At 64.9% G+C, this 40,710-nt stretch carries 34 protein-coding genes and 1 pseudogene; 18 read left to right on the top strand and 17 right to left on the bottom strand.

Annotated features, from left to right (window positions below; genetic code table 11):
- Positions 1–1,496 (top strand): annotated as a pseudogene (locus tag FFS60_RS23595) (ribonuclease E/G); the annotation flags it as partial.
- A gap of 67 nt (positions 1,497–1,563) precedes the next feature.
- Here FFS60_RS23595 and FFS60_RS23590 read toward each other — a convergent pair.
- The 4 genes from FFS60_RS23590 to FFS60_RS23575 all read right to left on the bottom strand — a co-directional run bounded on the left by FFS60_RS23590 (position 1,564) and on the right by FFS60_RS23575 (position 5,402).
- Positions 1,564–3,345, bottom strand: a complete 1,782-nt coding sequence (locus FFS60_RS23590; protein WP_137823339.1) for an ABC transporter transmembrane domain-containing protein — start codon at positions 3,343–3,345, stop codon at positions 1,564–1,566.
- An 8-nt stretch (positions 3,346–3,353) separates the two neighbouring features.
- The gene (locus FFS60_RS23585) at positions 3,354–3,776 is read right to left on the bottom strand and encodes a DoxX-like family protein (RefSeq protein WP_028630878.1); all 423 of its coding nucleotides are present in this window, start codon (positions 3,774–3,776) and stop codon (positions 3,354–3,356) included.
- The gene (locus FFS60_RS23580) at positions 3,763–4,203 is read right to left on the bottom strand and encodes a thiol-disulfide oxidoreductase DCC family protein (RefSeq protein WP_137823338.1); all 441 of its coding nucleotides are present in this window, start codon (positions 4,201–4,203) and stop codon (positions 3,763–3,765) included. The genes FFS60_RS23585 and FFS60_RS23580 overlap by 14 nt, the downstream gene beginning before the upstream one ends.
- A 71-nt stretch (positions 4,204–4,274) precedes the next feature.
- Positions 4,275–5,402, bottom strand: coding sequence for an ATP-NAD kinase family protein (locus FFS60_RS23575; RefSeq protein WP_137823337.1), 1,128 nt, complete (start codon positions 5,400–5,402; stop codon positions 4,275–4,277).
- Between the two features lie 194 nt (positions 5,403–5,596).
- On the opposite strand from FFS60_RS23575, the gene FFS60_RS28775 reads away from it, so the two are divergent.
- Positions 5,597–5,773 carry a PA1571 family protein gene (locus FFS60_RS28775; protein WP_169338780.1) on the top strand — a complete coding sequence of 59 codons (177 nt, stop codon included), beginning with the start codon at positions 5,597–5,599 and terminating at the stop codon, positions 5,771–5,773.
- Positions 5,774–5,807: 34 nt separating this feature from the next.
- Here the strand turns inward: FFS60_RS28775 and pdxB are convergent, their stop codons facing one another.
- Positions 5,808–6,950, bottom strand: a complete 1,143-nt coding sequence (gene pdxB, locus FFS60_RS23570) for a 4-phosphoerythronate dehydrogenase PdxB (RefSeq protein ID WP_137823336.1) — start codon at positions 6,948–6,950, stop codon at positions 5,808–5,810.
- A 268-nt stretch (positions 6,951–7,218) separates the two neighbouring features.
- On the opposite strand from pdxB, the gene FFS60_RS23565 reads away from it, so the two are divergent.
- Positions 7,219–8,601, top strand: a complete 1,383-nt coding sequence (locus tag FFS60_RS23565) for an MATE family efflux transporter (protein WP_137823335.1) — start codon at positions 7,219–7,221, stop codon at positions 8,599–8,601.
- A 133-nt stretch (positions 8,602–8,734) separates the two neighbouring features.
- Here the strand turns inward: FFS60_RS23565 and tusA are convergent, their stop codons facing one another.
- Positions 8,735–8,974 (bottom strand): sulfurtransferase TusA, encoded by a 240-nt coding sequence (gene tusA, locus FFS60_RS23560; protein WP_028630883.1) that lies wholly within the window; start codon positions 8,972–8,974, stop codon positions 8,735–8,737.
- A gap of 146 nt (positions 8,975–9,120) precedes the next feature.
- On the opposite strand from tusA, the gene FFS60_RS23555 reads away from it, so the two are divergent.
- Together FFS60_RS23555 and FFS60_RS28770 are read left to right on the top strand one after the other, a co-directional pair.
- Complete coding sequence (locus FFS60_RS23555) at positions 9,121–10,686, top strand: S9 family peptidase (RefSeq protein WP_256658139.1); 1,566 nt, start codon at positions 9,121–9,123, stop codon at positions 10,684–10,686.
- A gap of 39 nt (positions 10,687–10,725) precedes the next feature.
- The gene (locus FFS60_RS28770) at positions 10,726–10,896 is read left to right on the top strand and encodes a hypothetical protein (RefSeq protein WP_171016566.1); all 171 of its coding nucleotides are present in this window, start codon (positions 10,726–10,728) and stop codon (positions 10,894–10,896) included.
- Here the strand turns inward: FFS60_RS28770 and rlmM are convergent.
- Positions 10,891–11,940 (bottom strand): 23S rRNA (cytidine(2498)-2'-O)-methyltransferase RlmM, encoded by a 1,050-nt coding sequence (rlmM, locus tag FFS60_RS23550; RefSeq protein WP_137823334.1) that lies wholly within the window; start codon positions 11,938–11,940, stop codon positions 10,891–10,893. The two genes, FFS60_RS28770 and rlmM, sit on opposite strands and share 6 nt — an antisense overlap.
- Before the next feature lie 214 nt (positions 11,941–12,154).
- Here rlmM and acnA point away from each other — a divergent pair, with 214 nt between their 5' ends.
- Positions 12,155–14,845, top strand: a complete 2,691-nt coding sequence (acnA, locus tag FFS60_RS23545) for an aconitate hydratase AcnA (RefSeq protein ID WP_028630886.1) — start codon at positions 12,155–12,157, stop codon at positions 14,843–14,845.
- A gap of 51 nt (positions 14,846–14,896) precedes the next feature.
- On the opposite strand, the gene FFS60_RS23540 is transcribed toward acnA, so the two are convergent.
- The 9 genes from FFS60_RS23540 to FFS60_RS23500 all read right to left on the bottom strand — a co-directional run bounded on the left by FFS60_RS23540 (position 14,897) and on the right by FFS60_RS23500 (position 27,392).
- Entirely contained in the window at positions 14,897–16,342 is a 1,446-nt protein-coding gene (locus FFS60_RS23540) for a mannose-1-phosphate guanylyltransferase/mannose-6-phosphate isomerase (protein WP_137823333.1), read from the bottom strand.
- A 104-nt stretch (positions 16,343–16,446) separates the two neighbouring features.
- Positions 16,447–17,535 carry a mannuronate-specific alginate lyase gene (locus tag FFS60_RS23535; RefSeq protein ID WP_256658138.1) on the bottom strand — a complete coding sequence of 363 codons (1,089 nt, stop codon included), beginning with the start codon at positions 17,533–17,535 and terminating at the stop codon, positions 16,447–16,449.
- Complete coding sequence (locus tag FFS60_RS23530; protein ID WP_137823331.1) at positions 17,532–18,917, bottom strand: alginate biosynthesis protein AlgX; 1,386 nt, start codon at positions 18,915–18,917, stop codon at positions 17,532–17,534. Before FFS60_RS23530 ends, FFS60_RS23535 begins: the two co-directional genes overlap by 4 nt.
- A 4-nt stretch (positions 18,918–18,921) precedes the next feature.
- Positions 18,922–20,442 carry a mannuronan 5-epimerase AlgG gene (gene algG, locus FFS60_RS23525; RefSeq protein ID WP_137823330.1) on the bottom strand — a complete coding sequence of 507 codons (1,521 nt, stop codon included), beginning with the start codon at positions 20,440–20,442 and terminating at the stop codon, positions 18,922–18,924.
- Positions 20,443–20,456: 14 nt separating this feature from the next.
- Complete coding sequence (locus FFS60_RS23520) at positions 20,457–21,896, bottom strand: alginate export family protein (protein ID WP_256658140.1); 1,440 nt, start codon at positions 21,894–21,896, stop codon at positions 20,457–20,459.
- A 2-nt stretch (positions 21,897–21,898) separates the two neighbouring features.
- Positions 21,899–23,278: an SEL1-like repeat protein gene (locus tag FFS60_RS23515; protein ID WP_137823328.1), complete on the bottom strand. Its 1,380-nt coding sequence runs from the start codon at positions 23,276–23,278 to the stop codon at positions 21,899–21,901.
- On the bottom strand, positions 23,275–24,453 hold the full coding sequence (locus tag FFS60_RS23510) for an alginate biosynthesis protein Alg44 (RefSeq protein WP_028630893.1): 1,179 nt from the start codon (positions 24,451–24,453) through the stop codon (positions 23,275–23,277). Before FFS60_RS23510 ends, FFS60_RS23515 begins: the two co-directional genes overlap by 4 nt.
- A gap of 65 nt (positions 24,454–24,518) precedes the next feature.
- Positions 24,519–26,000 (bottom strand): glycosyltransferase family 2 protein, encoded by a 1,482-nt coding sequence (locus FFS60_RS23505; RefSeq protein ID WP_137823327.1) that lies wholly within the window; start codon positions 25,998–26,000, stop codon positions 24,519–24,521.
- Positions 26,001–26,081: 81 nt separating this feature from the next.
- Complete coding sequence (locus tag FFS60_RS23500) at positions 26,082–27,392, bottom strand: nucleotide sugar dehydrogenase (protein ID WP_137823326.1); 1,311 nt, start codon at positions 27,390–27,392, stop codon at positions 26,082–26,084.
- 630 nt (positions 27,393–28,022) lie between these two features.
- Here FFS60_RS23500 and FFS60_RS23495 point away from each other — a divergent pair.
- Complete coding sequence (locus FFS60_RS23495) at positions 28,023–29,588, top strand: PAS domain-containing methyl-accepting chemotaxis protein (RefSeq protein WP_137823325.1); 1,566 nt, start codon at positions 28,023–28,025, stop codon at positions 29,586–29,588.
- A 103-nt stretch (positions 29,589–29,691) separates the two neighbouring features.
- Here the strand turns inward: FFS60_RS23495 and FFS60_RS23490 are convergent, their stop codons facing one another.
- Positions 29,692–30,321 (bottom strand): alpha/beta family hydrolase, encoded by a 630-nt coding sequence (locus tag FFS60_RS23490; RefSeq protein WP_137823324.1) that lies wholly within the window; start codon positions 30,319–30,321, stop codon positions 29,692–29,694.
- Positions 30,322–30,429: 108 nt separating this feature from the next.
- On the opposite strand from FFS60_RS23490, the gene ccoN (FFS60_RS23485) reads away from it, so the two are divergent.
- The 11 genes from ccoN (FFS60_RS23485) to FFS60_RS23435 all read left to right on the top strand — a co-directional run.
- A complete protein-coding gene (gene ccoN / locus FFS60_RS23485) occupies positions 30,430–31,866 on the top strand; it encodes a cytochrome-c oxidase, cbb3-type subunit I (RefSeq protein WP_028630898.1) in 1,437 nt (478 codons plus the stop codon).
- On the top strand, positions 31,866–32,477 hold the full coding sequence (gene ccoO / locus FFS60_RS23480; RefSeq protein ID WP_028630899.1) for a cytochrome-c oxidase, cbb3-type subunit II: 612 nt from the start codon (positions 31,866–31,868) through the stop codon (positions 32,475–32,477). Before ccoN (FFS60_RS23485) ends, ccoO (FFS60_RS23480) begins: the two co-directional genes overlap by 1 nt.
- 4 nt (positions 32,478–32,481) lie before the next feature.
- A complete protein-coding gene (locus tag FFS60_RS23475) occupies positions 32,482–32,649 on the top strand; it encodes a CcoQ/FixQ family Cbb3-type cytochrome c oxidase assembly chaperone (protein ID WP_028630900.1) in 168 nt (55 codons plus the stop codon).
- Positions 32,646–33,581: a cytochrome-c oxidase, cbb3-type subunit III gene (ccoP, locus tag FFS60_RS23470; protein WP_137823323.1), complete on the top strand. Its 936-nt coding sequence runs from the start codon at positions 32,646–32,648 to the stop codon at positions 33,579–33,581. The genes FFS60_RS23475 and ccoP (FFS60_RS23470) overlap by 4 nt, the downstream gene beginning before the upstream one ends.
- 435 nt (positions 33,582–34,016) lie before the next feature.
- A complete protein-coding gene (gene ccoN, locus FFS60_RS23465; RefSeq protein WP_028630902.1) occupies positions 34,017–35,456 on the top strand; it encodes a cytochrome-c oxidase, cbb3-type subunit I in 1,440 nt (479 codons plus the stop codon).
- Positions 35,456–36,067, top strand: a complete 612-nt coding sequence (ccoO, locus tag FFS60_RS23460; protein ID WP_028630903.1) for a cytochrome-c oxidase, cbb3-type subunit II — start codon at positions 35,456–35,458, stop codon at positions 36,065–36,067. Before ccoN (FFS60_RS23465) ends, ccoO (FFS60_RS23460) begins: the two co-directional genes overlap by 1 nt.
- A gap of 6 nt (positions 36,068–36,073) precedes the next feature.
- Positions 36,074–36,262, top strand: coding sequence for a CcoQ/FixQ family Cbb3-type cytochrome c oxidase assembly chaperone (locus FFS60_RS23455; protein ID WP_028630904.1), 189 nt, complete (start codon positions 36,074–36,076; stop codon positions 36,260–36,262).
- Positions 36,259–37,233, top strand: coding sequence for a cytochrome-c oxidase, cbb3-type subunit III (gene ccoP, locus FFS60_RS23450; protein WP_137823322.1), 975 nt, complete (start codon positions 36,259–36,261; stop codon positions 37,231–37,233). The genes FFS60_RS23455 and ccoP (FFS60_RS23450) overlap by 4 nt, the downstream gene beginning before the upstream one ends.
- 135 nt (positions 37,234–37,368) lie before the next feature.
- Positions 37,369–38,784: a cytochrome c oxidase accessory protein CcoG gene (ccoG, locus tag FFS60_RS23445; RefSeq protein WP_137823321.1), complete on the top strand. Its 1,416-nt coding sequence runs from the start codon at positions 37,369–37,371 to the stop codon at positions 38,782–38,784.
- Between the two features lie 14 nt (positions 38,785–38,798).
- Positions 38,799–39,296, top strand: coding sequence for a FixH family protein (locus FFS60_RS23440; protein ID WP_137823320.1), 498 nt, complete (start codon positions 38,799–38,801; stop codon positions 39,294–39,296).
- Positions 39,297–39,302: 6 nt separating this feature from the next.
- Positions 39,303–40,710, top strand: a 1,408-nt coding sequence (locus FFS60_RS23435) for a heavy metal translocating P-type ATPase (RefSeq protein ID WP_137823319.1), incomplete at its 3' end; no start/stop codon positions are given.

Raw genomic sequence — 40,710 nt, 5'->3', positions numbered from 1 at the left:
CCCCGGAACCCAGCCTGTTCAAGGGTCTGGTGAAGTCCCTGGTAGGCCTGTTCGCCGGCAAGGAAGAGCCCAAGGTCGAAGCCGAGAAGCCTTCCACCGAGCGCCAGCCGCGCAGTGAAGAACGCCGTAGCGGTCGCCAGCAGAACCGCCGCCGCGATGGTCGTGAGCCCCGCGAAGGTCGTGAAGCCCGCCGTGAGGACGATCGCAAGCCTCGCGAAGAGCGTCAGCCGCGCGAAGCCCGTGAGGCGCGCGAAGGCCAGGAAAGCCGCCGTGAGCGTCCGGCCCGCGAAGAGCGCCAGCCGCGTGAGGAGCGCCAACCTCGCGAAGAGCGTCAGCCGCGTGAACCGCGTGAAGAGCGCCAGCCCCGCGAAGAGCGTCAGCCGCGCGAGCCTCGCGAGGAACGTCAGCCGCGTGAACCGCGTGAAGAGCGCCAACCTCGCGAAGAGCGTCAGCCTCGTGAGCCCCGTGAAGGCCAGGAAGGTCGCCGCGAGCGTGGCGAACGCGCCGAGCGTCCGGCCCGCGAAGAGCGCCAGCCGCGTGAAGAGCGTCAACCTCGTGAAGAGCGCCAGCCCCGTGCCGAACTGGCCCAGGCCGATGCCGAGGCGGTCGACGAAGAACTGCTGAACAACGAAGAGCTGCTGCAGGACGACGAACAGGAAGGCGCCGATGGCGAACGTCCCCGTCGCCGTTCCCGTGGCCAGCGTCGCCGCAGCAATCGCCGCGAGCGCCAGCGCGAAGCAAACGGTGATGAGCTGGAAGAAGGTCAGGAAGATCAGGAAGGCGCCGAGCAGGCCGCTCCGGCCGACGCTACCCAGATCGCTGCAGTAGCCGCCACCGCCGTGGTCACCGCAGACCTGGTCGCCGAAGCAGCTGCTGAAGCACCGGCCCCGGCCGAAACTCCGGTTGTTGAAGCTCCGGTTGCCGAAGTCGTGGTCGCCCAAGTCGAGGAAGCCGCTCCGGTCGTCGAACAGGCTCCGGTGGTCGAGGAAGCCCCGGCTGTGGTCGAAGCCCCTCAGGTCGCTGAAGCGGCCCCGGCCGAAGTCGTAGCCGAAGCCGAAGCCGAAGCCGAAGCCGAAGCGCCTGCCGTCGCTTCCGTCGAGGAAGCACCGGCTGCAGAGCCCCAGGTCGAAGAGCCGGTTCGTGCGCCCTCCAGCGGTGGCCGTGCCCCCAACGATCCGCGTGAAGTGCGTCGCCGTCAGCGCGAAGCCGAGCGTCTGGCCAAGGAAGCCGAAGAGGCTGCTGCCAAGGCCGTTGACGCGGTAGCCGCTGCCGAACCGGTCGCCACTGCCGTACACGCCATCGCCGGCGTGGAAGAAGAAGTGGTCGCCGCCGAGCAGAAGGTTGAAGAAACTGTCGAACAGGCTGTAGAGGCTCCGGCCGAACAGACTGAGCAAGTGGCTGAAGCAACCGAAGCCGAAGTACCGGCCCAAGCCGAGACCAAGGCCGAGGAAGAAGAGAAGGACGAAGCCAAGGACGAGACCAAACCGGTCGTCTGAAGCCAAGCCTGAAAGAGAAAGGGGATGCCATCGGCATCCCCTTTTTCATTCCGCTTGTTTAATTCCCCTACTCCACCTCATCCTCCGCCTGGACGCCGAACTGCAACTCGGCCAGTCGCGCATAGAGCGGGCTGCTGGCCACCAATTGCGCGTGGCGACCGACCGCAATCACCTTTCCCCGCTCCATCACAGCGATGCGATCGGCATTCTGCACGGTGGCCAGACGGTGGGCGATCACCAGCGTGGTGCGTCCGCTCATCAGGGCCGGCAGGGCCTGCTGGATCAGGTGCTCGCTTTCTGCATCGAGGGCGCTGGTGGCCTCGTCCAGCAGCAGGATGGGTGCATCCACCAGCAGGGCTCGGGCAATGGCCAGACGCTGGCGCTGGCCACCGGAAAGGCCGATGCCGCCCTCCCCCAGGTGCGTCCGGTAGCCCTGCGGCAGGCGCGTGATGAACTCGTGGGCATGGGCCGCACGCGCGGCAGCCTCCACTTCGGCATCGCTGGCCTCGGGGCGTCCATAGCGGATGTTGTCTTCGACGCTGCCGTAGAACAGTGCGGGATTCTGGGACACCAGGGCGAAACAGCGGCGCAGGTCGGCGGGGTCGAGTTGCTGCAACGCCACGCCCTCGACGCGGATGCTGCCCGCCTGGGGGTCGAAGAAGCGCAGCAGCAGTTCGAACACCGTCGACTTGCCCGCGCCCGAGGGCCCGACCAGCGCCAGGGTCTCGCCAGGGCGAACGTCCAGGCTGACACCATCCAGGGCGTTCACTTCAGGCCGACTGGGATAGGCGAAGCAAACAGCCTCCAGTTCGATACGACCACTGACACGTTCCGGCAGCGTCACCTGTCCCTCAGCCGGGGCGTGGATGGCGTTGCGCGCCTGGAGCAACTCGGCGATACGCTCGGCCGCACCGGCGGCGCTCTGCAGCTCACCGATCACTTCACTGATGGCACCGAAGGCCGCCCCCACGATCAAGCTGTAGAACACGAAGGCCGCCAGGTCGCCGGGAGAGATACGCCCGGCGATGACATCCGTTCCGCCGACCCAGAGCATGACCCCAACGGCTCCCAGCACCAGCAGGATCACCAGGGTGATCAGCCAGGCGCGCTGGGTGATGCGGTGCAGTGCCGTGTCAAAGGCACCTTCCACCGTGCCGGCGAAACGTTGACGATCCTGGGCCTGATGGTTGTACGCCTGCACCGTCTTGATCTGCCCCAGGGTTTCGCCAACGTAGCTGCCGACATCGGCGATACGGTCCTGGCTCTGCCGCGACAGGCGCCGCACACGGCGCCCGAAAATGAGGATGGGCGCCAGCACCAGCGGCAACGCCAGCAGCACGATGCCGGTCAGCTTGGGATTGGTGACAAACAGCAGGCCGATGCCGCCCACCAGCATGATGCCGTTGCGCAGCGCCATGGAGAGGGACGAGCCGATCACCGATTGCAGCAGCGTCGTGTCGGCTGTCAGCCGAGACTGGATCTCCGAGGCGCGGTTGCTCTCGTAGAAACCTGGATGCAGCTGGATCAGGTGATCGAACACGCGCTTGCGGATGTCCGCGACGAATCGCTCGCCTATCCAGGACACCAGGTAGAAGCGCGTAAAGGTACCGACGGCCAGCGCCAGCACCAGACCGAAGAACAGCATGATCGAATGCTGCAACGACGCCTGGGATTGGGTCGCCAGGCCCTGGTCCACCAACAGGCGGATGCCCTGCCCCATGGACAAGGTGATTCCGGCAGTGAACAACAACGCCAGCAGCGCGCCCAACACTCGCCAGCGATAGGGCGAAACGAAGCGACCAGCCATGCGCAGCGCATTGCGCTGCCGTGCAGAAAGAAGGGATGCCATCGAGGGACTCAGTCGGATTGCCTAAGGGGTTGCCCTGCGCGCTGCGCGGCGGCGGCAGGCGCTTCCGCCCACCACCCCGCCAGACAGAGGCAGAGCGCCACCAGGTTGGTGGACAGGGGATTGAATGCCTGGATCAGCAAGCCCGGAGCGAACAGCGCCACATCCAGCAATAGGCCGATCAACAATGCCGCCGCCAGCGCCAAGGGCCAGCGTTGTTTGCGTACCCGCAACAGGATCAGCGCCAGGGCGATTTCCGCCAGCCCGGCAATGGTCGCTACCAGCTCCACGCGGGTCAGGCCATGGGCGGCAATCATCAATTTCTCGTCGGCGCTCAACCAGAGCAGCTTGGGCACCAGACCGTGGTAGAGGAACAACAGCGCCAACCCCCAACGGGCCAACGAGGCGAAGCGACGTGATTCAGCGGTCGGCATTCAGGAAGCGCCCCTCATGGTCGGGCGGCGGCAGCAGGCAGACGTCGTGCCGGCCGAAAAGGCGGTAGCGATTCAGGGCAATACGGTCGTAGCACCAGTCGCGCACGCCCAGAGGCAGAAAGCGGAAAACGCCCAGCAGCGGCCAGGGGGCCGGCAACTGACGAACGATCCGTGCAATGGCCTCGGAGCGGACGAACAGCTCGCGGCCTTCCACATAGAGCATGGTGGCGAAGCTATCGGTGGGCAGGCCGAACCAGCGCAGGATCGCCTGCCCTTCCACCGACTGTACCGAGGCAAGCTTGAACACCCGCGCCCGGTCATGGCGGATCAGGAACTTCGCCCAGCCGTTACAGAGCTTGCACACCCCGTCAAACAGCACGACGCGCTCGCCGGGGCGGACATGGGGCGGGTACTGCTCGGCATCCATCACGATGCTCCTGAATCCACGGGGAAGTGCCGTCGATGGTAGCCGATCTCCCCGGATACCGGCGCCCCGCCTCAGGCCGGGTCGCCCCACCCCACGGGATAGAGCAGCTCCTCTTTGTAGCCCGCCCAGACCCGCACGGCATCCGGGAAGGCTTCATCCAGGGCCGGATCACCACTGTCCACCAGCAACGGCCGCCCTTCCAGAGTGCCAAGCTTGCGTTTGGTGGCGACCACCCTCAGGTGATCCAGGCCGATGGCCCGCAGCACCCTGGGGCTGATCTGCTGGTTGCCCCGGCCGATGATGTGCCCCTGGCCGCCAATGGCAGTGACCAGCAACCGCGCCGGATGACCGTCCACCAGCGCGAACAGCTGGCTTTCGGTCACGTCTCGGGCAATCACCACGCCATTCTCGACCACGTCGACGCCCAGCAGCGCGGTGTCCAGCCCCAGATTGGCTGCCAGGCCATGGAGGGTGGAGCCCGGTCCGAGTACATAGCGCACGCCCTCCTCCCAGCTGTCGTTCAGCCAGTCGGCCAGGTCCACCAGCACCAGCTCTTCCGACTCCATTCCACCTTGCTTGACGTGCTGCATGAAGTGGCCTTCTTCGGGCACGGTCAGCTCGCCATACCAGCGCGCCGCGACCTTGCCGTCGCGCAGGGCCGCTTCGTCCAGGTCGCGCACCTCGCCACTGGCCAGACGCACCAGGCCACCCTCCACCAGGCGCCGCGCCAGTTCCCCGGCGGCGCGCGGGCTGATGGCATAGACGCCGGAGTGGATCTTCACGCCGGCGGGAATGCCCAGCACCGGCTGGCCTTCGCGCACTGCGGCGCTGACGTCCCGCGCCGTGCCGTCTCCACCGGCGAAGAGAATCAAGGCAACGCCGGCGTCCTGCAGGGCGTCGACAGCCTGCCGAGTGTCCTCTGCGCAGGTCATGGGGCCATCGAGATGGCCCAGTACGCGGTGGTCGAAGCCCATTTCCGCCAACAGGTCGGCACCCATCGGGCCAGGGAAGGTGAGGAACTGGATGCGCCCGACGAGCGGCAGCAGACATTCCAGGGCCAGGCGAGTGCGCGCAGCCGCACGGGGCTCCGCACCTCTGGCAATGGCCTCTGCGGCAACGCCGTCGCTACCCTTTAGCGCAGCCGGGCCGCCCAGACCGGCCAAGGGATTGATGATCAGGCCCATATGGAACAAGGACATGCTTACCTCGAACTGAACTGTCGCCCCGCACTGGGGGATCCACCTACCACGACCAGGACATTCGCAGTTGGCATATTCGCTGCTAATGTTTCCTGGTCTTTCTTTATTTTCTGGCGCAACGTTGGCGCCAACTGTCACCGCGCTTTCATCTACCCTACCTAGACTGCGCGCACCACCTGAAGAGGAGACAGGCCATGAGCTTGCACGACAGCACTTCCGATCGCCGCGTGATCCCGCTGCGCAATCCTCGTCCCGTGGGCGGCGCCGTCATCGACGCCCAGGGCCGTGAGATTCCGATCACCGAATCCATGATCCAGCGCGCCTGCCAGGAACTGCACAAGCAGTTGGAGTCCGAGCTGAAACAGGCTTGAGCGCCCCTGGCCCGGGGCAATTCCGGGCCTCTTCCTACACCAGTTCCGCGCCCAGCGCCCGGACGATTTCTGCCAACCTGGGGGCTTCCCCCGTCAAACGCACCCGCAACCCGTCGATCTCCCGGCGCACCGGATAGTGCTTGCGCAGGGCATCGAAAGCAGCGCGCCGCTGCGCCTCGTCGCCCACCAGGCTGCGACGGAAATCCGCATCGTCGCGGCGCGGGTCGTACACCGCACGGCACAGGGTCGCCAGCGCCCAGTTCGGGTCGCAACTGGCATCCAGGGCCAGCTCCCCCAGCCAGGGGGTCGGTAGCAGCTCATCCAATTGCACATTTTCCGCCTGCCCACTGACCCGGCACCAGGCCTGGTAGATCTGCGCCGTGCCGCGCAACTTGCCGTCCAGGCTGTATCCGGCGATGTGCGGCGTGGCGATACGGCATAGGCGCGCCAGCTCCACGTCCGCCCGGGGCTCGCCTTCCCAGACATCCAGCACCGCGCGCACGTCCGTGCGCCGGCCAAGCAGCTCGCGCAGGGCCTGGTTGTCCACTACGGCACCGCGGCTGGCGTTGATCAGCCAGGCACCGGGGCAAAGCCGCGCAAGGCGACCGGCGTCCAGCAGGTGATGAGTCGGGTGCTCACCGCCGCTGTCCAGCGGCGTATGCAGGCTGATGGCGTCGCATTCGTGGAGGATGGTCGCGAGATCGACGAAGTCGCCCCCTTCGGCGGCCTGCCGCGGCGGATCGCACACCAGCACCCGCCACCCGAGACCACGCAGCACGTCCACCAAGCGCCCGCCCACCTGGCCGGCGCCCAATACGCCAAAGGTGCGCGAGCCGAGGTCCACGCCTTCATCCTCGGCCAGCACCAGCAGGCTTCCGAGCACATAGTCCACCACGCCGCGGGCGTTGCAACCGGGGGCGCTGGACCAGGCGATACCGGCCTCGGTGAAGTAATCGAGGTCCAGGTGATCGGTCCCGATCGTGCAGGTGCCGACAAAGCGCACCGGGCTGCCAGCCAGCAGCGCGCGATCGACGCGGGTCACCGAACGCACCAGGAGCAGATCAGCGTCTGCCAGCGCGGCAGCATCGATGGCGCGCCCCGGCAGACGGCGTATTCTCCCCAAGCCGCCAAAGAAGGCATCGACCAGGGGTATGTTTTCGTCGGCAACTATTTGCATGGCAGGCTCCGGCAGAGAGGCCGTCATTTTACGCAATCCCCTCGGCAGATGCCCGTATCACGGGCCGTCACCCCTCTTTTCTGACCAATGTGTCAGGGCGTAGACTAGGCGTCCCTCAGCCTCCACGTCCCGTTCCGCCGGCAGCCTCTGCTGCAAAGGCTGGGACCGTGCACCGTCGCGAGCCCGTCGCGACCAGGCAACGCCCAGATTCCCGACAGCCACCCTTTGCATGGACACCACCGGTACGCCCGGAGGATGACTTATCGATATGGAACTATCAGTGACCCAACCTCAAACCCGTTTCAGCCGCGCCAGCATGGAACTGCGCGCGCTGCTCAAGCTGGCGGCGCCGATCATGATCGCCCAGCTTTCCAACACCGCCATGGGTTTCGTCGACGCGGTGATGGCCGGCCGCGTCAGCCCCCGCGACCTGGCTGCCGTGGCGCTCGGCAACTCCATCTGGATTCCGGTGTTCCTGCTGATGACCGGCATCCTCCTTGCCACCACCGCCAAGGTCGCCGAGCGCTTTGGCGCCGGCAAACCGGACGAGATCGGCCCGCTGGTACGACAGGCCCTCTGGCTGGCGCTGGTGGTAGGAATCTGCGGTGCCCTGCTGCTGATCAATGCGCGCCCCGTGCTGCAGCTGATGGGCGTGGACCCTGACCTGGTCGACCCGGCCATGGGCTACCTGCACGGCATCGCCTTCGGTTTTCCGGCGGTGGCCCTCTACTATGTGCTGCGCTGCTTCAGCGACGGCCTGGGTCGTACCCGCCCGAGCATGGTGCTGGGCATCTGCGGCCTGCTGCTGAACATTCCGCTGAACTACATCCTGATCTACGGCCACCTGGGCATGCCCGCCCTGGGCGGCGTGGGCTGCGGCTGGGCCAGCGGGGCGGTGATGTGGTTCATGCTGCTGGGCATGCTGAGCTGGGTAATCCGCGCCCCGGCCTACAAGCCAAGCCGGCTGTTCGGCCAGTTCGACAAACCGCAGTGGTCGATGATCAAGCGCCTGCTTTCCATCGGCGGCCCCATCGGCATCGCCGTATTCGCCGAATCGAGCATCTTCGCCGTGATCGCACTGCTGATCGGCGGCCTGGGCGCCACTGTGGTGGCCGGGCACCAGATCGCGCTCAACTTCAGCGCCCTGATCTTCATGATCCCGTACGCCCTGGCGATGGCGGTCACCGTGCGCGTCGGCCAGGCGCTGGGCCGTGGCGAGCCGCGAGCCGCGCGCTTCGCCGCAGGTATTGGTATCGGCGCCGCACTGGCCTATGCGTGCTTGTCCGCCAGCCTGATGCTGCTGTTCCGCGAACCGATCGCGAAGATGTACTCGCCCGATCCGCAAGTAATCGCAGTGGCAGCCATGCTGATCGTCTACTCGGCGCTGTTCCAGTTCTCCGACGCCATCCAGGTAGCGGCCGCTGGCGCCCTGCGTGGCTACCAGGACACCCGCGCGACCATGGTCATCACCCTCTTTGCCTACTGGGGCATCGGCCTGCCAGTGGGTTATGCCCTCGGCCTGTCCGACTGGCTGGGCGAACCCAGCGGGCCCAAGGGGCTTTGGCAGGGGTTGGTGGTAGGCCTGACCTGTGCTGCGGTGCTGCTCAGCCTGAGACTGGCGCGCAGCGCACGGGCAAGGATTCGCCGCTGACAAGAAGGGCCGCATCGAGCGGCCCTTTTTCATTCACATCGGCGTAAGACCGGCCGGGGCCTCGCTGAACGCCAGGCCCCGGCTCTGCATGCGCGCCGGGGTCATGTTCGAGCCCGGGGCGAAGCAGAGGGCATCAATCGGCTTTCTTGCGAATCCAGTAGAAGTAGGTGCCAGCCTCTTCCGACTGGTCCAGCAGTTCATGGCCAAGGAAGACACAGAACTTCGGGATGTCGCGGCGCGTGGAAGGGTCGGTGGCGATCACCTTGAGCAGGCCGCCGGCCGGCAGGTCGCGCACTTTGTTGTGCAGCATCATTACCGGTTCGGGGCAGTTCAGGCCGGTGGCGTCGAGGATGGCATCAGGCTGTTGGGACATAAGGCACTCCAAAAACTGGCGGCTATTGTGGCGCAAAGCCGAGTCTCCGCCCAGCCTTGCCACGCGTGCAGCGACGTCCGGCCACAGCACCACACAACCTTGGATGGGCGCGCCTGGCCAGCTCGCTTGGGCAAGCTGGACGGAACATGATCGCCAGCGAAAATCCGATGCGCCTCACCAGTCTGCTTCTCATTCTTCTCCTGCTGGGCGGCTGCGCTGCCCGCGAGCAGCTTCCCGACTACAGCACCCTCGCCGACCGCGCGCTGCCTGCGACCCACTTCGAGACAGTGATCACCGCCCGGGACGGCACCCGGCTTTCCGCCACCGTCTTCCAGCCGGCGCTGAAGCCCGGCGAGCAAGCCCCCCTGGTCGTTCACACCCACGGCTGGGGCGGCTGGCGAGTGACCGGACCGGATGGCTTCTACGGCCAGCAGATGATGTCCGGGCGGGCCGCGCTCAAGACCTGGCAGGCCGGTTTCTGGGTGATCAGCTACGACCAGCGCGGTTGGGGCGGCAGCGACGGCAACATTGAGATGATGGACCCGCGCTACGAAGTGCAAGACGCCCTGGCTGTGATCGACTGGGCCGCCGCCCACCTGCCGCGCCTGACGATGGACGGTCCCGGCGATCCGCGTGTCGGCATGCTCGGCGAAAGCTATGGCGGCGCCGTGCAGTTGCTGGCGTCGGCCGAAGACCCACGCATCGACGCCATAGTGCCCATCGCTACCTGGTACGACCTGTCCGAGGCCCTCGCCCCGGGCGGACGCATGAAAGTCGGCTGGACTGGCGTACTGCTGGGCCTCGGCATTGCCACCGGCTACGACCTGGGCAAGTTCACCCAGGCGTCCTATCTGAAAAGCGCCGGCGGCGAAATGACGCCCGACGTGCAGGCCGAACTCAAGTCCCACAGCCTTGCCAACTACTGCCAACGCGGCCAGCGCCCGCACGCAGACGCACTGCTGATCCAGGGCCTGCGCGACACCCTGTTCCCCCTCGACCAGGGGCTGGCCATTCGCGACTGCCTGGATCAGGGCAACGCCGATGTGCGCCTCCTGGGCATGCAGGGTGGGCATATCCTGCCGCCGCCCCTGCAGCACTGGAGCGGCCTGCCACCCTTCAACAACGAGCCCGTGCTGCATTGCGGTGACCGCGCCATCAATCTCTACCAGGCGGTGGTCGCCTGGTACGAGGACAAGCTGCGCGGCCGGTCCGGCGTCGCCGACAGCGTGCCGGACCTTTGCCTCAGCCTCGACCTGGATCACGGCCTGATGCTGCAACAGCCCCCGCAGATGGACGCGCCACAGCCTCTGCCGGAGACGCGCATTCGCCCGCTGACCAGCGGATGGCTCAGCCCTTCCCGCTTCATCCCGCTGCGCCAGGTCGACAACGCCAGTGGACTGGTGGGTACCGCCCAGCTGCAGTTGCAGCGCGACGCCAACGCACCGCTGCTGTTCGCCTCCCTGGCAGTGCGCCGCGCCGGAGGCCGCATCGAAGTGCTCAGCGAACAGGTCACCCCACTCAACGCCCGCCAGGTTGAGCTGGCAGCCGTCAGCGCCCTGCTCCAGCCCGGCGATGAGCTGGGCCTGAAAGTCAGCGGCTTCAGTGGCCAGTACCTGTTCAACAGTTCTTGGAGCCCACAGTCGACCACGCTCAAGGGGGAGGTCCGCCTGCCGTCGTTGATCCCCCTGGAGACACCACTGGCCAGCCAGTGAGCGGCGGCGCAGCATGAGGTTTTCCCATGGGAGCGGGCCATGTCCGAAGCCCCCGAGCGCAGCTGGTGCGTCAAGCGACTGGATGACAACGGCAACGAGTTCGTCCTGCGCGACGGCCTGACCCGGGCGGAAGCCGAGCGCCTGGTAGCGGAGTACCAGGCGCGTGGACACAAGCAGAGTTACTGGGTGGAGCGAGTGCCGGCGCTATAGCCTGCGCAGATGGCAGGTCACTTCCTCGCGGTCGTGATAGAGCTGCTTGCAGCCGATAAAGACCTTCAGCCCGCGCCCTTTCAGGCCGTCGTCAATGCGCGCCAGCAGCTTCCGCACTTCGGCGTAGCGCTGCTTCATCGGCAGCTTGAGGTTGACCACCGCTTCCTGGCACCAGCCTTCACCCAGCCAGGTCTCGATCATCGCGGCAGTGCGCGCGGGCTTCTCGACGATGTCGCACACCATCCAGTTCACCGGCCGGCGCGGCTTGAAGGTGAAACCGTCGGCACGCTGGTGCTCGACGAAGCCGGAATACATCAGGCTCTCCGCCATGGGGCCGTTGTCGACGGCGGTGACCTTGATCTCCCGCTGCACCAGCTGCCAGGTCCAGCCACCGGGGGCCGCGCCCAGATCCACTGCAGTCATGCCCGGCGCCAGGCGCTTGTCCCAGTCGGCGCGGGGGATGAAGTGGTGCCAGGCCTCTTCCAGCTTGAGGGTCGAGCGGCTCGGCGCTTCGCGGGGGAACTTCAGGCGCGGGATGCCCATGGGCCAGAGCGCCGAATTGTTGGACTCGGCCATGCCGACGAACGCCTGTCGGCCACTGCGGAAGGTCAGCAACAGGCGCGGCAGTTGCGCGTCGTCCTTGAGCTTGCCGGCCTTGATCAGGGCGCTGCGCAGCGGCTTCTCGAACTTGCGGCAGAAGGTGGACAGCTCCTTGCCTTCGTTGGTGTCCAGCACCTCCAGCCAGAGGCTGCCGCACACCGGGTAGCCGGCCAGTGCCTCCAACAGCACGCCGATGCGGTCGGATTCCGGCATCTCGACGTATTCGCCGCGGGCCCACTGGCGCGGAAAGATCAACTGACTGAAACGCACCTTGCGCATCAACCGCTCGGCGCCGCCGGGCTCACTGCAGACGAACTCGGCGCAGGCGCTATGGGGTTTGGCCTTGGAATAACCCGCCACATCGAGGTGGGCGGCGTGCTCGGCGATTTCGGCACAGACCTCACCCTCGAAACCGGGGCGGCAGTGCAACAGCAAGGTGTTCATCGGGTGGGCTCCTCCTGGGCGCGCACTATAGTTGCGCAACGCCCGTTTTCACACAGGAAAGGAAGGAAATTCCTACAGCCGGATAGCTTCATCCGGGGAGCCCGGCCCGCCCTGCCGGTCGGCTGACATGGCAGGACCCGCCAAGCGGGGCTAGGGTTTTAGCTTCCGTACGCGCAGCCGGCCCATGCCGTGTGGGCCTCAAGGAGATATCTCGATGCCTTCCCTGGATAGCCTGAACTGCCGCCGCAGCCTCGAAGTCGCAGGCAAGACCTTTCACTACTTCAGCTTGCCCGAGGCAGCCAAGCGCCTGGGCGCGATCGACAAGCTGCCCATGTCGATGAAGGTGCTGCTGGAGAACCTGTTGCGCTGGGAGGATGACGAAACGGTCAATGCTGCCGACCTCAAGGCCCTGGCCGAGTGGCTCGGCCCGCGCAGATCGGAGCGGGAGATCCAGTACCGCCCCGCCCGGGTGCTGATGCAGGACTTCACTGGCGTGCCGGCCGTGGTGGACCTTGCCGCCATGCGCGCCGCCGTCGCCGCGGCCGGTGGCGACCCGCAGCGCATCAATCCGCTGTCGCCGGTGGACCTGGTGATCGACCATTCGGTGATGGTGGACCGCTTCGCCTCCCAGGCCGCCTTCGGAGAGAACGTCGAGATCGAAATGCAGCGCAACGGCGAGCGCTACGCCTTCCTGCGTTGGGGCCAGCGGGCCTTCGACAACTTCAGCGTGGTGCCACCGGGTACCGGCATCTGCCACCAGGTCAACCTGGAGTACCTGGCCCGTACCGTCTGGACCCGCGAAGAAGACGGCCTCACCTACGCCTTCCCCGACACCCTGGTAGGCACCGATTCCCACACCACGATGATCAACGGCCTTGGCGTGCTCGGCTGGGGCGTTGGCGGCATCGAAGCTGAAGCCGCCATGCTCGGCCAGCCGGTGTCGATGCTGATTCCCGAGGTAATCGGCTTCAAGCTCACCGGCAAGTTGCGCGAAGGCATTACCGCCACCGACCTGGTGCTCACCGTCACCCAGATGCTCCGCAAGAAGGGTGTGGTGGGGAAATTCGTCGAGTTCTACGGCGACGGCCTGGCCGACCTGCCCCTGGCCGACCGCGCCACCATCGCCAACATGGCCCCGGAATACGGCGCCACCTGCGGCTTCTTCCCGGTGGACGAGATCACCCTCGGCTACCTGCGCCTCTCCGGCCGTCCGGAAGAAACCGTGCAACTGGTGGAGGCGTACAGCAAGGCCCAGGGCCTGTGGCGCGAAGCCGGACACGAACCGGTGTTCACCGACACCCTGGCCCTGGACCTTTCCAGCGTCGAAGCCAGCCTGGCCGGCCCCCGCCGCCCCCAGGACCGCGTGCCGCTGCCCCAGGTGCCCAGGGCTTTCGACGACCTGCTGAACCTGCAACTCAAGTCCTCCGGCACCAGCGGTGCCGGCAAGGTCAGCGTGACGCTGGACGATGGCGAACACTTCAATCTCGAAGATGGCGCCGTGGTCATCGCCGCCATCACCTCCTGCACCAACACCTCCAACCCCAGCGTGATGATGGCCGCCGGCCTGCTGGCGAAGAAGGCCGTGGAAAAGGGCTTGACCCGCAAACCCTGGGTGAAGTCCTCTCTCGCCCCGGGTTCCAAGGTGGTGACCGAGTACTTCCGCGCGGCCGGCCTCACGCCCTACCTGGACCAGCTCGGCTTCAACCTGGTGGGCTACGGCTGCACCACCTGCATCGGCAACTCCGGGCCCCTGCTCGACCCCATCGAGAAGGCCATCCAGCAAGCGGACCTGACGGTGGCTTCAGTGCTGTCGGGCAACCGCAACTTTGAAGGCCGGGTGCATCCCCTGGTGAAAGCCAACTGGCTGGCGTCTCCGCCGCTGGTGGTGGCCTATGCATTGGCGGGCAGCGTGCGCGTGGATGTTGCCAACCAGCCGCTGGGCCAGGGCAAGGACGGCCAGCCGGTCTATCTGAAGGATGTCTGGCCAAGCCAGCAGGAAATCGCCGCAGCCATCCAGAAGGTGGATACCGCCATGTTCCGCAAGGAATACGCCGAAGTCTTCGCTGGCGACGCGCAATGGCGCGCGATCAAGGTGCCCGAATCCGATACCTACGCCTGGCAGGCGGACTCCACCTACATCCAGCACCCGCCCTTCTTCGCCGACATCACCGGTGCGCCGCCGAAAGTGGAAGACGTTCACCAGGCGCGCATCCTGGCCCTGCTCGGTGATTCGGTGACCACCGACCACATCTCCCCGGCTGGCAACATCAAGGCGGACAGCCCGGCTGGGCGCTATCTGCGCGAGCACGGCGTCGCCCCCGCCGACTTCAACTCCTACGGCTCACGGCGCGGCAACCATGAAGTGATGATGCGCGGCACCTTCGCCAATATCCGTATTCGCAACGAGATGCTCGGTGGCGAGGAAGGCGGCAACACCCTGCACCTGCCCAGCGGCGAAAAACTGGCCATCTATGACGCCGCCATGCGCTACCAGGACGAAGGCACGCCGCTGGTGATAGTCGCCGGCAAGGAATACGGCACCGGTTCCTCCCGCGACTGGGCGGCCAAGGGCACCAACCTGCTGGGGGTCAAGGCGGTGATCGCCGAGAGCTTCGAGCGTATCCACCGCTCCAACCTGGTGGGCATGGGCGTGTTGCCCCTGCAGTTCAAGGATGGCGACGACCGCAAGACCCTCAACCTCACCGGCAAGGAAACCCTGACCATCAGAGGCCTGGACGGCACCAGCCTGCGCCCGCACATGGACCTGCACCTGGATATCACCCGCGATGACGGCTCGAAGGAGCAGGCTGAACTGCTGTGCCGCATCGATACCCAGAACGAGGTGGAGTACTTCAAGGCCGGCGGCATCCTCCACTACGTTCTGCGGCAACTCCTGGCGGGCTAACCTCCCGGCGCGGCCTGCGGAAAAGCGCAGGCCGCGCCACGTGACACGCACTCAGCCCTTCACCAGGCCCAGGTCCTGGGCGCTGCGGCCGTAGACATCCTCCAATCGCTCGATATCGTCCTCGCCCAGGTAGCTGCCGGACTGGACCTCGATGATTTCCAGCGGAATCTTGCCGGGGTTGGCCAGGCGGTGGATCGAGGCGATGGGGATGTAGGTGGACTGGTTTTCAGTGAGCAGGAAGGTCTTGTCGTCACAGGTCACCCGTGCGGTACCGGACACCACTATCCAGTGCTCGGCGCGGTGGTGGTGCATCTGCAGCGAGAGCTGCGCCCCCGGTTTTACGGTGATGTGCTTGACCTGGTGACGGGAACCCGAGTCCACCGAGTCGTAGCCGCCCCAGGGACGGTAGACCTGACAGTGGCTCTGGGTTTCCTGGCGGCCACGGGCGTCCAGTGCACCGACCAGTTTCTTCACCTCTTGCACCTTGTCCTTGTGGGCGATCATCACCGCGTCACGGGTTTCCACCACGACCACGTCCTCCAGGCCCAGCAGCGTGACCAGCTTGGAGTTGCCGTGGACATAGCAATTGCGGCTGTCATGGGTGAGCACATCGCCCTTGAGCACGTTGCCATCGTCGTCCTTGGCGTGGACTTCCCAGAGGGACGACCAGCTGCCCACGTCGTTCCAGCCAGCGGCGAGCGGCACCACGCAGGCCCGGGAGGTCCTTTCCATCACGGCATAGTCGATGGAGTTCTCCGGGCAGCACTCGAAGGTGCCTGCATCGATACGCAACAGGTCGCGCTCGACCTTGCTGCGCTCGAGCGCCAGCACGCAGGTGTCGTAGATGTCCGGCTCATGGTTGCGCAGCTCGTCCAGGTAGCGACTGGCGCGGAACAGGAACATGCCGCTGTTCCAGTAATAGCCACCGCTACGCACGAACTCGGCGGCGCGGCCGCTGTCCGGTTTTTCGACGAATTGCTCGACCCGGTACGCCCCGGGAGCCAGCTCCGGCCCCTCTTCGCCACGCGCGGCCTTGATGTAGCCGAAACCGGTCTCGGGGCGTTCGGCGGGAATGCCGAACAGCACCATCTCGCCGTCCTCCGCCGCCGCCCGGCCGATCTCCAGGGCCTGGCGCAACCCGCCCTCGTCTGTAATCACGTGGTCGGCCGGCAGCACCAGCAGCAGTTCATCGCGGCCCTCGGCGAGCATCCGCAGGGCGGCAATGGCCACTGCCGGTGCCGTGTTGCGGCCGAAAGGCTCCAGCAGGATGCCCTGGGCGGTCATGCCGATGCCGGCCAACTGCTCGTTGACGATGAAGCGGTGCTCCTGGTTGCACACGATGATCGGTCGCTCGATGCCCTCGCCCCCGAGGCGCTGCATGGTCTGCTGGAACAGCGTGTGCTCACCGGCCAGGGCCAGGAACTGTTTGGGGTACAGCTTGCGCGACAGCGGCCAGAGTCGCGAACCACTGCCACCGGACAAAATCACTGGAATCATGCCTGCTCTCCTCTCAACCCTCGAATCCACCTGGACCGCGCCGTCTTCCCGACGACCGGCCGGATCAAGCCTCCGGCACGTCCTGTGCCGGGGAAACGCATGCGTCAGTCGCGCTCACCCAGCTGCGGGGGCGTGGCGAACAGCTGGGTGATGTCGCCACCCAACCGGTAGGTTTTCAGTGGCTCGATGGAGCGGCGCCATTCTTCGGTGCTGGGCGCGCAGCGGTAGAGCGCGCAATAGGGTTCCAGCCAGGCGAACTTGCCGTCCTCCTGCAGGTCTTCCAGCTCCTGCTGGAAGCCGGTCTTCTCTTCGAAGCGCCGTGGGTTCTCGATGCCCTGCTCCACGCGCGTGGCCAAGCGCTGGATCGCCCGGTGATTGTCCGTACGCAGGTCGATGCCGTTGGCCTGAGCGAAGGCCATCATCATCATCAGCGGGCCCATGCTGTAGTTGTGGTACGCCAGGGCGCGCGTCTCGCGACGCAGTTCGTTGGGCAGGTAGCCCTCCGCATCGACCTGCGAGACGCCGATGCGCAGCTGCGCCACGGACCAGTCGAACAGGTCGCGACGATCAACCACGACCGAGGCGGCCATCACTGCCCAGGCGGCCCAGTACTGATGGTTGTTGAGGCGTTCCAGCGGCTGGTCGCGCCAGTCCGCCACCACCTGCTGGCCGAGCCGGCCGATCCACGCCTCGATGGGGCGGGTTTGCGCCTCGCGTCCGGCCAGGGGCTGGGATCGGGAAAACTTCAGCCGCAGGTAGGCCGACGAAATGCTGCCCAGGGCCCACTTGCGCATGGACTTGCCGGTATGGGTGTACTGCCGACTCAGCAGCGCCTCGGCGGCTGCCCACTGGCCGAGCCATTCCAGGGCGCAGTCGAGGTGCCCTTGGCGCCCCAGCCGCAGCCAGGCCGCCACCTGCTTGTTGACCATTTTCTCGAGTACACGGATCTGCTCGGCCTGGGCCTGGTAGCGGGCGTTGGATGCCTTGTTCAACTGGTCGCGGGCCGGGCCGGAGCCCTCGTACTTGCTCGGAATCATCAAGTCGCCCACGTAAGGCCTGGCCACCACCGGGCAGGTTTCCGCCTCGCCCTTCTTCAGCGTTGCCGGCAGGTAGTAGCCGCCGGGGGGAACCAGATCGGTGGCGCCGGCCAGGACTGGCACCAGGCTTGCCAGCACCGCGATCCAGGCCTTCACGATCCGGCTCCGGCCTGGGCGGTGCGCAGGTCCGGCCGCGCCTCGTCACTGCGCGCCTTGCAAAGGCGCGCGCTCAGCTGCCCGTCCCCGCCACCTGGCAACGCCTGGACATTGAGGGAGAGGAAGGTGAGTTCGTCCCAGTCGGCGTCCTCGCGCAGCTCCAGCAGGAAGCGCCCCGGTCCCGGGCCGCGCAGGAACACCAGGTTCTCCTGGCGACCGTTCATGAAGGTCAGGGTGGCCGCCAGTTGCTGCACGCTCGCGTCATCCAGCTGCAGGTCGATCCGGTAGTCGCTGCCTTGAATCGGCAGTACGCCGTCGGCGCCATTGAACAGTACCTGGTGGCTACCGGCCGCCAGGCTGGCTCGCCCCTGCAGCAATGCGGGCCGGCCTGTGCAGCCGTCCCCCACCGCAGCGATGGTCTGCCGGTAGAAATTGCGCTGGGTCAGGCTGTCGGCATCGTCCATCTCCCATATCAGCAGTTTCGGTGGTCGCTGCCGGTAGTCATCGCTCATGAGGTACGCCATCAGTGCAGCCGCATGCCCGCCTCCCGGCTGGGAAGCGTTGTGCACCGGGGTCTCCAGGTTCTGCTCGAGGAAGCCGGCGAAGTTGAAGGCCTCGTCAGCGTTGCCGCCGCCCACCAGGACCACCTCGGCAGCCGGCTCCTGGCCCGCCGCCATGGGCCGGGTGACATAGCCCTGGACGAACTGGCGCGGATACCCCGTGCCGCAGGCCAGCTGCGCGGCCTTCTGCAGCGAACCGCTGCGCCCGATCAAGCCACCGGGCTGGCTGGTGAAGCTTTCCTGGGGCAGGTGTTGCAGCGCCGGAATGCCCCGCACCGTATCGGCCACCAGCCGCGCAGTACGCTCCGCCCCCTGGGGCGTCCAGTGCTGGTCGCCCTTGAAGTAGTAGTCCGGCGTGTCGGCCCGGGCCTCCATCAGGCTGGCCAGGTCCGGCACCCAGATGTCCAACTCGCGCAGGCGTGCCAGGGTCGCGCGGTAGTTCTCGCGCGCCTTGGCCTGGTCGAATCGCACCAGGTCGGTCGGCTGCAGCTTGTTGCCATGGAGCAGTCCGCGACTGGGCTGGTAGACCACCAGCAGCTCGGTGCCGTTGTGCCTGAGGGCGTTGCGCAAGCGCCTGAGTTGCTTGTAGCTGTAGTCGTCCAGGCCGAACTCTGTACGCAGGTCCTGGGCACGGCTGAACAACCAGCCATCACGAGCCTCCAGCAGGGCACCGTGTTCCGCCAGACCCGGCTGTGCCGAATCGAGGCTGGCCGCCGCCGGGCACAGCTTGCAACAGGCTTGCGCCTCATAGGTCGGCGCGGCGCGCACCTCGCCGGCAGCGGCCAGGAGGGTCGCCGCGATCACGCATGTGGCTCGATTCATCGCTTCACTCCTTGCTGGCCAGGCTGTCGGCGGGCTCGATCAGCACCGCCCGCTGCTGGCGCAGCAGAATGTCCATGATTTCGCCCTGGTGTTCGCCCAGCAGGCCGCTGAAGGAAATCCCCGAGGATTTCTGCGGCGCCAGGATGCTCAGCCGGTAGAGTTCCAGCCGCGTCGGTGAATGGATGGAGATGGGGCTGGAGCCATTGCCGACGAGTTGGTCGCCAACGATGCGCAGGGACACGCGCGGGTCGAAGGGGTCTTCTTCGAGGTCACGATCGGTCCCGCGCAGGTCCTTGATGTGGCCGTAGATGCCGGTGAGCTTGTTGGCGGCCAGCAGGTTGCCCTGGAGGCGGACATCCAGGCTGTTGCGCACGCGTATGCCGTGCCGCTCGTTGTTCATGCTGCGGTTGTGCCAGAGCAGGTTACGCGGGCTTTCGTAGAGGGTGATGCCGTCCGCCTCGTTCTTGTAGGTCTCGTTATAGGCGACGACGTTGTTGACGCTGCTGCGGTCCAGGACGATGCCGGACAGCTTGTTGTGATGGGACCGGTTGTTGATGATCCAGCTGTCGTTGACCTCGCGGGAGATGATGATCCCGTGCTTCTTCTTCGTTCCGAATGCCTCGTTCTCGGCAATGATCAGCCGTCGCGAACGGTCGTGGGGGTCGATGCCATAGACGATGTTGCGGTCATAGACATTGCCCCGGATGACGACGTCGTCCGCCTCGTAGCAGTAGAAGCCGTACCACATGTCGATAAAGCGCGAGTTGAGCAGCCAGCCGGTGGGACGTGAGCGCTTCATCTTCGGCGCCATGCTCGGGCTGTACTGCGAGATGGAAAAACCATAGGCCTTGCTGGCGTCGTAGCCGAAGCTCTGGATCACGCTGTCGACCACGTAGGTCTCGGTGCCGCCCCAGGCGAGGAAATAGGGCCTGAACTCCTTGGCCTCGCGCCACAGCGCCGGTTCACCGGTGCGCTCGCGCCAGGCCGTGACCTGGGTGCCGGTGATGAACACCCGACCGTCGTTGACCAGGAAGGCACCGGCCTCCTGGGACAGCCGCAGTTCGCGCGTATCGCGGTCGATATGCAGAGTGGCGCCCGGGCGCACGATGATCGGCAGCCGCGCCAGGTAGACGCCCGGAGCGGTTTCGGCGAACACCTCCCGGGGCAATTGCCTGGCCAGCGCGGCGGTGTTCATGTAGCCCTTCTCGATGAAGATGGCGCGGGGCATGCGTTTCTGGCGCACTACCCATTCCTTCAGGCGCTCTTCGCCGCCGATGAATTCGTCCAGTGCGTCTTCATGCAGCATCTCTTTGATTACCGCGCGGCCCTCTGGCTTGCGCTGGATTCTGGCCTCAGCCGCCGCTGCCGTGAAAACGGACAGATCCGGCATCGCCGGCGCGGCAATCTCCAGCGGTTCGCCCGCTTCGGCGCTGAGCCGGTAACCGCCGGCCAGTATTTCCGCGCCGGCCAGGGCACTGGCCAGGCACGCGGCCAATGCGACTCCGGACTTGATCATCCCTTGCATCTCATGCCCCTCCCTCAAATGCGCCAGACGAAGTCGACGAAGGCGCGGTGCATGGTGGAGTCCGCGTCTTCGTAGGCATCACCAGGGAACAGCAGCCCCAGCCGCACGCGGACCAGTGCCGAGGGTTCGTCCACCCAGTCCAGCCCCGGCGGCACCAGGCCGTCCTTGATGTAGTAAGTGGCCACCAGGTCGAGCTCCTGCCCCAGGTCCTTCTCGCCGTTCACCAGCGTGGCGCTGATTCCGGAATCTCCGGTGGGCAGGTCATCTTCCAGGCGCCAGAAGCGGTGGTAGACGAGGCTGGCGTCGTAGTCCTCGCGCACCGCCAGGGAGCCGTAGAGGGTCGCCACCTGGATGTTGGTCAGTTCGCCGCGCAAGGCCTCGCCGAAGCGATGCACGCGGGTCCGGGTACCAGTGAAGCTGGAACGGTTGCTCTCCAGCCCCGGTTGCACGAACTGCTCGGAATCTTCGCTGTTGGAATCCGTGCCGCCACTGCCCCTGGCGTAGGCCGCGCCGGCCTTCCATTGGCCGTCGATGTTCCAGCGCAGCCCCAGGTCCACCGCCCAGGCATCCAGATCACCGCTGCGTTCGCCGGTGACCAGGGGCAGGCCGCTGGCCGAGCTCTGGGTGACGCTGTCCTGGTCACCGGTCAGCCAAATGGCCTGCGCCCAGTAGTTCAGGGGCAGCGTGCTGCGCGGGTTGAAGTAGTCGCCATCGGCCTGCAGGCCCAGCCAGGTGAGGTCGCCGGTCTGGGTCTTGGTCAGTTCGTCCACGGTTTCGCCGACGCCGGCCAGGTCGCCGTCATCGCGGCTGTGGTGGAGCTTGGCGCCAAGGCTGTGGCCCGGCGCCCACTGGGTGGAGATACCGGCGAACAGGTGCTGGCGGTCCTCGTCCTCGGGAGCCAGGTCGTCGATGTCGGTGCGGTAGTCGCTGTAGCGCTCGGCAAGGCCCAGATTGGCCTTGAGCAAGGTGGTGTCGAACACCCAGTGCAGCGCCTCGATATTGGTATCCCACCAGGTGCCTTCATCGCTGCGCACCCGCTGCCGGCCGAATCGCAGGTGTTCGCCGGGGTAGGCGGTGAGCCCGCCGTAGTCCACCCAGAACTCACGCAGCGCCAGGTAGCTCTTGTCGGCCTCGCGGGCATCGCTGCCGTCTTCGCTGTCGGCGACGATGCTGTCGGACTCCAGGGTGTCGGTCTCGATGGTGTCGGTGGCGGCCACGCCCTGCGCCATCGCGTAAGCGCTCCAGTCACCCCAGAGCCCGAAGAGCCAGGGACGCACGTCGACACCCAGGCCCTGCACGTCGCCGCCGGGCCGGGTGCCGAGGTCACGATCGTCCTCCGATTGCGCGGTGAACTTGATGTCCAGGCCGAAACTGCTCGGCGCCTCCGCCGTGGCCGCCAAAAGCTGGCCGCTCAGCAATGAGCCGCCGAGGATGCCCCCCATCCAGCGCGTCATCTTCATAGCAGGTCCATTCCATTGTGCAGCGGTTGAATTCGGGCCAGGCGTGCCGGGTCGATCTGCCGCGTGCCCTGCTCTTCCCGCAGGAGCTCGGCGGCGCGCTGACGCTCGGCAGCCGTCATGGCCGGTTCCAGACCAACCACCAGGGCGGCCGCTTCCGGACGTCCCTGGCTGGCGGCCATCCGGGCGAATACGTAGGCGTTGACGCGGTTCACCTTGACGCCGCGCGACTCGCTGAACAGCTGGGCCAGGGCCAGGTCGGCGCTGCCGTGGCCGGCGCGGGCGGCCAGCAGCAGGTGGTCGACCGCCTGTTGCGGACGGACCTCCCCCAGATAGCCACGGCGATAGAGCTGGCCCAGGTAGAAGTTCGCCGCCGGCTGCTCGGGTGCCGCCTTGAGCAGGTGGGCTTCGGCCTGGCGCGGGTCCGGCGCGAGCGCACGACCGTCGTAGTAGAGGCGCCCGGTGAGCAGCTCGGCGCGGCTGTCGCCTGCCGCACGCCCGCGTTCGAGGGCGGCGAGCATGTCCTCGCTGCTGCCCAGCGCCGGGTAGTCGTAGAGCAGTTTGCCCAGGGACGACCAGGCAGCCGGGTAGCCCGGCGCGACATCCACCAGCAGGGCCTTGGCCTGGCTCAGCTCGGCCGGAGCCGGAATGGTCGGATCGGCCAGGGTGAGGGCCACGGACTCCAGCCGCGCGGGCGCCACGCGCCCTGCCGCGTGGGCATCGCGCAGATTGGCCAACAACTGCTCCAGCACGGCCGGCTGCTGACGCAGCCGGTAGACGGTCGCCAGCTCGACGTAGCAGATGTCCTGAACCGCCAGCAGCGCCTGGCACTTGGCCTCCACCTCGGTGAGGTGTGCGGTGTAGGTGCCCTGGCTGCGGTAGATGAGAATCTGCGCCAGCTCGGCCTCGGCAATACCGCTGGCGCGCCAGTCGTTCACCTGTTGCTGTGGGTCGAGGTCCGGCGACAGTTGCGGGTAGCTCAGGTAGAGCAGCGTCATCGGCACCACGGCGCTGTACTCGCCCTGGGCGATGGACTGGCTCAGGAGCACCTCGGCCTCCTTGAGTTGCGCATCGCTGGCGCCGCCCTGACGCGACAGCAGCCGGCCGAGACGCGACTGCGCGCGTACCGAGCGGGTCGCGGCCTGGCGGTAGAGGGTTTCGGCTTCGGCCAGGCGCGAAGGGTCGCGACTGCCCACCGCCATGTCTCCCAGCGCCGTCTGCGCCTCGGGGTACCCCATGCCGGCCAGGGCCTGGAAGTTCTGCCGGGCGGTTTCCGTATCGCCCCGCAGCAGCGCTTCCCGCGCCAACTGTTGGTCGGGCAGCCCGGCACAGCCCGCGAGCAGGCCGCAGCCCATCAGGGCCAGGCGTACGACCTTCATTTGCCGGCCGCCATGACCTTGTCCAGCAGCAAGTTGCCGGGCAGGCCGTCGATGACCACTTCTGCCGGGCGCCCGGCCATGTCGGTGGTCAAGGGATCGTCGGTGAGAACGGAAACCCTCAGGTCCGAGGCCAATCCGCCCTGCTGCAGGGACACCGTACTGATTCGCCCGGTGCGCGATGTACTCTCACCGGCCACCTGGACACGCACTTCGGCGCCGGGCTGCACCTTGGCGAAGGTCTTGTAGGGGAAGCGCGCCTCGATCGTGGCTTGCCCTTGCAGGGGCAACAGTTCGAACACCGGCGCTCCCTTGCCGGCCGGCTGGCCGTCGCCCACCAGTTGGGCCACGACGCGGCAGTCGCAGGGGCTGGTGAGGGTACCCTGCAGCGTCTTGCTGAAGAGCCTCTCGATGTTGTCCGGGGTCATCTGGCCTTCCGGCAGACTGTTCTTCAGCACATCGAGCATGGTCGCGCTGAACGTAGCCAGGGGCGCGCCCTTGGCCACGTCTCCACCAACCTTCACCAACGCGGCCTGCACCACGCCTTCACGCGGCATGCTGACGGTCTGGCTGGGCAGGCTGACCATGGCCGAGTCGGCATGGGTGACGAAGTACAGCTGATAGAGCTGGTTGAGGATGTAGGTGAAGGCGCCGACACCAACGAGGAAGATCATCAAGCTGAAGCTCAAGGCGCGCAGGCGACCGAAGAAGCCCATGCCGGCACCGCCATCCCGCCCCTTGCGCGCCTTCGCGAAGTTGTCGCGCTGCAAGGTGTTGAGCATGTCGCCCACGGTCACCATCTCACCGCTGGTGTAGGCGGTGATCAGGTAGCGCAGCGCGGCCACTTCGCGAGGGCGCAGGTTGTGAAACTCGCAACCAACGCGTGCCCCCTTGTCCTGCACCGACCGCACCTGGAATTCGACGTCGATGGCCATGCCCAGCCCATCGACCTGGAATACCAGCTTGCCCTTGTGGTGCCCCCCTACGCCCAGCGGGTGGGTCGTATCCCGGAAGCTGAAGCCGCCGGCGGAAAGATCCAGCAGCTCGCTTTCGAGTGTTTCGCGATTGGGGCCAAGGAAGCGCACCTTGGCCGGCATCTTGAGGCGCGCAAACTGCCGCTGGGCCTCGGACTCATGGACGATATTGGCATTGCTGGCAACACCCGTGGCTGTAGTCATCATTCCCTTCCTTTGCAAAACGGTTTTGTCCCCTGCAGGGCCGGCCCTTCAGCCACCCTGCCCCCTTACACAACGCTCATGAGCACGGCCAGGAAGACACTGGCCGCGGAAAAGGTCATGGCCCTGGAGGACCAGGTGTTGAACCCGTTCTGGAAGCTCGCCAGGCCGCGATCCAGCCGCGTGTTCTGCCGCGTCCAGGATTGCCGGTCGAGCCGGAAGAAGACGTAGACCTTCACCAGGGCGCCGAGCACCTGGTTGTAATAGAGAATCATCGGATAGGCCGGCCCAACCGGGTGCCCGGAGGCCACCAGCAGCAGGGTCAGAGCCAGCCGGGTCAGGCCGATCCAGAGGAGGTAGATCAGCAGGAACTGGATGCCGTACTTCAGGCTGGCAATGATCGCGACGGCCGGTCCCAGCAGGCTGGTCCACATCGCCACGCGCTGGTCAGCCAGCACCAGGCAGGTGAACCAGCCCAGGCGGCGCGGCCCCAGGCGCAGGGCGCGGGAGTTCTGCCGCAGGTTGTTGCCATACCAGCGGAACATCAGCTTGCGGCTGGCCTTGAAGAAGCTTTTCTCCGGCGGGTGCTCCACGGTGTTGATGGCGGCATCCGGTACGTAGAAGGTGTCGTAGCCCAGGCGCATCAGGCTGTACCAGCTGGACTTGTCGTCACCTGTGAGGAACTGGAAGCGGCCGAGCCGCCAGTGGTCGAGGTGATCGCTTTCCACATCGGCGATGAAACCGGGGTTGGTAACCACCTGGGCACGGAATACCGACATCCGACCGGTCAGCGTCAGCACGCGCCGGGACAGGGCCATGGAGCACATGTTGATATGGCGTTGGGCGAAGCGCAGCTTGTGCCACTCGCTCATGATGTAGCTGCCACGTACTTCGCAGAACTCGTTGGTGGTGAGCCCGCCGACCCGGGGCAACAGCTTGAAATAGGGTGCCGTCCGACGCACCACGCCAGGTGTGAGCACGGTATCGCCGTCAACCACGGCCACCACCGCGTTCTCGTCCGGTAGCCTCCGGGAGATCGCGCGGAATCCGAAGGCCAGGCCATCGCGCTTGCCGGTACCGGCGATGCGCACGAAGTCCAGGCTGACGCGCGCAGGCGGATCGAGCTTCTGCCAGAGGCTCTTGACCAGCAGCTCGTCGGACATTTCCACCAGGGAGCACACCACGGTGGTCGGATAGCCGCAGTCGATGGCCTCCTGGATCACCGAGCGGTAGACCTGGGCCGTGGTCAGCGCGTCGATGCGAAAACTGGTGACCAGCAGGAACACATGGGACGGGGCGGCGGACTCACCCAGCTTGCGCGCCTGGCGCCGGTACCAGGGGAACACGACATAGAGGAACAGCATGCCGCGCAGGTAGTGGATGGCGCCCATGGAATAGCGCCAGATGCCCACGGCGCCCAGCAGCAGCAGGAAATCCCGCGACTCCGGATCGAACACCGATTGCGGCATGGCCAACGCCAGCAGCATCAGTGCAGTGCAGAAAAACATCCAGCCGGCGCCCTCGCGCAGGCTGCTCGCCAAGCCATCCATTCGCATCCCCCTCCCCCATGGAACGCCGCTCCCCAACCCCGTCGCCGTACCGGCTCCGGGGCTTGGCGTCCGGTCCGTTGGCTACCAGCAGATACCTTCCATGCCCGCGCCGCTGCGCGACTTCATGAACCCCACCAGGTCGATCACCGTCTTGCCCGCCGGCATCTTGTCCAGCAGCCCGGCGAACTGCTGGTCACCATTGCCGAGAACGATGACGTCGGCCTGCTCCACGACCTTGTCCAGGTCGGCGCACAGCAGGGATGACACGTGAGGGATCTTCGACTCGATGTAGTCCTTGTTGGCACCGTAGACCCGCGCGTACTCGACGTTCTGGTCGTAGATGTGCAGGTCGTAGCCCTTGCCGATCAGCATCTCGGCCAGGTCGACCAGGGGGCTTTCGCGCAGGTCATCGGTACCGGCCTTGAAGGACAGCCCGAGGAGCCCGACACGGCGCTTGTCATGGCTGGCGATGAGGTCGAAGGCACGTTCCACCTGGACCCGGTTGCTGCGCATGATCGAGTGCAGCAGTGGATGCTCGATGTCCAGCTGGCCGGCGCGATAGGTCAGCGCGCGCACATCCTTGGGCAGGCAGGAGCCGCCGAAGGCGAAGCCCGGGCGCATGTAGTACTTGGAGAGGTTGAGCTTGTGGTCCTGGCAGATCACCTCCATCACCTCACGGCCGTCGACACCCACGGCCTTGGCGATATTGCCGATCTCGTTGGCAAAGGTGACCTTGGTTGCGTGCCAGACGTTGCAGGTGTACTTGATCATCTCCGCCACTTCGACGCTCTTGCGGATGATGGGCGCGTCCAGCTCGCTGTAGATGGCTTGCAGCAGATCTCCGGATTGCGAATCCAGCTCCCCGATGACCGTCATGGCGGGATAGTCGTAATCCTTGATCGCCGTGCTCTCACGAAGGAACTCGGGATTCACCGCGATGCCGAAATCGACACCGGCCTTCATTCCCGAGCACTTCTCCAGCATCGGGACCACCACGTTCATCACCGTGCCGGGCAGTACCGTGCTGCGCACCACTACAGTGTGGCGAGTCGTCTTCTCCGGCAGCACGCTGCCGATCTGCTCGCAGACCTGGGCGATGTAGGAAACGTCCAGATCGCCATTCTTCTTGCTCGGCGTTGGCGCGGCAATGAAGGAGATGTCGGTGCTCAGCACCGCATCACGTACATCCAGGGTGCCGCGCAGGCGCCCACTGGCCACGCCCTGCTTAAGTAACTCCCCCAACCCCGGTTCCACGATGGGCGACTTGCCCTGGTTGATCATCTCGATCTTCAACGGGGCGATGTCCACCCCGACGATCTGGTGCCCCCGCGCCGACAGGCAACCTGCACAAACGGCCCCCACGTACCCCAATCCGAAAATGCTGATGCGCATTGCACGATCCCCCCAGGCGAACGACCAGGGCTGACCTCGCGACAGACTTGCGAGCGTCCAGCCCGAACAAGACTCGAAGGCACGGCAGGATTCTTCGCGAATGACCGGGGACCGGGTTCACGACGTCAAGAAAGCACGACAGCCGTATTGCGAAAGACAACTTCGACTGAGCAAATCGAATGCCAGCCGTACAACTATCAAAGCATCCTGAAGTTTCAAAATTAATAACCAATTAAAAACAAGCAATTACCCTAAAAGCCAGGCATTACGCAGCCTTCACCCCAACCCAAAGAAAGCACCAAAACCATGCAGGACAGTCTTTGCAAGCCATAAGAACGCACCCGCAAGTTCCATTGAGAGATACCAGTGCGAACTCCAAAGTGCGTCATATATATGCCGCCAAAAACAGAACACTGCACTTGATAGATATCCATCAGGGAAAAAGAAAAGTTCGCCAGATTATCCGCGTCAAAAACTTGCGCGACTTCGAGATCGCTATCAGGGCGGTAGGCAAGCAGGAAAATGAGGGGGTAGGTGGCGACGGAATCCGGATAGACTGTCGCGAAAAGAAAAGGCTCAACCTAAGTGCGCGGATGCCGATATAAGCAGTAAGCCTTGCGGAAGGACACCATGAGAAATAACCAACCTGTGACCCAGCGGGAACGTAGCTTCCCGATCGAACAACGCCTGATCTCCACCACGGACAGCAAAGGCGTCATCACCTATGCCAACGAAGCCTTCATCGACATCAGCGGCTTCAGCCGCGACGAACTGCTTCGTTCACCTCACAACCTGGTACGCCACCCGGACGTACCGCCTGCGGTTTTCGCTCATATGTGGGCAACCCTGAAAAAGGGACGTCCGTGGATGGGAGTGGTGAAGAACCGCTGCAAGAACGGCGACCACTACTGGGTGAATGCCTACGTCACGCCCATTTTCGAAGGGAGCCAGGTCACCGGCTATGAATCCGTGCGGATCAAGCCGACTGCCGAACAGGTGCGTCGCGCCGAAGCCCTTTATCAGCGTCTGAATACCGGCAAGGCCGCCATCCCCAGCCGCGACAAGTGGCTGCCGGTGGTACAGGACTGGCTGCCCTTCATTCTCATCAGCCAGATCGCTTTCCTGATCGGCGCCTGGCTGAACTCCCACTGGGGCTTCCTTCTCGCCGCCCTGTTGTCGGTGCCCCTGGGCCTGATCGGCCTGGCCTGGCAGAACCGCGGCATCAAGCGCCTGCTGCACCTTGCCGAACAGACCACCTCCGACCCGCTGATCGCACAGATGTACACCGACAGCCGCGGCGTCCAGGCGCGCCTGGAAATGGCCATGCTCAGCCAGGAAGCGCGGCTGAAGACCTGCCTGACCCGCCTGCAGGACACCGCAGAGCACCTCACCCAGCAGGCTCGCCAGGCCGACGCCCTGGCTCACAACAGCTCCGAAGGCCTGGAACGCCAGCGGGTTGAAACCGAGCAGGTGGCCGCCGCGGTGAACCAGATGGCCGCCACCACCCAGGAAGTGGCCAACAACGTGCAGCGCACCGCCGATGCCACCCAGCAAGCCAACCGCCTGACCAGCGAGGGCCGCAATATCGCCGCCGAAACCCGCGAAGCCATCCAGCGTCTCTCGGCGTCAGTGGGTGAAACCGGCGAGACCGTCACGCGACTGGCCCAGGACAGCAATGAAATTGGTGGCGTGGTAGATGTCATCAAGGGCATCGCCGACCAGACCAACCTGCTGGCGCTCAACGCGGCCATCGAGGCCGCCCGCGCCGGCGAAATGGGCCGTGGCTTTGCCGTGGTGGCCGACGAGGTGCGCCAGCTCGCCCAGCGCACGGCGGAATCCACCGGGCAGATTCATCAACTCATCGCCCAATTGCAGAAGACCGCCGAAGAAGCCGTGCACACCATGGAGCATGGCCGTCGCCAGGCGGACGAAGGCGTCGAGCGCGTACTCCAGGCGGACCAGGCGCTGGTGGGCATCAGCGAAGCGGTGGCCAACATCGCTGACATGGCCGACCAGATCGCCGCCGCGACCGAGGAACAGAGCGCGGTGGCCGAGCAAATCAACCAGAGCATCAGCAGCATCGCCCACCTGGCCGACCAGACCTCGGGCGAGGCCCAGCGCACGGCCCTGCTAAGCGAAGAGCTGACCCACACGGCGCAGGGACAGTACTCCCTGGTGGATAGGTTCAATCGCTGAAGCAATCAACAGGGCGCCAGACCAGGCTGTGTGAGACCGTCGCGAGCGACGCTCGGCATCACCGAGCGCAGTAGTTTTCACACAGCCTGAGACTGCGCCCTTCTCATTCCTGGACCGGTCCCGCCAGGAACCGCGCTATGACGTCCGCGGCGGTGTCCAGATGCTGCTCATGGGTAAACCCGGAGGCCTTAAGCGGCTTCAGATCGTGATCCCCGGCAGCGAGCCAGCACAGGTGAATGGCACCCGAGAGGCTGTAGCCCGCAACCGTAAGGCGGTCGCCCATAGGGTCGCGCTCGCCCTGGATGATCAGGGTCGGAGTCTTCAGGTCCGCCAGATGGGCGACACGAGGCTTGTCCGCCTTGCCAACGGCATGGAAGGGATAACCCAGGCAGACCAGCGCGTCAGCGCCCAGTTCGTCTGCCAGCAGGCTCGCCATGCGCCCACCCATGGACTTGCCACCCACGGCCAAGGGTCCTGTGACCTGCTGTCGCACCTCGGCATGAATCTCCCGCCAGCAACTCAGAAGCAGGGCCTGGGGATTGGGTGGTCGGCGACGTCCGTCGTGCCTCCGTGCAGCCATATACGGAAACTCGAAACGCACCACCGCAACACCACGAGCGGCGAGCCTTTGCGCGATGTCATCCATGAACGGACTGTCCATCGGGGCACCGGCGCCATGGGCCAGGATAAGGGTGTACGAAACCGGGCCGTCAGGCCTGTTCCACAACAGCATTCAGACTTCTCCGTCGTTTGTGGGCGATTGATCCAGATCAATAGTCGCCCAATGGGCTTTCACCATGCTTGCCGCGCAATCCAAAAACCGTGGACGGAAGCCCATAACATGAGCACAGCAAGCAGTACCGCCTATAACTACAAGGTGGTCCGCCAGTTCGCCATCATGACGGTGGTCTGGGGAATCGTCGGGATGGGGCTCGGCGTTCTCATAGCCGCACAACTGGCCTGGCCGGAACTCAACTTCAACCTTCCCTGGACGAGCTTCGGCCGACTGCGCCCACTGCACACCAACGCAGTGATCTTTGCATTCGGCGGATGCGCGCTGTTCGCCACCAGCTACTACGCGGTGCAGCGTACGTGCCAGACCCGCCTGATCTCCGACAAGCTCGCCGCTTTCACCTTCTGGGGCTGGCAACTGGTGATCGTGCTGGCCGCCATCAGCCTGCCGATGGGCTGGACCAGCTCGAAAGAATACGCCGAGCTGGAGTGGCCGATCGACATTCTGATCACCATTGTCTGGGTCAGTTACGCCATCGTCTTCTTCGGCACCGTGATGAAGCGCAAGACCAAGCACATCTACGTGGGCAACTGGTTCTTTGGCGGTTTCATCCTCACCGTGGCGATCCTCCATCTGGTGAACAACCTGGAGATCCCGGTCACCCTGACCAAGTCCTACTCCCTTTACGCCGGCGCCACCGACGCCATGATTCAGTGGTGGTACGGGCACAACGCCGTGGGTTTCTTCCTCACGGCCGGCTTCCTGGGAATGATGTATTACTTCGTGCCGAAGCAGGCCGAACGCCCGGTGTACTCCTATCGCCTGTCCATCGTGCACTTCTGGGCGCTGATCGCGGTGTACATCTGGGCCGGTCCGCACCACCTGCACTACACCGCCCTGCCGGACTGGGCCCAGTCCCTCGGCATGGTGATGTCCCTGGTGCTGCTGGCGCCGAGCTGGGGCGGCATGATCAACGGCATGATGACCCTCTCCGGCGCCTGGCATAAGCTGCGCTCGGACCCCATCCTGCGCTTTCTGGTGGTTTCCCTGGCCTTCTACGGCATGTCCACCTTCGAAGGCCCGATGATGGCCATCAAGACTGTCAACGCCCTCTCCCACTACACCGACTGGACCATCGGCCACGTACACGCCGGCGCGCTCGGCTGGGTAGCCATGGTGTCCATCGGCTCCCTGTACCACCTGATTCCGAAAGTGTTCGGTCGCGAGCAGATGTACAGCACCGGCCTGATCAACACCCACTTCTGGCTGGCCACCATCGGCACCGTGCTCTACATCGCCTCCATGTGGGTCAACGGCATCACCCAGGGCCTGATGTGGCGCGCAGTGAACGAGGACGGCACCCTCACCTATTCCTTTGTCGAAGCCCTGGAAGCCAGCCACCCCGGCTTCGTCGTGCGGGTGATAGGCGGTGCCATCTTCTTCAGCGGCATGTTCCTCATGGCCTGGAACACCTGGCGTACCGCGAAGGCCTCCGATCCTGCTGAATACGACGCCGCCGCGCAGATCCCGCAAGGAGCCCACTGATGAAACAGCACGAGAAACTCGAGAAGAACGTCGGCCTCCTGGCGTTGTTCATGATCCTGGCCGTCAGCATCGGCGGCCTGGTGCAGATCGTGCCGCTGTTCTTCCAGGACGTGACCAACACCCCGGTGGAAGGCATGAAGCCCTACACCGCCCTGCAACTGGAAGGCCGCGATATCTACATCCGCGAAGGCTGCGTCGGTTGCCACTCGCAGATGATCCGCCCCTTCCGCGCCGAAACCGAGCGCTACGGTCACTACTCCGTGGCCGGTGAAAGCGTCTGGGACCACCCCTTCCTGTGGGGCTCCAAGCGCACCGGCCCAGACCTGGCCCGCGTGGGCGGCCGCTACTCCGACGACTGGCACCGTGCGCACCTCTACAACCCGCGCAACGTAGTGCCCGAGTCGAAGATGCCCGCCTACCCCTGGCTGGTGGAGAACACGCTGGACGGCAAGGACACGGCGGCCAAGCTTCGCGCCATGCAGACCCTCGGCGTGCCGTACAGCGACGAGGATGTTGCGGGCGCCCAGGCGGCGGTCAAGGGCAAGACCGAGATGGACGCCCTGGTCGCCTATCTCCAAGTGCTGGGCACCAGCCTGAAGAACAAGAGGTAAGGCCATGGACATCGGAACCCTGCGTGGCCTCGGCACCCTGCTGGTGCTGATCGCCACCCTTGGCGTGATCTGCTGGGCGTACAGCGGCAAGCGCAAGGCCAGCTTCGACGAAGCCGCGAACCTGCCCTTCGCCGACGACGACCGGAACGATTCTAGGAGCACCCGCGCATGACCACTTTCTGGAGCTGGTACATCTCCCTGCTCACCATCTTCACCCTACTGGCGCTGCTCTGGCTGATCTTCGCCACTCGAAAGGGCGAGTCCCAGGGCACCACTGACAAGACCATGGGCCACGCCTTCGACGGTATCGAGGAGTACGACAACCCGCTGCCCAAGTGGTGGTTCCTGCTGTTCGTCGGCACCCTGATCTTCGCCGCCGGCTACCTGGTGCTCTACCCGGGGCTGGGTAACTGGAAAGGGATTTTCCCCGGTTACACCGACGGCTGGACCCAGGAAGCCCAATGGCAGCGCGAAGTACACAAGGCCGACCAACAGTACGGCCCGATCTTCGCCCGCTACTCCGCCATGTCCATCGAGGAAGTGGCCAGGGACCCTCAAGCCCTGAAGATGGGCGGCCGCCTGTTCGCCACCTACTGCTCCATCTGCCACGGCTCGGACGCCAAGGGTGCCATGGGTTTCCCCAACCTCACCGACAGCAACTGGCGCTGGGGCGGCGAACCGGAAACTATCAAGGCTTCCATCCTGCACGGTCGTGTGGCCGCCATGCCGGCATGGGGCGAAGTGCTGGGTGACGAGGGCGTGAAGAACGTTGCAGCCTATGTGCGCCAGGACCTGGCCGGCCTGAAACTGCCGGAAGGCACCAAAGCAGACCTGGAGTCCGGCAAGTCGCTATTCGCCGCTACCTGCGTTGCCTGCCACGGCGTCGACGGCAAAGGCACTGCGGCCATGGGTGCTCCGGACCTGACCCACCCGGCCGGCTGGATCTACGGCTCGGGCCTGGCCCAACTGCAGCAGACCATCCGCTACGGCCGCAACGGCCAGATGCCGGCCCAGCAGGAATACCTTGGCCAGGACAAGGTCCACGTACTGGCTGCCTATATCTACAGCCTGTCTCACAAGGACCAGGATCTGGCCATCAAGTAGTGAAGAAGTCGGGGTGACGCAAGGACGCGTCGCTCCAACCACGCAGCCAGGCCCTCCAGCCGAACTGCATGCCGCGCAAAACGGCACCCTGAGCCGGGTGCCAAGGACACAGGGAAGTGTCCACCCCCTCCTTTATATAGTGCGACCCAGTGTCGCACCTCTCCGACCAGTAGCACCCTGCCTTCATTGACATCGGCTAAGCTGCTTTCCAGTCGCCACTTGTGACAACTCCGAGGCGATCCCTCCAGTCACGCAACCCATCGGGTTTCGACAGCGCGTCGAGCAGCGCCGAAAGCACAGCCGCAAATCCTTGTCCAGCGGGCTTTTCAGCCCCGATTGTGTCGGCTTGTGTCGTTGCAATGGCTACCCTCTTTCTCCATACTTGCCGCCGATTTTTTGTCCCCAAAAAACTCCATTAACCGTGGAACCCCTAGCATGAGCACAGCAATCAGTCAGACTGCTTATAACTATAAGGTGGTCCGCCAGTTCGCCATTATGACGGTGATCTGGGGGGTCATAGGGATGGGTCTAGGCGTGTTCATCGCCGCACAACTCGTGTGGCCGGAACTCAACCTGAACCTACCCTGGACCTCTTTCGGCCGCCTGCGCCCCCTGCATACCAACGCGGTGATCTTCGCCTTCGGCGGATGCGCACTGTTCGCCACGTCCTATTATGTGGTGCAGCGCACCTGCCAGACCCGTCTGGTATCCGATAGTCTGGCCGCCTTCACCTTCTGGGGCTGGCAAGCCGTGATCGTGCTGGCAGTCATCACCCTGCCGCTGGGTTATACCTCCTCCAAGGAATACGCCGAACTGGAGTGGCCGATCGACATCCTCCTGGGTATCGTCTGGATCACCTACTGCGTCGTCTTCTTCGGCACCATCATGAAACGCAAGACCAAGCACATCTACGTGGGCAACTGGTTCTTCGGCGCGTTCATCCTGGTGACGGCCATGCTGCACATCGTCAACAGCATGGAAATGCCGGTCTACGCCTTCAAGTCGTACTCCATGTACGCCGGCGCTACCGACGCCATGATCCAGTGGTGGTACGGCCACAACGCCGTAGGCTTCTTCCTGACCACCGGCTTCCTGGGGATGATGTATTACTTCGTGCCGAAGCAGGCCGAACGTCCGATCTACTCCTATCGCCTGTCCATCGTGCACTTCTGGGCGCTGATCACCCTGTACATCTGGGCCGGTCCGCACCACCTGCACTACACCGCCCTGCCGGACTGGGCGCAGTCCCTCGGCATGGCCATGTCTCTGATCCTGCTGGCTCCGAGCTGGGGCGGCATGATCAACGGCATGATGAGCCTGTCCGGTGCCTGGCATAAGCTGCGCTCCGACCCCATCCTGCGCTTCCTGGTGGTTTCCCTGGCCTTCTACGGCATGTCCACCTTCGAAGGCCCGATGATGGCCATCAAGACCGTCAACGCCCTCTCCCACTACACCGACTGGACCATCGGTCACGTACACGCCGGCGCGCTCGGCTGGGTAGCCATGATCTCCATCGGCTCCTTGTACCACCTGATCCCGAAGGTCTTCGCTCGTGAGCAGATGCACAGTGTTGGCCTGATCAACGCGCACTTCTGGCTGGCGACCATCGGTACCGTGCTGTACATCGCCTCCATGTGGGTCAACGGCATCACCCAGGGCCTGATGTGGCGCGCTGTCAACGAAGACGGCACCCTCACCTACTCCTTCGTTGAAGCCCTGGAAGCCAGCCACGCGGGCTACCTGGTGCGCATGATCGGCGGCGCCTTCTTCGTGACCGGCATGCTGCTGATGGCCTACAACACCTATCGCACCGTACGTGCTGCCAAGCCGTCTGAATACGACGCTGCTGCGCAGATTCCGCAAGGAGCTCACTAATGAAGCAACACGAATTAGTCGAGAAGAACATCGGCCTGCTGGCGCTGTTCATGGTGATCGCCGTGAGCATCGGCGGCCTGGTGCAGATCGTGCCGCTGTTCTTCCAGGACGTGACTAACACTCCGGTGGAAGGCATGAAGCCGCGTACCGCGCTGGAACTCGAAGGCCGTGACATCTACATCCGCGAGGGTTGCGTTGGCTGCCACTCGCAGATGGTCCGCCCCTTCCGTGCCGAAACCGAGCGTTATGGCCACTACTCCGTCGCGGGTGAAAGCGTCTGGGACCACCCCTTCCTGTGGGGTTCCAAGCGTACCGGTCCGGACCTGGCCCGCGTTGGCGGCCGCTACTCCGACGACTGGCACCGCGCGCACCTGTACAACCCGCGCAACGTAGTGCCCGAGTCGAAGATGCCCTCCTACCCCTGGCTGGTTGAGAGCAAGCTCGACGGCAAGCACACCGCCGACAAGATGGAAGCTCTGCGCAAGCTGGGCGTGCCCTACACCGACGAAGACATCGCCGGCGCCAAGGCGGCAGTCAAAGGCAAGACCGAGATGGACGCGCTCGTCGCGTACCTGCAAGGCCTGGGCACCTCTATCAAGAACAAACGGTAACGCAAGATGGATATCGGGACTCTCCGCGGTATAGGCACCTTCGTCGTCTTCGTCGCCTTCATCGGTGTCGTGCTCTGGGCCTACAGCAGCAGGCGCAAGAGCAGCTTCGACGAAGCAGCCAACCTGCCTTTCGCGGATGAGCCTCCGAAGTCCGCCAAGCGCGACGAGCAAGCTTCTAGGAGTGAGAAAGAATGACTTCGTTCTGGAGTTGGTACGTAACCCTGCTCACCAGCGCCACGCTGGTGGCGCTGACCTGGCTGATCTTCGCCACCCGTCGTGGCCAGCGCCAGGAAAGCACCGAAGAAACCGTCGGCCATGCCTTCGACGGCATCGAGGAATATGACAACCCGCTGCCCAAGTGGTGGTTCATGCTGTTCGTCGGCACCCTGATTTTCGCCGTCGGCTACCTGGTCATGTACCCGGGCATGGGCAACTGGAAAGGCATCTTCCCCGGTTACAACGAAGTGACCGAGGGCAAGCCCTTCGCCAACGGCGAGGCTGGCTGGACTGGCGTGCACCAGTGGGAAAAGGAAATGGACAAGGCCGACAAGGAATACGGCCCCATCTTCGCCAAGTACGCAGCCATGCCGATCGAGGAAGTGGCCCAGGACCCGAAAGCCCTGAAAATGGGTGGCCGCATGTTCGCGTCCTACTGCTCCGTGTGCCACGGTTCCGATGCCAAGGGCGCCTACGGCTTCCCGAACCTGACTGACCGCGACTGGCGCTGGGGGGGCGAAGCCGCCACCATCAAGACCACCATCATGGCTGGCCGCCACGGCATCATGCCGGCCTGGGGTGAAGTCGTCGGCGACCAGGGCGTGCGCGACGTTGCCGCCTTCCTGCGCGTGACCCTGCACGGTCGCGAACTGCCTAAGGACGTGAAGGCTGATCCGGAAGCCGGTAAAGCCATCTACGCTGCCAACTGCGTGGCCTGCCACGGTCCGGAAGGCAAGGGCACCCCGGCGATGGGCGCTCCAGACCTTACCCACCCGAGCGCCTTCATCTACGGCAGCAGCTACGCCCAACTGCAACAGACCATCCGCTATGGTCGCCAAGGCACCATGCCGGCCCAGGAGCAAATCCTCGGTAACGACAAGGTGCACCTGCTGGCTGCCTACGTGTACAGCCTGTCGCAGAAACCTGCTGCAGAAGCGGAAGCCAAGTAATACCCTCGCCTGCCATGCGCGACGCACTGTCGCACATGGCAGGCCGCTATCAGGCGTACCATATATAGCGGGCAAAAAGACTCCGACCGGCGATGTACTGGTCAGGGCGCCGACAACCGCCGTGGTATGAGAACGATGAGCGAACAGATTCCTGTCAAGAACGTCACCCCTTCCCCGGCCAAGGGCGGTGAAACCACCGACCTGTACGCCAGCCGCGAAAAAATCTACACCCGCGCCTTCACGGGCCTGTTCCGCAACCTGCGGATGGCAGGTGGCGCTTTCCTCTTCCTGCTCTACTTCGGCACCGTCTGGCTGAGCTGGAACGACCGCCAGGCCGTCTGGTGGAACCTCCCCGAGCGAAAGTTCTACATCTTCGGCGCCACCTTCTGGCCCCAGGATTTCGTCCTCCTCTCCTGGCTGCTGATCATCTGCGCCTTCGGACTGTTCTTCATCACCGTATTCGCCGGACGCGTCTGGTGCGGCTACACCTGCCCGCAGAGCGTCTGGACCTGGATATTCATGTGGTGCGAAAAAGTCACCGAAGGTGACCGCAACCAGCGCATGAAGCTCGACAAGGCCCCCATGAGCGGCCAGAAAATCCTGCGCAAGTCCGCCAAGCATGGCCTCTGGCTGCTGATCGGCTTCGCCACCGGCATCACCTTCGTCGGTTACTTCACCCCCATCCGCGAACTGGTCTTCGAATTCTTCACGGGCGCAGCCAGTGGCTGGGCCTACTTCTGGGTGGGCTTCTTTACCCTTGCCACGTACGGCAACGCCGGCTGGCTGCGCGAGCAGGTGTGCATCTACATGTGCCCGTACGCGCGCTTCCAGAGCGTGATGTTCGACAAGGACACCCTGATCGTTTCCTACGATCCTCGTCGCGGTGAATCCCGCGGCCCGCGCAAGAAAGGCACCGACTACAAGGCCCAGGGACTTGGTGACTGCATCGACTGCACCATGTGCGTCCAGGTCTGCCCCACCGGCATCGACATTCGTGACGGCCTGCAGATCGAATGCATCGGCTGCGCGGCGTGCATCGACGCCTGCGACAGCATCATGGAAAAGATGAACTATCCGAAAGGACTGATCAGCTACACCACCGAGCACAACCTCAATGGCCAGATGACGCAGCTGATACGCCCGCGCCTGATCGGTTACGCTATTGCACTCGTCGCCATGATCGGCCTCTTCGCTTACGCCGTAGCCATTCGCTCCCTCGTAGAACTGGACGTTATCAAGGACCGCGTGTTGTTCCGCGAGAACGAGCAGGGTCGGATCGAGAACGTCTACACCCTGAAGATCATGAACAAGTCCCAGATCGACCAGACCTTCGTCATCGACGCCGAAGGCCTTGATGGCCTGGTCTACGAGGGCAAGCGTGAAGTCCGCGCCGACGCGGGTGAAGTGCTCTCGGTACCGGTGGAGCTGTCCATCGACCCCGACCAGCTGCCGTCCAGCACCAACAAGATCCTCTTCCGCGTCCACAGCGCGGATGACCCCAGTATCAAGACCGACGCCGACAGCCGCTTCATCGGCCCCAGCGTCCGCTAGCAAACGGAAGACCCATGCAGTCCGAAACTCCCAGCCCCTGGTACAAGCAGCCCTGGCCCTGGTTCATCCTCGCCATTCTCGGCACCTCGGTGGTGCTCGGCACCACCATGCTGGTGATTGCCACCCGAAACCCACCGAGCCTGGTCTCCGACAACTATTACGAAGTCGGCAAGGGCATCAACACCTCGCTGGAACGCGAGAACCTCGCCAAGCAGCTCGGCATGCAAGCCAGCCTGCAAGTGGATGAGGCCAGCGGCGAAGTCGAGCTGCAACTGGTCGGCGAAAGCCGTCCGCAGCAACTGGTGCTGAGCCTGCTCTCCCCTACTCAGCCGGAGAAGGACCGTCGCATCGTGCTCCAGCCCCAGGCTGACGGCCACTACCGCGGCCACCTGCAGGACACGGTCAACGGGCGCCGCTTCGTCGAGCTGATCGGCCAGGAGCAGGGCCAGGACTGGCGCCTGTTCGAGGAAGAAACCCTGAGCAAGGGCAGTGTTATCCGCCTCGGCGAATAAGCGCCCATGAGCGCACCACTTTCCTGCTACCACTGCGGCTTGCCGGTTCCGGCCGGCAGTCGTTTCGAGGCCCGCGTGCTGGGAGAGACGCGGGCCATGTGCTGCCCGGGTTGCCAGGCGGTAGCCGAAGCCATCGTCGCCGGCGGCCTGGAGAGCTACTACCGCCACCGCAGCGACAGCGCCCCCAACCCTGACACCCTGCCCCGCGAGCTCCCCGACGAGCTTGCCCTCTACGACCGCGCCGAAGTCCAGCAGCCCTTCGTTCAGCACCAAGGCGAACTGAGCGAGACCTGCCTGCTGATCGAGGGCATCAGTTGCGCCGCCTGCGGCTGGCTGATCGAGAAACACCTGAAGACCTTGCCGGGCGTTGCCGAGGCCAGCCTCAACCTCTCCAACCATCGTCTGCAGGTACGTTGGTCCGACAGCCAGCTGCCGCTGAGCCGGATGCTCAAGGAGCTGCGCAAGATCGGCTATGCCGGCCACCCCTACAAAGCGGACGAAGCCGCCGAACGTCTGGCCAGCGAAAACCGCCGCGCCATGCGCCAGCTGGGCGTCGCCGGCCTGCTCTGGATGCAGGTGATGATGGCTGCCATGGCCACCTGGCCGGAGTTCAACATCGACCTGTCCCCCGAGCTGGACACCATCCTGCGCTGGGTCAGCCTGTTCCTCACCACGCCGATCGTCTTCTACTGCTGCGGTCAGTTCTTCCGCGGCGCCCTGCGCGATTTGCGCACACGCCACCTGACCATGGACGTTTCGGTCTCCCTGGCCATCGGCGGTGCCTATGTCGCCGGCATCTGGTCCACCGTCACCGGCGTGGGCGAGCTCTACTTCGACGCCGTGGGCATGTTCGCCCTGTTCCTCCTCGCCGGCCGCTACCTGGAACGCCGAGCGCGTGAACGCACGGCCGCCGCCACCGCGCAATTGGTCAACCTGCTGCCGGCTTCCTGCCTGCGCCTGGATGCGACCGGGCACAGCGAGCGAATCCTGCTAAGCGAACTGAAGGTCGGTAACCGCGTCCTGGTGCCGCCGGGCGCATTGATGCCGGCTGACGGCCAGATTCTCACCGGCCAGTCCAGCGTCGACGAGTCCCTGCTTACCGGCGAATACCTGCCCCACCCACGTGGCGAAGGCGATACCGTCACGGCCGGCACCCTCAACGTCGAAGGCCCGCTGACCATCGAAGTCCAGGCGCTGGGTGACGACACCCGCCTCTCCGCCATCGTGCGCCTGCTGGAGCGCGCCCAGGCGGACAAGCCGCGTCTGGCCGAGCTCGCGGACAAGGTCGCCCAGTGGTTCCTGCTGATCGTCCTCGCTGCTGCCGCCATCGTCGGCGCCATCTGGTGGCAGATCGACCCGGACCGCGCGTTCTGGGTCGTGCTCTCCCTGCTGGTCGCCACCTGCCCCTGCGCCC

Source organism: Pseudomonas sp. D(2018) (assembly GCF_005502555.1).
Classification (GTDB): Bacteria; Pseudomonadota; Gammaproteobacteria; order Pseudomonadales; family Pseudomonadaceae; genus Metapseudomonas; species Metapseudomonas resinovorans.
Note: the sequence above shows the minus strand (reverse complement) of the source record. Positions and strands in the feature narration are given on the sequence as shown.

Excerpts from the sequence above, each read along its gene's own strand:
- FFS60_RS23575 (WP_137823337.1), bottom strand. The coding sequence starts at position 5,402 with ATGTCCTTGTTCCATATGGGCCTGATCATCAATCCCTTGGCCGGTCTG.
- FFS60_RS23585 (WP_028630878.1), bottom strand. The coding sequence starts at position 3,776 with ATGCCGACCGCTGAATCACGTCGCTTCGCCTCGTTGGCCCGTTGGGGG.
- rlmM (WP_137823334.1), bottom strand. The coding sequence starts at position 11,940 with ATGAACACCTTGCTGTTGCACTGCCGCCCCGGTTTCGAGGGTGAGGTC.
- FFS60_RS23565 (WP_137823335.1), top strand. The coding sequence starts at position 7,219 with ATGGAACTATCAGTGACCCAACCTCAAACCCGTTTCAGCCGCGCCAGC.
- FFS60_RS28775 (WP_169338780.1), top strand. The coding sequence starts at position 5,597 with ATGAGCTTGCACGACAGCACTTCCGATCGCCGCGTGATCCCGCTGCGC.
- FFS60_RS28770 (WP_171016566.1), top strand. The coding sequence starts at position 10,726 with ATGTCCGAAGCCCCCGAGCGCAGCTGGTGCGTCAAGCGACTGGATGAC.
- FFS60_RS23455 (WP_028630904.1), top strand. The coding sequence starts at position 36,074 with ATGGATATCGGGACTCTCCGCGGTATAGGCACCTTCGTCGTCTTCGTC.
- FFS60_RS23495 (WP_137823325.1), top strand. The coding sequence starts at position 28,023 with ATGAGAAATAACCAACCTGTGACCCAGCGGGAACGTAGCTTCCCGATC.
- ccoN (WP_028630898.1), top strand. The coding sequence starts at position 30,430 with ATGAGCACAGCAAGCAGTACCGCCTATAACTACAAGGTGGTCCGCCAG.
- FFS60_RS23530 (WP_137823331.1), bottom strand. The coding sequence starts at position 18,917 with ATGAATCGAGCCACATGCGTGATCGCGGCGACCCTCCTGGCCGCTGCC.
- FFS60_RS23555 (WP_256658139.1), top strand. The coding sequence starts at position 9,121 with ATGATCGCCAGCGAAAATCCGATGCGCCTCACCAGTCTGCTTCTCATT.
- ccoN (WP_028630902.1), top strand. The coding sequence starts at position 34,017 with ATGAGCACAGCAATCAGTCAGACTGCTTATAACTATAAGGTGGTCCGC.
- algG (WP_137823330.1), bottom strand. The coding sequence starts at position 20,442 with ATGCAAGGGATGATCAAGTCCGGAGTCGCATTGGCCGCGTGCCTGGCC.
- FFS60_RS23505 (WP_137823327.1), bottom strand. The coding sequence starts at position 26,000 with ATGGATGGCTTGGCGAGCAGCCTGCGCGAGGGCGCCGGCTGGATGTTT.
- FFS60_RS23520 (WP_256658140.1), bottom strand. The coding sequence starts at position 21,896 with ATGACGCGCTGGATGGGGGGCATCCTCGGCGGCTCATTGCTGAGCGGC.
- ccoO (WP_028630899.1), top strand. The coding sequence starts at position 31,866 with ATGAAACAGCACGAGAAACTCGAGAAGAACGTCGGCCTCCTGGCGTTG.
- FFS60_RS23515 (WP_137823328.1), bottom strand. The coding sequence starts at position 23,278 with ATGAAGGTCGTACGCCTGGCCCTGATGGGCTGCGGCCTGCTCGCGGGC.
- FFS60_RS23475 (WP_028630900.1), top strand. The coding sequence starts at position 32,482 with ATGGACATCGGAACCCTGCGTGGCCTCGGCACCCTGCTGGTGCTGATC.
- FFS60_RS23490 (WP_137823324.1), bottom strand. The coding sequence starts at position 30,321 with ATGCTGTTGTGGAACAGGCCTGACGGCCCGGTTTCGTACACCCTTATC.
- tusA (WP_028630883.1), bottom strand. The coding sequence starts at position 8,974 with ATGTCCCAACAGCCTGATGCCATCCTCGACGCCACCGGCCTGAACTGC.
- FFS60_RS23540 (WP_137823333.1), bottom strand. The coding sequence starts at position 16,342 with ATGATTCCAGTGATTTTGTCCGGTGGCAGTGGTTCGCGACTCTGGCCG.
- ccoP (WP_137823322.1), top strand. The coding sequence starts at position 36,259 with ATGACTTCGTTCTGGAGTTGGTACGTAACCCTGCTCACCAGCGCCACG.
- ccoP (WP_137823323.1), top strand. The coding sequence starts at position 32,646 with ATGACCACTTTCTGGAGCTGGTACATCTCCCTGCTCACCATCTTCACC.
- acnA (WP_028630886.1), top strand. The coding sequence starts at position 12,155 with ATGCCTTCCCTGGATAGCCTGAACTGCCGCCGCAGCCTCGAAGTCGCA.
- FFS60_RS23510 (WP_028630893.1), bottom strand. The coding sequence starts at position 24,453 with ATGACTACAGCCACGGGTGTTGCCAGCAATGCCAATATCGTCCATGAG.
- ccoG (WP_137823321.1), top strand. The coding sequence starts at position 37,369 with ATGAGCGAACAGATTCCTGTCAAGAACGTCACCCCTTCCCCGGCCAAG.
- FFS60_RS23440 (WP_137823320.1), top strand. The coding sequence starts at position 38,799 with ATGCAGTCCGAAACTCCCAGCCCCTGGTACAAGCAGCCCTGGCCCTGG.
- ccoO (WP_028630903.1), top strand. The coding sequence starts at position 35,456 with ATGAAGCAACACGAATTAGTCGAGAAGAACATCGGCCTGCTGGCGCTG.
- FFS60_RS23580 (WP_137823338.1), bottom strand. The coding sequence starts at position 4,203 with ATGGATGCCGAGCAGTACCCGCCCCATGTCCGCCCCGGCGAGCGCGTC.
- pdxB (WP_137823336.1), bottom strand. The coding sequence starts at position 6,950 with ATGCAAATAGTTGCCGACGAAAACATACCCCTGGTCGATGCCTTCTTT.
- FFS60_RS23590 (WP_137823339.1), bottom strand. The coding sequence starts at position 3,345 with ATGGCATCCCTTCTTTCTGCACGGCAGCGCAATGCGCTGCGCATGGCT.
- FFS60_RS23500 (WP_137823326.1), bottom strand. The coding sequence starts at position 27,392 with ATGCGCATCAGCATTTTCGGATTGGGGTACGTGGGGGCCGTTTGTGCA.